The organism is Arthrobacter sp. Soil762 (assembly GCF_001428335.1).
Lineage (GTDB): Bacteria > Actinomycetota > Actinomycetes > Actinomycetales > Micrococcaceae > Arthrobacter.
This window is the reverse complement of sequence record NZ_LMSG01000019.1, coordinates 1-57,671: the sequence shown is the minus strand read 5'-3', so window position 1 is coordinate 57,671 and position 57,671 is coordinate 1. Positions and strand designations below refer to the sequence as shown.

At 64.7% G+C, this 57,671-nt stretch carries 48 protein-coding genes, 1 tRNA gene, 2 pseudogenes and 2 riboswitches (1 of these 53 running past the window's edge); of the genes and pseudogenes, 16 read left to right on the top strand and 35 right to left on the bottom strand.

Annotated features, from left to right (window positions below):
• On the top strand, window positions 1-132 hold the end of the coding sequence (locus ASG77_RS14245) for a WXG100 family type VII secretion target (protein WP_056347304.1). The gene continues 156 nt to the left of window position 1, outside the view; the window shows 132 of its 288 coding nt (coding positions 157-288); the start codon falls outside the window, past its left edge; the stop codon is at window positions 130-132.
• Between the two features lie 20 nt (window positions 133-152).
• Here ASG77_RS14245 and ASG77_RS14240 read toward each other — a convergent pair whose 3' ends face one another.
• Complete coding sequence (locus ASG77_RS14240; protein ID WP_056346635.1) at window positions 153-1,211, bottom strand: ribonuclease HI family protein; 1,059 nt, start codon at window positions 1,209-1,211, stop codon at window positions 153-155.
• Between the two features lie 209 nt (window positions 1,212-1,420).
• Here ASG77_RS14240 and ASG77_RS14235 point away from each other — a divergent pair, with 209 nt between their 5' ends.
• On the top strand, window positions 1,421-2,206 hold the full coding sequence (locus tag ASG77_RS14235) for an ABC transporter substrate-binding protein (protein ID WP_235564551.1): 786 nt from the start codon (window positions 1,421-1,423) through the stop codon (window positions 2,204-2,206).
• 456 nt (window positions 2,207-2,662) lie between these two features.
• On the opposite strand, the gene groL is transcribed toward ASG77_RS14235, so the two are convergent.
• The 5 genes from groL to ASG77_RS14210 form a co-directional block, all read right to left on the bottom strand.
• Entirely contained in the window at window positions 2,663-4,291 is a 1,629-nt protein-coding gene (groL, locus tag ASG77_RS14230; RefSeq protein ID WP_056346632.1) for a chaperonin GroEL, read from the bottom strand.
• Window positions 4,292-4,582: 291 nt separating this feature from the next.
• Complete coding sequence (locus tag ASG77_RS14225; RefSeq protein WP_235564550.1) at window positions 4,583-5,848, bottom strand: ABC transporter substrate-binding protein; 1,266 nt, start codon at window positions 5,846-5,848, stop codon at window positions 4,583-4,585.
• Between the two features lie 11 nt (window positions 5,849-5,859).
• Entirely contained in the window at window positions 5,860-6,066 is a 207-nt protein-coding gene (locus ASG77_RS14220) for a cold-shock protein (protein ID WP_141139551.1), read from the bottom strand.
• 158 nt (window positions 6,067-6,224) lie between these two features.
• Entirely contained in the window at window positions 6,225-6,842 is a 618-nt protein-coding gene (locus ASG77_RS14215) for a LytR C-terminal domain-containing protein (RefSeq protein WP_056346628.1), read from the bottom strand.
• A gap of 51 nt (window positions 6,843-6,893) precedes the next feature.
• Window positions 6,894-7,223, bottom strand: coding sequence for a DUF3263 domain-containing protein (locus ASG77_RS14210; RefSeq protein ID WP_056346626.1), 330 nt, complete (start codon window positions 7,221-7,223; stop codon window positions 6,894-6,896).
• A 133-nt stretch (window positions 7,224-7,356) separates the two neighbouring features.
• Here ASG77_RS14210 and ASG77_RS14205 point away from each other — a divergent pair, with 133 nt between their 5' ends.
• Together ASG77_RS14205 and ASG77_RS14200 are read left to right on the top strand one after the other, a co-directional pair.
• The gene (locus ASG77_RS14205; protein WP_056346624.1) at window positions 7,357-8,127 is read left to right on the top strand and encodes a uracil-DNA glycosylase; all 771 of its coding nucleotides are present in this window, start codon (window positions 7,357-7,359) and stop codon (window positions 8,125-8,127) included.
• A 14-nt stretch (window positions 8,128-8,141) separates the two neighbouring features.
• Window positions 8,142-8,981 carry a siderophore-interacting protein gene (locus ASG77_RS14200; RefSeq protein WP_056346622.1) on the top strand — a complete coding sequence of 280 codons (840 nt, stop codon included), beginning with the start codon at window positions 8,142-8,144 and terminating at the stop codon, window positions 8,979-8,981.
• Between the two features lie 22 nt (window positions 8,982-9,003).
• On the opposite strand, the gene ASG77_RS14195 is transcribed toward ASG77_RS14200, so the two are convergent.
• The 5 genes and pseudogenes from ASG77_RS14195 to ASG77_RS14175 form a co-directional block, all read right to left on the bottom strand.
• Entirely contained in the window at window positions 9,004-10,491 is a 1,488-nt protein-coding gene (locus ASG77_RS14195) for a threonine/serine ThrE exporter family protein (protein WP_056346620.1), read from the bottom strand.
• 39 nt (window positions 10,492-10,530) lie between these two features.
• Window positions 10,531-11,847 (bottom strand): peptidoglycan bridge formation glycyltransferase FemA/FemB family protein, encoded by a 1,317-nt coding sequence (locus ASG77_RS14190; RefSeq protein ID WP_056346619.1) that lies wholly within the window; start codon window positions 11,845-11,847, stop codon window positions 10,531-10,533.
• A gap of 86 nt (window positions 11,848-11,933) precedes the next feature.
• On the bottom strand, window positions 11,934-13,007 hold the full coding sequence (locus ASG77_RS14185) for a lipid II:glycine glycyltransferase FemX (protein ID WP_056346618.1): 1,074 nt from the start codon (window positions 13,005-13,007) through the stop codon (window positions 11,934-11,936).
• 203 nt (window positions 13,008-13,210) lie between these two features.
• Window positions 13,211-16,282: pseudogene (locus tag ASG77_RS14180) on the bottom strand (glycine dehydrogenase (aminomethyl-transferring)).
• A gap of 40 nt (window positions 16,283-16,322) precedes the next feature.
• Window positions 16,323-16,468: riboswitch (glycine riboswitch) on the bottom strand.
• 1 nt (window position 16,469) lies between these two features.
• Window positions 16,470-16,567, bottom strand: a riboswitch (glycine riboswitch).
• A gap of 94 nt (window positions 16,568-16,661) precedes the next feature.
• Window positions 16,662-17,201, bottom strand: coding sequence for a TetR/AcrR family transcriptional regulator (locus ASG77_RS14175; protein ID WP_056347303.1), 540 nt, complete (start codon window positions 17,199-17,201; stop codon window positions 16,662-16,664).
• Between the two features lie 67 nt (window positions 17,202-17,268).
• Between ASG77_RS14175 and ASG77_RS14170 the strand changes: the two genes are divergently transcribed.
• The gene (locus ASG77_RS14170) at window positions 17,269-18,855 is read left to right on the top strand and encodes an MFS transporter (protein ID WP_056346613.1); all 1,587 of its coding nucleotides are present in this window, start codon (window positions 17,269-17,271) and stop codon (window positions 18,853-18,855) included.
• Between the two features lie 96 nt (window positions 18,856-18,951).
• On the opposite strand, the gene ASG77_RS14165 is transcribed toward ASG77_RS14170, so the two are convergent.
• The gene (locus tag ASG77_RS14165; RefSeq protein ID WP_056346612.1) at window positions 18,952-19,431 is read right to left on the bottom strand and encodes a Dps family protein; all 480 of its coding nucleotides are present in this window, start codon (window positions 19,429-19,431) and stop codon (window positions 18,952-18,954) included.
• Window positions 19,432-19,643: 212 nt separating this feature from the next.
• On the opposite strand from ASG77_RS14165, the gene ASG77_RS14160 reads away from it, so the two are divergent.
• Genes ASG77_RS14160 through ASG77_RS14150 form a run of 3 tightly spaced genes read left to right on the top strand, consistent with a single transcriptional unit; the run spans window position 19,644 to window position 23,276 of the window.
• Complete coding sequence (locus ASG77_RS14160) at window positions 19,644-20,678, top strand: nitrilase-related carbon-nitrogen hydrolase (RefSeq protein ID WP_056346611.1); 1,035 nt, start codon at window positions 19,644-19,646, stop codon at window positions 20,676-20,678.
• A complete protein-coding gene (locus tag ASG77_RS14155) occupies window positions 20,675-21,700 on the top strand; it encodes an agmatine deiminase family protein (RefSeq protein ID WP_056346610.1) in 1,026 nt (341 codons plus the stop codon). Before ASG77_RS14160 ends, ASG77_RS14155 begins: the two co-directional genes overlap by 4 nt.
• Before the next feature lie 13 nt (window positions 21,701-21,713).
• A complete protein-coding gene (locus ASG77_RS14150) occupies window positions 21,714-23,276 on the top strand; it encodes an APC family permease (protein ID WP_056346609.1) in 1,563 nt (520 codons plus the stop codon).
• Window positions 23,277-23,388: 112 nt separating this feature from the next.
• Here ASG77_RS14150 and ASG77_RS14145 read toward each other — a convergent pair whose 3' ends face one another.
• Together ASG77_RS14145 and ASG77_RS14140 are read right to left on the bottom strand one after the other, a co-directional pair.
• Window positions 23,389-23,937 (bottom strand): AMIN-like domain-containing (lipo)protein, encoded by a 549-nt coding sequence (locus tag ASG77_RS14145; protein ID WP_056346607.1) that lies wholly within the window; start codon window positions 23,935-23,937, stop codon window positions 23,389-23,391.
• Between the two features lie 237 nt (window positions 23,938-24,174).
• A complete protein-coding gene (locus ASG77_RS14140) occupies window positions 24,175-24,477 on the bottom strand; it encodes a DUF4193 domain-containing protein (RefSeq protein ID WP_056347301.1) in 303 nt (100 codons plus the stop codon).
• 259 nt (window positions 24,478-24,736) lie between these two features.
• On the opposite strand from ASG77_RS14140, the gene ASG77_RS14135 reads away from it, so the two are divergent.
• Window positions 24,737-25,321 (top strand): glycosyltransferase family 2 protein, encoded by a 585-nt coding sequence (locus ASG77_RS14135; RefSeq protein ID WP_056346606.1) that lies wholly within the window; start codon window positions 24,737-24,739, stop codon window positions 25,319-25,321.
• A gap of 96 nt (window positions 25,322-25,417) precedes the next feature.
• Here the strand turns inward: ASG77_RS14135 and ASG77_RS14130 are convergent.
• From ASG77_RS14130 to ASG77_RS14055, 16 genes and pseudogenes are all read right to left on the bottom strand, one after another.
• Window positions 25,418-26,528: pseudogene (locus tag ASG77_RS14130) on the bottom strand (glycosyl hydrolase).
• Between the two features lie 210 nt (window positions 26,529-26,738).
• Window positions 26,739-28,232, bottom strand: a complete 1,494-nt coding sequence (locus ASG77_RS14125; protein WP_056346604.1) for a CoA-acylating methylmalonate-semialdehyde dehydrogenase — start codon at window positions 28,230-28,232, stop codon at window positions 26,739-26,741.
• Window positions 28,233-28,234: 2 nt separating this feature from the next.
• Window positions 28,235-29,260 carry a Gfo/Idh/MocA family protein gene (locus tag ASG77_RS14120; RefSeq protein WP_056346602.1) on the bottom strand — a complete coding sequence of 342 codons (1,026 nt, stop codon included), beginning with the start codon at window positions 29,258-29,260 and terminating at the stop codon, window positions 28,235-28,237.
• A complete protein-coding gene (locus ASG77_RS14115) occupies window positions 29,257-30,144 on the bottom strand; it encodes a sugar phosphate isomerase/epimerase family protein (protein WP_082576059.1) in 888 nt (295 codons plus the stop codon). The genes ASG77_RS14120 and ASG77_RS14115 overlap by 4 nt, the downstream gene beginning before the upstream one ends.
• On the bottom strand, window positions 30,141-30,926 hold the full coding sequence (locus ASG77_RS14110) for an SDR family oxidoreductase (protein WP_056346599.1): 786 nt from the start codon (window positions 30,924-30,926) through the stop codon (window positions 30,141-30,143). Before ASG77_RS14110 ends, ASG77_RS14115 begins: the two co-directional genes overlap by 4 nt.
• 3 nt (window positions 30,927-30,929) lie before the next feature.
• Window positions 30,930-31,943, bottom strand: a complete 1,014-nt coding sequence (gene iolG / locus ASG77_RS14105; protein WP_056346597.1) for an inositol 2-dehydrogenase — start codon at window positions 31,941-31,943, stop codon at window positions 30,930-30,932.
• Complete coding sequence (locus tag ASG77_RS14100) at window positions 31,933-32,988, bottom strand: Gfo/Idh/MocA family protein (protein ID WP_082576058.1); 1,056 nt, start codon at window positions 32,986-32,988, stop codon at window positions 31,933-31,935. Before ASG77_RS14100 ends, iolG begins: the two co-directional genes overlap by 11 nt.
• Window positions 32,985-33,917 carry a hydroxyacid dehydrogenase gene (locus tag ASG77_RS14095; RefSeq protein WP_056346595.1) on the bottom strand — a complete coding sequence of 311 codons (933 nt, stop codon included), beginning with the start codon at window positions 33,915-33,917 and terminating at the stop codon, window positions 32,985-32,987. The genes ASG77_RS14100 and ASG77_RS14095 overlap by 4 nt, the downstream gene beginning before the upstream one ends.
• A gap of 75 nt (window positions 33,918-33,992) precedes the next feature.
• The gene (locus ASG77_RS14090) at window positions 33,993-35,018 is read right to left on the bottom strand and encodes a LacI family DNA-binding transcriptional regulator (protein WP_056346593.1); all 1,026 of its coding nucleotides are present in this window, start codon (window positions 35,016-35,018) and stop codon (window positions 33,993-33,995) included.
• A 2-nt stretch (window positions 35,019-35,020) separates the two neighbouring features.
• Window positions 35,021-36,232, bottom strand: a complete 1,212-nt coding sequence (locus ASG77_RS14085; RefSeq protein ID WP_082576097.1) for a Gfo/Idh/MocA family protein — start codon at window positions 36,230-36,232, stop codon at window positions 35,021-35,023.
• Between the two features lie 28 nt (window positions 36,233-36,260).
• Window positions 36,261-37,034: an HpcH/HpaI aldolase family protein gene (locus ASG77_RS14080; RefSeq protein WP_056346589.1), complete on the bottom strand. Its 774-nt coding sequence runs from the start codon at window positions 37,032-37,034 to the stop codon at window positions 36,261-36,263.
• The gene (iolD, locus tag ASG77_RS14075; protein ID WP_056346587.1) at window positions 37,031-38,980 is read right to left on the bottom strand and encodes a 3D-(3,5/4)-trihydroxycyclohexane-1,2-dione acylhydrolase (decyclizing); all 1,950 of its coding nucleotides are present in this window, start codon (window positions 38,978-38,980) and stop codon (window positions 37,031-37,033) included. The genes ASG77_RS14080 and iolD overlap by 4 nt, the downstream gene beginning before the upstream one ends.
• 24 nt (window positions 38,981-39,004) lie before the next feature.
• Window positions 39,005-40,435, bottom strand: coding sequence for an aldehyde dehydrogenase family protein (locus tag ASG77_RS14070; RefSeq protein WP_056346585.1), 1,431 nt, complete (start codon window positions 40,433-40,435; stop codon window positions 39,005-39,007).
• Window positions 40,436-40,564: 129 nt separating this feature from the next.
• The gene (locus ASG77_RS14065; RefSeq protein WP_056346582.1) at window positions 40,565-41,488 is read right to left on the bottom strand and encodes an ATP-binding cassette domain-containing protein; all 924 of its coding nucleotides are present in this window, start codon (window positions 41,486-41,488) and stop codon (window positions 40,565-40,567) included.
• 13 nt (window positions 41,489-41,501) lie between these two features.
• The gene (locus tag ASG77_RS14060) at window positions 41,502-42,542 is read right to left on the bottom strand and encodes an ABC transporter permease (protein WP_056346580.1); all 1,041 of its coding nucleotides are present in this window, start codon (window positions 42,540-42,542) and stop codon (window positions 41,502-41,504) included.
• A 73-nt stretch (window positions 42,543-42,615) separates the two neighbouring features.
• The gene (locus ASG77_RS14055; protein ID WP_056346578.1) at window positions 42,616-43,608 is read right to left on the bottom strand and encodes a substrate-binding domain-containing protein; all 993 of its coding nucleotides are present in this window, start codon (window positions 43,606-43,608) and stop codon (window positions 42,616-42,618) included.
• A gap of 246 nt (window positions 43,609-43,854) precedes the next feature.
• On the opposite strand from ASG77_RS14055, the gene ASG77_RS14050 reads away from it, so the two are divergent.
• Window positions 43,855-44,718: a sugar phosphate isomerase/epimerase family protein gene (locus ASG77_RS14050; protein WP_056346575.1), complete on the top strand. Its 864-nt coding sequence runs from the start codon at window positions 43,855-43,857 to the stop codon at window positions 44,716-44,718.
• A 245-nt stretch (window positions 44,719-44,963) separates the two neighbouring features.
• On the opposite strand, the gene ASG77_RS14040 is transcribed toward ASG77_RS14050, so the two are convergent.
• From ASG77_RS14040 to ASG77_RS14030, 3 genes are all read right to left on the bottom strand, one after another.
• On the bottom strand, window positions 44,964-45,284 hold the full coding sequence (locus ASG77_RS14040) for a GYD domain-containing protein (RefSeq protein WP_056346571.1): 321 nt from the start codon (window positions 45,282-45,284) through the stop codon (window positions 44,964-44,966).
• A gap of 558 nt (window positions 45,285-45,842) precedes the next feature.
• Window positions 45,843-45,919 (bottom strand) — tRNA-Thr (locus ASG77_RS14035).
• Window positions 45,920-46,070: 151 nt separating this feature from the next.
• Complete coding sequence (locus tag ASG77_RS14030; protein ID WP_056346569.1) at window positions 46,071-46,961, bottom strand: DsbA family protein; 891 nt, start codon at window positions 46,959-46,961, stop codon at window positions 46,071-46,073.
• A gap of 179 nt (window positions 46,962-47,140) precedes the next feature.
• Here ASG77_RS14030 and ASG77_RS14025 point away from each other — a divergent pair, with 179 nt between their 5' ends.
• The 4 genes from ASG77_RS14025 to ASG77_RS14010 all read left to right on the top strand — a co-directional run bounded on the left by ASG77_RS14025 (window position 47,141) and on the right by ASG77_RS14010 (window position 52,326).
• Window positions 47,141-48,643, top strand: coding sequence for an alpha,alpha-trehalose-phosphate synthase (UDP-forming) (locus tag ASG77_RS14025; RefSeq protein WP_056346567.1), 1,503 nt, complete (start codon window positions 47,141-47,143; stop codon window positions 48,641-48,643).
• Entirely contained in the window at window positions 48,633-49,463 is an 831-nt protein-coding gene (gene otsB, locus ASG77_RS14020; protein ID WP_056346565.1) for a trehalose-phosphatase, read from the top strand. Before ASG77_RS14025 ends, otsB begins: the two co-directional genes overlap by 11 nt.
• A gap of 234 nt (window positions 49,464-49,697) precedes the next feature.
• Window positions 49,698-50,780 carry an ABC transporter ATP-binding protein gene (locus ASG77_RS14015; protein WP_056346563.1) on the top strand — a complete coding sequence of 361 codons (1,083 nt, stop codon included), beginning with the start codon at window positions 49,698-49,700 and terminating at the stop codon, window positions 50,778-50,780.
• 124 nt (window positions 50,781-50,904) lie between these two features.
• Window positions 50,905-52,326 (top strand): DUF4032 domain-containing protein, encoded by a 1,422-nt coding sequence (locus ASG77_RS14010; protein ID WP_056346561.1) that lies wholly within the window; start codon window positions 50,905-50,907, stop codon window positions 52,324-52,326.
• A 129-nt stretch (window positions 52,327-52,455) separates the two neighbouring features.
• On the opposite strand, the gene ASG77_RS14005 is transcribed toward ASG77_RS14010, so the two are convergent.
• Complete coding sequence (locus ASG77_RS14005) at window positions 52,456-53,826, bottom strand: FAD-binding oxidoreductase (protein WP_056346559.1); 1,371 nt, start codon at window positions 53,824-53,826, stop codon at window positions 52,456-52,458.
• Between the two features lie 195 nt (window positions 53,827-54,021).
• Here ASG77_RS14005 and ASG77_RS14000 point away from each other — a divergent pair, with 195 nt between their 5' ends.
• Together ASG77_RS14000 and ASG77_RS13995 are read left to right on the top strand one after the other, a co-directional pair.
• Entirely contained in the window at window positions 54,022-55,776 is a 1,755-nt protein-coding gene (locus ASG77_RS14000; RefSeq protein ID WP_056346557.1) for a glycoside hydrolase family 13 protein, read from the top strand.
• Window positions 55,776-56,822, top strand: coding sequence for a LacI family DNA-binding transcriptional regulator (locus ASG77_RS13995; protein ID WP_056346554.1), 1,047 nt, complete (start codon window positions 55,776-55,778; stop codon window positions 56,820-56,822). Before ASG77_RS14000 ends, ASG77_RS13995 begins: the two co-directional genes overlap by 1 nt.
• Before the next feature lie 66 nt (window positions 56,823-56,888).
• Here ASG77_RS13995 and ASG77_RS13990 read toward each other — a convergent pair whose 3' ends face one another.
• Window positions 56,889-57,380 (bottom strand): SRPBCC domain-containing protein, encoded by a 492-nt coding sequence (locus tag ASG77_RS13990; protein ID WP_056347296.1) that lies wholly within the window; start codon window positions 57,378-57,380, stop codon window positions 56,889-56,891.
• Window positions 57,381-57,671 lie beyond the last annotated feature (291 nt).

The window sequence follows — 57,671 nt, the reverse complement described above, 5'->3', positions numbered from 1 at the left end:
GCCCTGGTGACCGAGTGGACACTCACCCAGGGCAAGGTGGAGGCATCGCTGGCATCCATCAACATGGCCCTGGCATCAGCAGCGTCCACCTACGCCCAGGCCGAGCAGGGCAACACCCAGCGCTTCAGCTGAGTCCGCAGCCGAAATGGCCTCTACGCCTCCGGCGTCCCCTGGCGGAATCGGAGCCGCCATCTGTTGCCGTCCAAGACCCACAGTGAGCTATGGAGAGCCGTGCCTGAGCGCGAGTAGCTTCGGCACGTCAGCAGGATCGCGCTGGTGCCGATGCGGTCCGCACCCAGGATCTCCAGTTCAGTGTGCTGCCCCGGTTCCTCTTCCAGTGCCATCATCGTGGCGTCACGGGTCCATACCCTGCCCGAGGTTCCGATCTCCATAAAATCAGGGTGCAGGAGTACGCCGGTGCGGCCGATGTCGCCACGGATGTCGGGGCCCGACAACTCGCGTTCGAGGGCCTCGACGATCGCTTCGGGACTCATCTCAGCCCCGGCGGACTCCGACGGGACGAAGGAGTCGCTCTCCAGCTCGCTGAAGAGGTCCGGCTCGGCGTAGGGGCCTTGGTTGAAAAGGTCCTGGCCGTACGAGCCCTGACCGTCGGAGCCAGCACCGCCGGCTGTGGTGGCGGCCTGAAGGCTGGCTGCAGTGGCGGCGTCGGGGCTCGTCAATGCGGCGCCTGCCCCAGAGCTGACGGCAACCCGGCTATCAACTGTTGGGCCAACCGCTGCCGGGGCTCCCGCGAAGCCCGGGCCTGAACGCGCTGCCACACCCTGCTGGTACGCGGTGGCGGCTGCACGCGCGCGGACATCGGCTGCTTCATTGAGGTCGTGGCCTGCGTGGCCCTTGACCCATTCGAAGGTGTATTTCCGGCCGGCGATTTCCCGGTCAAGTTCCTTGAGCAGCTCCACGTTCAGGACGGGTTTGCCGTCGGACTTCCGCCAGCCCTTGCGTTTCCAGCCCGGCATCCACTTTGTGATGGAGTTGATCACGTACTGGCTGTCGCACAGGACCCTCAGGTCCTCCTCCGGGACGTGGGCGGTGGCACGGAACAGATCCAGGACGGCCATCAGCTCGCCCTGGTTGTTGGTGCCGTGCGGCCATCCCCCGGCACGCCAGCAGTCGTCGTTCACATACCAGGCCCAACCGGCCGGGCCGGGATTTCCTAAAGCCGAACCGTCGGCCGCTGCAGTAATTGTCACCTAACTATCCTGCCAGACAGCGACGACAACCGGTTCAGCCAGCCTTGGGAAACCGCTTACCGAAAAGCCTTGATGCCGAAGTCGAAGTGCGGCAGAATCGGAATCCTGGCCGGGAAAGCGCTTTCTCTGCCGAGGCTTCCCCACCGGCGCCGACGCCGTCAAGGGACACGCGCGGGGTGGACCTCCACCCTTTTGAGGAAGGCACATCAATGAAGATTCGGGCCATTAGCCGCAGGAGATTCCAGTTCGGCGCAGTCGCCGTCGCTGTCTCACTGCTCGCCACAGGCTGCGGTGCACCCGCCGGCTCCAGCGAAAATAGCGAAGTCACCCTGCGGTTCGCTTGGTGGGGCAATGAGTACCTCAACCCGCAAACAGAGAGAGTCATCGAGGCGTTCGAGGCGGAACATCCCAACATCAAGATCGAATCCGAGCTGGGCGAATGGGCCAGCTACTGGGACAAACTGGCCACCACGACCGCGGCCAATGACGCACCGGATGTCATCCAGATGGACCAGAAATACATCGCCGAGTACGGTGGCCGCGGGGCGCTGCTGGACCTGGCCAAACAGGGCGGGATCGACACCTCCAAGCTGGACAGGGAATCACTTGCGTCCGGCCAATACGACAACGCACAGTACGGGTTGAGCACCGGGAAGAACGCTTACGTCATCATGGCAAACACCAAGGTCTTTGAGGCAGCAAACGTGCCTGTCCCCGACGACACCACCTGGACCTGGGACGACTTCATGGACACCGCCGCGAAACTCAGCGCGGCCGGTAATGGGAAGAGCTACGGCGCAGCCTATGGCAGCAACGAGGCGGACCTCATCATCTGGCTTCGGCAGCACGGCGAGAACCTCTACTCCCCGGACGGAAAACTGGACTTCGACACCGCTACGGCCGCTTCGTTCTGGGAACGGCTGAAGGAACAGCGCGATTCCCAGGCAAGCCCGCCGGCCACGGTGGCCACTGAAGGACTCCGGCGCAGGCCTTGAGGAGAGCCTGTTCGGCACCAACCGGGTAGGCATGGCCTGGTGGTGGACTAACCAGTTGGGATCGCTGGAAACCACCACGGGCAGCAGCATCAAGATGCTCCGCGCCCCCACCGCGGACGGGAGGTCTGCGGACAACGGCATGTACTACAAGCCCACCATGTTCTGGTCCGCGTCCTCACGGTCCAAGCACCCGAAAGCCGCCGCAACCTTTATCAATTACCTGTCCAACAGCCCCGCGGCAGGCGCCATCCTTATGACACACCGCGGATTCCCCAGCAACTCCGAGATCGTCGAGGGCATCACACCGGCTGACTCCCCAAGCGGCCGCCGACGCGTTCAAGAAGGAAGTCGAAGGAATGCTGGCCACGGCCCGCAAGTAGCGAAAACAAATGCGGCCCCCTCCAGTGGAGGGGGCCGCATTATGGTTTGCGCGGAACGTAGTCCGGGCGCTGGGGACTAGAAGCCGCCCATGCCGCCCATGTCGTCGCCGCCACCCATGGCCGGAGCGTTCTTCTCCGGCTTGTCGGCCACAACGGCCTCGGTGGTGAGGAACAGACCGGCAATGGAAGCCGCGTTCTGCAGGGCAGAGCGGGTTACCTTGACGGGGTCGTTGATGCCGGCAGCCAGCAGGTCGACGTACTCGCCGGTTGCTGCGTTCAGGCCGTGGCCTGCAGGCAGGCCGCGGACCTTGTCGACAACAACGCCAGGCTCGAGGCCGGCGTTGAAGGCGATCTGCTTCAGCGGGGCGTCGATGGCAACGCGGACGATGTTCGCACCCGTTGCTTCGTCACCTGTCAGGTTCAGGTTCGCGAACGCCTTGGCGCCGGCCTGGATCAGCGCAACGCCGCCACCGGCGACGATGCCTTCTTCAACAGCAGCCTTCGCGTTGCGGACAGCGTCCTCAATGCGGTGCTTGCGTTCCTTGAGCTCAACCTCGGTTGCGGCACCGGCCTTGATGACTGCAACGCCGCCGGCCAGCTTGGCCAGGCGTTCCTGCAGTTTCTCGCGGTCGTAGTCCGAATCGGAGTTTTCGATCTCGGCACGGATCTGGGAAACACGGCCAGCGATCTGGTCGGCGTCGCCAGCACCTTCAACGATGGTGGTCTCGTCCTTGGTGACAACGACCTTGCGGGCGCGTCCCAGGAGTTCCAGTCCGGCGGTCTCCAGCTTGAGTCCGACTTCCTCGGCGATGACCTGGCCACCGGTGAGTACAGCGATGTCGGCCAGCTGGGCCTTGCGGCGGTCGCCGAAGCCCGGAGCCTTGACGGCTACGGACTTGAAGGTGCCACGGATCTTGTTGACGATCAGGGTGGCCAGGGCCTCGCCCTCGATGTCCTCGGCAATGATCAGCAGCGGCTTGTTGGACTGCATGACCTTTTCCAGGACAGCAACCAGTTCCTTGACGCTGGAGATCTTGGAGTTGACGATCAGGATGTACGGGTCCTCAAGGACCGTTTCCTGGCGCTCGGTGTCGGTAACGAAGTAAGCGGAGATGTAACCTTTGTCGAAGCGCATGCCTTCGGTGAGCTCGAGCTCCAGGCCGAAGGTGTTGGACTCCTCGACGGTGATGACGCCTTCTTTGCCCACCTTGTCCAGGGCTTCAGCGATCAGGGCGCCAATTTCGTCGTCACCGGCGGAGATGGAGGCAGTGGCCGCAATCTCTTCCTTGGTTTCGATTTCCTTGGCAGAGGCCAGCAGCTCAACCGTGACGGCCGCTACAGCCTTCTCGATACCGCGCTTAAGGGACAGCGGGTCAGCGCCGGCCGCGACGTTGCGCAGGCCTTCCTTGACCAGGGCCTGCGCCAGCACGGTAGCCGTGGTGGTGCCGTCGCCAGCGACGTCGTCCGTCTTCTTGGCAACTTCCTTGACCAGCTCGGCGCCGATCTTTTCGTAGGGGTCGTCCAGCTCGATCTCCTTGGCGATGGAAACACCATCGTTGGTGATCGTGGGGGCGCCCCACTTCTTTTCGAGGACGACGTTGCGTCCACGCGGGCCGAGGGTGACCTTGACGGCGTCGGCGAGGATGTTCAGGCCCCGCTCAAGACCGCGGCGTGCCTCTTCATCAAATGCAATGATCTTGGCCATAACGGCAGTAGTCCTTTCGGGACAGTCGTTAAGAATGAACCTCACTGCAGTGCCCGCGACGGACGATCCTTCACCGGCGGCCTCTGTATGCCGCGGCTGGGGATCTCACTCCAGCTAGGTATTTCTCTCGCTCCACGACCGCCGCCAAGCCCCGATGCCGGACAAACCGGACGTTGCTTTAGCAGTCGGTACGTAGGAGTGCTAACTCAATAATTAGCACTCCCTAGGTGAGAGTGCAAGCGAAAGGTCCCGCAAATCGCCCTGTCAGGGCGGCCCGTTCGCCACCGGCGATCAGCCTGCGGCCCGGCCTGCCGCCTCACGGCCGCTGAGCACTGCCCTGTTGTCTGCGCCGTAGGTGAACACCATGTAGTTGGCCGTGGTGATGTCACCGTTGGCGTCGAAGGCAACCGGCCCCGATTCGCCGTCGTAATTAATGTCTGCCCCGGTCTTCAGGACCGCGAGGCAGTCGGTGTAGGACAGGCACGGCTTGGTGGCCGGGCCCGAGGCCTGCGCGGCGGGCTGCCCGCCTGCTGTCCCGCCGGAGACGGCGATCAGGTTGGCGGCGATGGAGCGGCCGGCATCGTCGTCAGCCTTCGCTGCCGCCAGGACCGCGAGGTTCACGGCGTCGTAGGTCTCTGCGGCGAACGAAAGGTCTTTCAGGGCAGGGTTGACCGACACAAGACGGGCTTGGAAGTCCGCCGACGGCAACAGGCCCGGCACCACTGCACGGGCGCCGTCGAGGGCCTTGGATCCCAGCCCCGAACCGTACTGGGCGAAGGCGCCGTCGCTCAGGATGATGCTCTTGCCCGAAAGCCCTGCGTTATTGAGCTCTGCGATGGCGCCCTGGGCGTCGTCCCTGGCAATCAGCACTACCGCGTCAGGTGTGGCGGCCTTGGCACCGGCTGCAGCGTTCCCGGCGTCGCCGGGCTTGAAGGCGGTGGTTGAGACAGTTTCCAGGCCGGCGTTCTTGGCGGCGCCGGTCACCGCGGCAGCTACGTCTTTTCCGTAGCTAGAGTCCTGGTGGACCACGGCAAGGCTCTTGGCGCCGCCGTCCTTGGCCAGCTTCACCAGCACCGATGCCTGGGCAACGTCCGCCGCGGCCGTCCTGAAGTAATAGCCGCCGCTCTTGTAGCGGGACAGACCGGCAGCGGAGTTGGCAGGCGAGACGAGCGGGACGCGGGCGGCCGAGAGGACGTCGATGGCAGCGGCGGCGTGACTCGAATCCGTGGGTCCAATGACCGCGTCAACCTTGGCTGAGGCCAGATTCCTGGCCTGGGCGTCGGCGCCGTCACCGGCGCCTACCACCAGATCTACAGGCCTGCCCTTGTGGCCGCCGGCCGTATTTATTTCCTTCATTGCCAGTTGGGCCGCGGCGAGCTGCGAGTCGTTGAGGAAGGCCTGCTCCCCTGTGCTGTCCTGGATCAGCCCGATCCGCAGCGTGCCGTCACCGGATGCTTCAGCGGATTCAATGCGGGCGCCGCCGCCGGCTCCGGCACAGCCGGACAAGGCCAGCAGGAGGGCCGCCCCTGTAGTTGTGCGGACGATTGTTGAACGCAAGCTGCGGTAGATCACTGCGCGGGCCGGACGTTTTCTGCCTGCGGGCCCTTCTCGCCTTCACCGACTTCAAGCTCCACGCGCTGTCCCTCATCCAGGGCCCGGTAACCTTCGCCCTCAATGGCCGACCAGTGCACAAAGACATCGTCCCCGGAGCCGTCCACCGTAATAAAGCCGTAGCCCTTTTCGGCGTTGAACCACTTAACCGTTCCCAATGCCATGATGTCCACTCTTTTCCGTCGTGCCGTCGGTCCCCGTCGGAAGTGTGCCGCTTGTTACGGACCGAAGCCTGAAATCACTCTAGCGACAAGCCATCCGGCGGGCCGAACCACACGGCCGCTCCGGTGCCCAAAAGTTATTCAGGCGTGACCGCGAGACGCTACTGGTAGCCCGGCCCCAGGACAACAACCAACGGCACCTGGAAGTCCTGGCTCTCCACCAGAGTAGGGATGTTCAGGAGTTCGGAGACTGCTTCGGCGTTGGCTTTCTGCGCCGGGCCCGAATAGAAGATCGTGGATGTCTGCTGCGGAGCGCCGCCCCAGTTCCCCACCTGGCCCAGCGTCCAGCCATCGGCCTGGACCATAGAGCTGATGCGTCCGGCGAGCCCGGCCTTACCGGCGGCGTTGTAGATGGCCACGCCCTGGGTCTTGTCCAGGACGACCGCGGAGGGAATGTTGCTGGGCGAAGCGCTGGGCTCGGCGTCGGGGCTATGAGAGGGCTCCGGGTCCGTGGAGGCTTCAGCGGTGGCCGACGGTGCCGCGCTTGCCTCGGGGGCAGCGGTTGATTCCAGGCTGGTGGAGGCTTCGCTGCCGGCCTGGGTGAACCCGAGCTTGGGAAGGATCAGGAAGGACACCACTCCAATGGCCAATGCCACAATCCCCACCGCGAGGATGGGCCACAGCTTGCGGCGGGCAGGCGCCGAGGCCGCACGGTGGACGCCTTGCCGCGAGGCGGACTCCGGAACCTTGTCGAATTCATCCCGAGCGTATTTGGTCATGGTGGGGAGACGTCCTTGTTGATTGCTGCTGATGGCTCAGCACGAGCGTGGTCAGGCGTCGGAACCCAGGCGTCGTGCAGTGCGTGCCCGGTGACGCGACGTACGTAGTCTACGCAATCTCTTGACCAGCATGGGGTCGTGGGCCAGTGCAGCCTCGGTGTCGATGAGGGCGTTGAGCAGCTGGTAGTAGTGGGTCGCGGACAGATCGAACAGCTCCCTGATGGCCTGTTCCTTGGCCCCGGCATACTTCCACCACTGCCGCTCGAGTGCCAGCATCTGCTGGTCGCGCTCGCTCAACAGGGAGTCGCGGAGGGTAAAGTCAGCCAGCAAAGAGCCGCGCTCCTCCGGCTCCGGCATATGTTCCCGAGCAGGTTCCGCCACGGCACACCCCTTCGCTGGTCTCGCTGAATCACCGGTTAAGTTACAAAATCTCCTCCCCATGCTACGGCGTGAATAACACGGTTGTCATTTGCGCCCCGGCCGCCGCGTCCGGCAACCCTGCGAGAATGGGAGCGTGTTTGAATCTGACGCGCTGTTCGAACTAACGGCGGACCCGGCGGAGGCCGTTGGCTTTGCCGAGATGGCTGCCTTGCCGCTCAGTGAGCTGATGGCTGCCGACTGGGCGGAGGCGCTGGGCCCCGTAGAGAGTGAGCTGCGCGGCGTCCTGGGCTTCCTGGCCGCCGAAGTTGCCGCGGGGCACCGGGTGCTGCCGGCGCCGTCGAACGTTCTGCGCGCCTTCCGGCAGCCGCTGGCGAACGTGTTGGTCCTGGTAGTGGGCCAGGACCCCTACCCGACGCCGGGCCACGCGATCGGCCTGTCCTTTGCCGTTGACGGGCGCACCCGCCCCATCCCGCGGAGCCTGGCAAATATCTACCGCGAACTCGAGTCCGACCTCGGCCTTCCGGCGCGCGTCCACGGCGACCTGTCCGCCTGGGCCAGCCAAGGGGTCCTGCTGCTTAACCGGGTCATGAGCGTCCGCGCCGGGGCAGCCGGCTCCCACCGGGGCAAAGGCTGGGAGGCCATCACGACGGCGGCAGTCACCGCGGTTGCCGGCCGGCGCACTTCCGACGGCGGCCCTGCGCCGCTGGTGGCGGTGCTGTGGGGCAGGGACGCGGAGAGTGTCCGGCCCCTTCTGTCCGGCGCGGCGGTGGTGTCCAGCGCCCATCCCAGCCCGTTGTCGGCGTCGCGCGGATTCTTCGGCTCCCGGCCCTTCAGCACCATCAACCAACTGCTGCAGGACCAGGGATGCCCTGGCGTAACCTGGGAACTCCCTCCGGTCCCTTAGCTTAGGGTTGCCTTATGAGCACTCTTCCGGCCGCCACCAATGCCACGAAAAAAACACGTCCGCAGATCGATCTCACGGTCCTTCGACGCGAAGAACTCTCGCCCCACATGGTCAGGATCGTGGCCGGCGGCGAAGGTTTTGCCGCCTACGTGAACAACACCTTCGTGGACCGCTACATCAAAATCGCTTTTCCGCAGCCCGGCGTTGACTATGCCCAGCCCCTGGACCTGTGGACCATCCGCGAAACCATGCCCCGCGAGCTGTGGCCCTTCACCCGCACCTACACGGTCCGCTGGGTGGACACCGAGGCCAAGGAACTCGCCATCGACTTTGTGATCCACGGGGACGAAGGGCTGGCCGGCCCTTGGGCGGCCGCCGCCAAGCCCGGGGACGCCTTCACCTTCACCGGCCCGGGCGGCGCCTACAACCCGGCGCCGGACGCTGACTGGTACCTCTTTGCCGGCGATGAAGCCGCACTTCCTGCGATCGCCGCCGCCATCGAATCGTTGCCGGCGGAAGCGGCCGGCCTGGCGTTTATCGAGGTGGACAGCGACGCCGACATCCAGCCCCTCGCGTCCCCGGCGGGCGTTAAGGTGACCTGGCTACGCCGCCACGGCGCGCCGGCCGGCACCGGGAACCTCCTGGTCTCAGCGGTGGCCGACGCCGAATGGCCCGCTGGCCGCGTTGACGTTTTTGCCCATGGCGAGCGCGGCTACATGAAGAGCCTGCGGGACGTGCTTTTCGTCCAGCGCGGCCTGGAACGGAGCCAGGTTTCGTTGTCCGGCTACTGGGCCCAGGGCCGGGTGGAGGACGACTTCCAGGCCGAGAAGAAGCTGCCCGTGGGGAAGATCTAAGGAGGGAAGATCTGAGCAGTACCTAGCGCCGCCGGGCGCGGCGGCGTTCGTTGCTGGCCAGGCTGCGTGTCAGCGGCCGGGCCAGCGTATCGCCGAGCACAATGCCGGCGGCCGTGCCCAGGACGATCGCGCCGGCGTTGAGCATGCCGCCGGCTCCCAGCAGGATTTCGGATTCCTCGATGGTCAGCACATACATGGACCGGAAAATGGTCAGCCCGGGCAGTAGGATCAGGGCCGCCGGAACGGCCACCACCAGCTGCGGTGCGCCCATCTTCAACGCCACCACCCGCGCCAGCAGGCCAATCACGACGGCGGCGAGCGCCGGGGAGAACCGGTCACCGACGCCGAGGGACGCGGCACCCAGCAGCACAAGGTAGCCCACGACGCCTACGCCCGCGGTAGGCAGCAGCAGCTCCCAGGAGGTCTGCTCCGTCACGCCGATGGCCATCACGGCGACGGCGATAAATATCACCAGGACCCAGAGGTCGTAGGCTGGCGGGAATGTCTGGGTAACACTAATGGGCTGCATTCCGGTCATCGCGCCCACCACAAAGGCCACCGCAATCCCGGCCACAATCGCACCAAAGGTCAGCAAGGTGGACAGAAACCGGCCCGCTGCGGTCACGGGGAACCCGTTGATGGCATCCTGCACCGAGGAGACCAGGCGCCCGGTGGGCAGCAGCAGGAGGATGCCGCCCACCACCACAATCGCCGGGGCGTTGGTGAGGTCAAAGCGCCACAACAGCAGCGCGGTGAGCGTAACGCCGAAGGAGCATGCCGCCGTCGTAAAGAAGTCCGGAACCCGCCACCGGCCCAGCTGGCGGGCGAGCAGGCTGACACCGATGTTGGCCACGAAGGCAATGCCCGAGGACACCGGCCCGCCGCCGAGCACACCCACAAAGACTGCGGCGAACACGCCGAACGCTATGGTGACCATCCAGCGCGGGAACGGTTTGGGGCTGGTGATGGCCTCGTCCAGCCGGCGGATGGCTTCATCGCGGCCCACTCCCCCGGCCACGATGTCCGTCACCAGCCGGTGTACTTTGGCCAGCCCGGCATAGTTGTTGGTCCAGGACCGCACAACCCGAAGCAGCGAGATGGGCGTCTGGTCCTTGGGCGCATAGTTAATGGCCACCGACTGGTTGGTGATGTCCACTTCGATGTTCTTCAGCCCCAGCGCCGCGGTGACGGCAATAATGCTCGTCTCCACTTCCAGTGCGCCCGCCCCGTACCGGAACATGGTCTCGGCCAGGTGCAGGGAAAAGTCCAGGGTCTTGCGTGCGGAGGTGTCCACGCCTCCCACCTGGATCATGGGGTTGGCGTAGGGGCTGCCGGCGAGCCTGTCCACAATGCTCAGCGGCGCCGTCGGCGGGCTGTCCCCCCGCACCAGGCGCCGCAGCATCCGCTTGGCCGCCGCATCCTGGCGGAGCTGGGAGGGGGTGAGCGGCTCTGTTTTGGGCAGACCGTCGGTGGGAGGCCTGCGCCTTGGGTTTTCAGGTCGCTCGTTCACCTTGGTGCTCCTCCCTTTCTGGCAGTTCGTGGTTTGGTATTAGGCCTGGCGCTTCAGTGGCAGTTTGCCCAGCAGGGTGCGCGCCGCCGCGATGGCCGCGCGGACCAGGCGGTTGGCCTGGAAGGCTACCGGCCGCACCGGCATCACGAAGTCACCCAGCAGCTGGACCACGTCGCCGCCGAAGCCCTTCTTGAACTCGTAGCCGCCGTGGCCTTCTTCGTCCTGTCCCTGGATGCCGAAGGTGCCGTAGAAGTTGTAGCGCGAGTAGCCCTTGTCCAGCCCGTGCAGCATCATTCCCCAGTACAGGGACGTGGCGCCGTTGAAGTAGATGTAGTCCTGTTTGGTGCCGCCGATAACGCAGACCACCTCGTCGCCGAAGCAGACGAAGTGGATGGCGGCCACTGTTGCCACACCCACCGAGTCCGGGAACCGCTCGATGTCCTTGAGGCTGCGCTCGTAGCTGTCCACGAGGTCCTGGACTACTTTGAGGCGGTTGGCTTTCTTTTTGCTGCCGGTCTCTTCGACCTCGCGGCGGAGTTCGGCCGCGGACGCGGATTCCGCTTCCAGGCGTTCGGTGATGGACTTCCGGTACGCGGGGATGTCGATCTTGGCCATCATGAGTTTGGTGAACTCGGCCGAGGTGGTCCGCAGGAGCTGTTCGTAGTATTCGCGTTCGCGGTAGAAGAAGCCCTTCTCGTCCCCGGCCGTGCTCAGCGCGTTGTAGAACTCGTCAAGGGTTTCAAGGGTGGCCTGCGCCAGGAACACACCGTTCTTTTCAGCCTTCCGGATGGCCTTCCGTGTCCGGTAGCTGGTACTCATGATGAGCTCCTCGGCGTCCGTGATGCCGTCGAGGTGCTTGATGAACATCCAGTTCACGTTGGCGAAGTTCATGTCCGAGCCCTGGTGTTCAAGACCCAGTCCCGCCAGTTCCGCCACGAGCGGCCTGTTGTCCACGATCTCTGGGTGTTCGGCGCCTTCGGCATCGCGGGCGATGTACGTCAGGTTCGGAGAAATCCGGAGTTCGGCAGCCTTGCGTTCCGCGGCGCGTACCTTGAGGAGTCCGACGACGTCACGCACCAGTGCGGCGTCCGTGTAGTCCAGGAGGGGGCCCTTGGCGCACTCGCACACCTTGTAGCCCCAGCGGTTGGTGGTGAAGTTCAGTTTCCCGGCAGCGACCAGGTCGCCGTCGCGCCTGACTCCGAACAGTTCCACTGACTGGCCGCGGGCACGCTGGAAACGGGTGAAGTCGGCGGACTGGATGAAGTTGTTTTGCGGATGCTTGAGGGAGAAGGACTCAAACTCGGCATCGCTGAGGACGCTGAGCTCGAGTCCGGCTCCGGCCTTGGTTGGATTCACAGAAATAACCTCATCTATGGCTGGGCTGCCGACTGGGGCAGGCGCTGGCCTTCGTGGTGTGGATGGTGAGAGTGGCTGGTGGGCGGTCAGTAGAACTGCTGGCCGGTGCGTGCGGTTTCAAGCCGGCGGAAGACCCGTTCCGCGGCCTTGACCCACAGGGTGTGCCTGACGGGCGACAGCACGTAGTCGTAGCAGCCGACGAAATCCGTCACCGTCTTGGTGAAGCTCGTTTTGAACATGCCCATGCCGTACAGGTGGTGGGTCTTGTCCTTGATCAGGCCAGAGGGCGGCGTGCCGCAGAAGTCGTACTCGATGCAGCCGAGTTCCTGCATTCTTCGGATGGCCTGCCACTGGACCAGGTGCGAATCGCCGTACCGCTTCCTGTTCTGAGTGGAGCCGCCGTCCTTGTAGGTTGCCTTGGATCCGTAGTTGATCACAAAGGCGCCCACACTGGGTTTGCCGTCCTCATAAACGAAGAAGAAGCTGCCCTGGCCGCGGGTGCAGAATTCGTCCCAGAACCGCGTGTAGTACTCGAGGCTTCGCAACGGCATGGAACCCTTGGCGTTCACGGTGTCTGCCATCAGGTCATACAGCGCCCGGTACGTTTCCGGGCCTGGCTCCTGCTGCACCACGGCGCAGCCTTCGCGTTCTGCCCGGCGGATCGCGTTGCGGGCGCGGGAGGAGATGGACCGGAACACCTGGTTCTCCGGTACCGCGAGGTCCAGGAGCGCTGTGGAGTCGTTGGACTGGATGTTCGGGGCCTTCACCAGGCCGGCGGCGGCGAGCTGTGCCCGGGCTTCCGGGGTGCTCACGATGTCCGGTTCAATCTTGATGGTAAAGACATTGAGCTTCCGGCTCCTGGCGAATGCAGCGCACGAGTCCAGGACCGGCTTCAGGTCCTCGACGGCACGCAGGTCAGGACCTTTGATCAGGTACCACAGGCGGCCCAGTACCGGGAATTTCTTCTCCAGCACCAGGTTGTAGCTGGCGGTCCCGGCAGACTCCAGGACCAGGAAACGGGCGGTCCAGCCGCTGCCGTTCTTCACGGACGCGTAGGCGGCGGACTGCAGCATGTTGCCGCCGTTCGGGTTGGCTGTGACGTGCTTGTCCCAGTTCTCAATTTCCTCCGCTGTGGCAAAGCGGGCGGTGAATTCTCGCAAGGGGGCCGTGTCCAATCTCAGGGGTTGCGTAGCCACAAGTCTAAAGCCACTCGTTGGGCGGCGGGTCCCCGGCATCCTCTGCATGCTGCTCGTTCCTCGCTTTGACGCATGCTGCCGGATGCCGCGGACCCACCGACTGTCGGTGATCGAGCTTGTCGAGATCGGTTTCGACAAGCTCACCACCGGAAACAGTCTGCCGGGCCCTAGTCTTCGAACTCCGACAGCGGCGGGCAGGAGCAGATCAGGTTGCGGTCACCTGCTGCGCCGTCGATGCGGCCGACGGGCGGGAAGTACTTGTCCTGCTTGAGGTGGTGGACCGGGAAGGCGGCCTGCTCACGCGGGTACTGACGGGCCCAGTCGGAAGATACGACGGCGGACGCGGTGTGGGGTGCGTGGCGCAGCGGGCTGTTCTCCACGGTGAAGTCGCCGTTGGCCACCTGGTCGATTTCCTTGCGGATGGTGATCATCGCGTCGATGAACCGGTCGATCTCCACCAGGTCCTCGGACTCGGTGGGCTCCACCATCAGCGTGCCCGCAACCGGGAACGCCAGGGTGGGGGCGTGGAAGCCGTAGTCGATGAGGCGCTTGGCCACCCCAGGTCCTCGGACTCGGTGGGCTCCACCATCAGCGTGCCCGCAACCGGGAACGCCAGGGTGGGGGCGTGGAAGCCGTAGTCGATGAGGCGCTTGGCCACATCCTCCGCGGTGACGCCCGTCTTCGCCGTCAGCCCACGCAGGTCCAGGATGCACTCGTGCGCCACCAGCCCACCCTCGCCGGTGTAGAGGACCGGGAAGTACTCGTTCAGGCGGGCCGCGACGTAGTTGGCCGCCAGCAGCGCCGACTTCGTGGCCTCGGTCAGGCCTTCGGCACCCATCAGCTTCACGTAGGCCCAGGAGATGGGCAGGACACCGGCAGAACCGAACCGTGAGGCGGAGATCGGAACGTCATTGCCTTCGGTCCAGGTAGCCGCGTTACCCGGCATAAACGGTGCCAGGTGCGCCTTCGCAGCGACCGGGCCCACACCGGGTCCGCCGCCGCCATGCGGGATGCAGAAGGTCTTGTGCAGGTTCAGGTGCGAGACGTCGCCGCCGAACTTGCCCGGCTGCGCGAGACCCACGAGCGCGTTCAGGTTGGCGCCGTCCACGTAGACCTGGCCGCCGGCAGCGTGCACTGAATCGCACACCTCGCGGACATCGGCGTCGTACACACCATGCGTGGAGGGGTAGGTGATCATGATCGCCGAAAGGACGTCCTTGTTCGCCTCGATCTTGGCATTCAGATCATCGTGGTCGATGCTGCCATCCGGCGCCGTGGCCACCACCACAACCTTCATGCCCGCCAGGACAGCGGAGGCGGCGTTGGTGCCGTGCGCCGAGGCCGGGATCAGGCAGACCGTGCGCTGGTCATCGCCACGGGAGAGGTGGTAGCCGCGGATGGCCAGCAGGCCCGCGAGCTCACCCTGGGACCCGGCGTTCGGCTGGAGCGAGACCTGGTCGTAGCCGGTGATCTCGGTCAGCTGGTCTTCGAGATCGGTGATGAGTTCGCGCCAGCCCACGGTCTGGGAATCCGGGGCGAACGGGTGGATGGAGGCGAACTCCGGCCAGGAAATGGCTTCCATCTCCGCGGTGGCGTTCAGCTTCATCGTGCACGAACCCAGCGGGATCATGGTCCGGTCCAGGGCAAGGTCCCGGTCACTCAGCCTGCGGATGTAGCGCAGCAGCTGCGTTTCGGAACGGTGGGTGTTGAACACGGGGTGCTGCAGGTAACCGGAGGAACGCTCGACGGCGGCATCCAGCGCGAACTCAGTGTCAGTGCCGGCGGCCGCATCCACCGCCGCCGCACCAAAGGCTTCCAGAACACCGGCAACGATGGCCTGCGTGGTGGTTTCATCGGCGGAAACGCCGACGGTGTCCTCGTCGATGTGGCGCAGGTTGATGCCCTTGGCCTCCGCGGCGGCAACAATGGCGGCAGCCATGCCGGGCACGGAAACCGTGACGGTATCAAAGAAGCTCGTGTGCAGGACGTCCAGGCCGGCCGCCTTCAGGGACGCGGCGATGGTTGCAGCGTGGCTGTGGGTGGTCTCGGCGATGGCCTTCAGCCCGTCGGGGCCGTGGTAGACGGCGTAGAAGGAGGAGACGATGGCCAGCAGTGCCTGCGCGGTGCAGATGTTGGACGTGGCCTTCTCGCGGCGGATGTGCTGCTCGCGGGTCTGCAGCGCCAGGCTAGAAGGAGGAGACGATGGCCAGCAGTGCCTGCGCGGTGCAGATGTTGGACGTGGCCTTCTCGCGGCGGATGTGCTGCTCGCGGGTCTGCAGCGCCAGGCGGTACGCGGGGGTCCCGGCGTCGTCCTTGGACACTCCGACGAGGCGGCCCGGCATGGACCGCTCCAGGCCCTTGGCCACGGCCATGTACGCCGCGTGCGGGCCGCCGAAGAACAGCGGCACACCGAAACGCTGGGTGGAGCCGACGGCGATGTCCGCGCCCTGCTCCCCCGGAGGGGTGATCAGCGTCAGCGCCAGCAGGTCGGCAGCGACCGTGACGAGCGCGCCGCGCTCCTTGGCTTCCTTGATGACGTCGGCGTGGTTGAAGACCCGGCCGGAAACGCCCGGCTGCTGCAGGACGATGCCGTTGATGACGCCGTCGGGCAGGCCCTGGGAGAGGTCGGCGACCTCCACCTCGAACCCGAGGGCTTCGGCGCGGCCCTTCACAATCGCAATGGTCTGCGGCAGGCAGTCGGCATCCAGGACGGTCTTGCCGTCATGGGCGGCCTTGTTCTTGTTGGCGCGGCGCATCATGAGGACGGCCTCGGCGACGGCGGTGGCTTCGTCCAGCAGCGACGCGTTCGCGATCGGGAGGCCCACCAGGTCCTGGACCATGGTCTGGAAGTTCAGCAAAGCCTCGAGCCGGCCCTGCGAGATCTCGGGCTGGTACGGCGTGTACGCGGTGTACCAAGCCGGGGCTTCGAGGATGTTCCGGCGGATCACGGCCGGGGTCACGGTGTCGTAATAGCCCTGGCCGATCATCTGCACAGCCGTCTTGTTCTTCGCAGCGAGCTTCCGCAGCTCGGCAAGGACCTCAACCTCACTGAGGGCGTCCTTAAGGCGGAGGGCCACATCCTGCCGGATGCCGTTGGGGACGGCAGTATCCACCAGCGCGTCCACAGTGCCGTAGCCGACGGCCTTGAGCATGGAGTCGATATCGGCCTGGCGGCGGGCGCCAATATGCCGGTCAACGAAAGTGGCCGAGGCCGAATTAACACTCACAAGGAACTCCATTACTAAGGCGGGCGCAGGGTACGCCACATCGACTCGGGTTCCTCCCCGCTCTGTCTGGGACCTGAGAGTTTCCGCCCAGCCTGCTTCCGCTAGGCTGCGCTTGCACCGTCGGTGGGCACAGCGGTCCTGACATTCCGGAGTGATCCGGGACGCTTCAGGCGGACGGCCTGCCACTTTCCAGAGTTGCCTGGCCGCGGCGGTACGTGGGCCTGAGAGATTCCTGGGGAGGATTTGCTCCTACGGCGCCTGTTGTACCTGCTAACAGAACTCTCCCGCCGCAGATCAAAGGCATATTCAGATTTTGTGGCGGCCGCAGATGGTCGCCACGCGGTCCAATTCTCCTACGCCCCGGGCTGCCGGGCAAATGAGGTCATCGGGTTCAGCCCCGCAGCCGCTCCACAGCGGCAAGAAGCTCCTCAATGTCTCCATGCCTTCCACGGCCGTCCCCGGTGGTGCCGCTTTCCCACATGGCGTTGAAATACAGCCCGTCCCCCATGTACAGCACGGCTTTCGCCATGGCCGTGCCGACGTCGGCCGCGATCAGGTCCAACCACTGCTGCTGGATGGCGGCAAAGCGGCGCCGGGCCTCTTCATGGGCCACTTCAGCCAGGCGCGTGGCGGCCACGAAGGATCGGTCCATGGGCGAGTCGGACCAGAGCGAGGAACGGATGAAGTAGGCCGCCGCACCTTCGGCTGCTGCGGCCATCAGCGCGAGGTCCTCGACGGCCAGTCGGTCCAGCCGCTCCAGCACCGCGGCGATCAGCGCTTCCTTGTTGGGGAAGTGATAGAGCAACCCGCCCTTGGACACGCCTGCCCGCTTGGCCACTGCATCCAAAGTGGCAGCCCGCTCCCCCACGTCGATCAGGAGTTCTTCAAAAGCGTCGAGGACTGCGTCGCGTGCGACGGGATTTCTGGCCATGGCTTCAATCATGCACGTTCCGGGTCCCGTTTCTTAACTGTACCGTCTGGACGGTATAGTTATCGGCATGACGTTGTCCGCACAGTCCAACCAGAACACCCGAAACACATCCGCGACCGCAGCCCAGGTCCGGCCGTCAGGGCCTGCCCAGGCGCCCTGGCGCGATTGGCTCGCGCTGGCCCTGCTGATGTTTCCGGTGCTCCTGGTTGCGGTGGACAACACTGCGTTGACGTTCGCGCTTCCGGCCATCGCGAGCAGCCTGGAGACCACCGGAGTCCAGCTCCTGTGGATTGTGGACGCCTATCCCCTGGTGCTTGCCGGCTTGCTGGTCGCCATGGGCAGCCTGGGCGACCGGATCGGGCGCCGCCGGCTGCTGCTGACCGGCAGTGTTGGCTTCGCCGCGGTCTCGGCAGCAACAGCCTTCGCCCCCAGCGCGGAGTGGCTGATAACGGGTCGGGCAATTCTGGGGTTCTTCGGCGCCATGCTGATGCCCTCAACCCTGTCGCTGATCCGCAACATTTTTCCGGACCCAAACCGGCGTCGGCTGGCCGTTGCCATCTGGGCTGCCGGCTTCTCCGGCGGCGCCGCCCTGGGTCCCATCTTCGGCGGGTGGCTGGTGGAGCAGTTCTGGTGGGGCGCCATCCTGCTGGTCGCGGTGCCCATCATGCTGCCCCTGGTGGCATTCGGCCCTGCATTCATCCCGGAATCAAAAGATCCGCGCCCCGGGCGGGTGGACGTGACCAGCATCGTCCTGTCCCTGCTGGTAATGGTGCCCGTTGTGTATGGCATCAAGGAGCTGGCGACCGATGGTTTCGGGGCCGCTCCTGTGGGTCTTGTTGCCTTTGGCCTGGCCATGGGCGTCGTCTTTGTCCGCCGCCAGCAGCGGGTGGCCGGCCCCCTGCTGGATATGTCCCTGTTCGGCAACCGGGTCTTCAGCACGGCCATCGCGGCAAACGTGCTGGCCCTGTTCTCCTTCAACGGCTTCATCCTGTTCCTCGCCCAGCATCTGCAGCTCCTGGACGGAATGACACCGTCGGCCGCCGGAATTGCCATGATCCCGGCCCTGGTGGCCACAGTGCTGGCTGGGCTGGCAGTGGTGCCGCTGGTCCGGAAGGTGCGTCCGGGCTTTGTGGTGGCAGGTGGCCTGGCCCTGAGCGCCACCGGCTACGGAATCGTGGTCTTCGGTGACCACGGCTCCGGCCCGGCCCTCCTGCTGGCCGCGCTGCTGATCCTCGCCTTGGGCGTGGGCACAGCGGAAACCATTTCCAATGACCTCATCCTGGGCTCCGTTCCAGCGGAGAAGTCAGGAGCGGCGGCCGCCATCTCCGAAACGGGCTATGAGGTGGGGTCCCTGCTGGGGACGGCGGTGCTGGGCTCCATCCTGACTGCCTCCTACCAGCGCAATCTCCGGCTTCCGACCGGGGTGGAGGAAGCGGCGTCAGGCACTGCAGTACACCAGGCGGGTGAAACTCTGGCGGGCGCCGTCGAGCTGGCCGCCGGCCTGCCTGCTCCGCTGGCCGAAGCGCTCCGCGGCGCAGCACGCCTGGCGTTTGATTCAGGCGTCCACACCACTGCGGCAATTGCGCTGGTACTGATGGCGAGCGCGGCAGTCCTTGCCGCCGTCGTACTCCGGAAAGTTCCGACGGTGGGCTAGGCGCTCGTCTCCGGCAAGCCGGCGAGCGCACAAAATACGCCCGGCGCAGGAAGTCCTTCCGGCGCCGGGCGCTTGTGGCCTCGTTAGGGCCGACTCTTACTTGGCGTCGGGGGCGGTGACGCTGGCGGAGGCCTTCATGGTCTCGGCGTTCACCATCCACGCGTATTGCTCCAGCTTGGCGATGAATTCGTGGAGCAGGTCCGCGGTGGTGGGATCCTCTTCGTCCACTTCGTCATGGACCTTGCGCATGGTGCCCACGGCAGCCTCAAGCGCGGCAACGATCCGCTCGATGGCGTCCTTCGTGTTGATGAGGCCTTCGGGGAACTGCGCGAGGCTGGTGGACTTGGCGACGGTGGCACTGCGGCCGTCCGGCAGGGCATGCAGGGCGCGCATCCGCTCGGCCATATCGTCCGCGAACTGCCGGGCGGCATCCACGATTTCGTCCAGCTGCAGGTGAAGGTCCCGGAAGTTGGTCCCCACAATGTTCCAGTGGGCCTGCTTGCCCTGGATGTGCAGCTCAATCAGGTCCGCAAGTACGGCCTGCAGGTTATTGGTCAGGGTCGGTGAAGCTTTCATGAATCCTCCTCGATTTGTCCAGTAATGCCGACGCTATCAGCCACGGGATCGATCGCGGCAGGCCGGAAGCAAATTTCTCAGTGAGCTTACTAATCTCACGGAGCGAGACAAAGGAACGGGATTCATTTAAACCATTGCGTGAAATCCCCGCATCCCTCATACTAAATGAACGTCATTCATTTAGTGACGGTCGTCTCACTGGAAGTAAGCACATGATTGAAATTTCCTGCCTCGACTCACCCGCCTCCCTGGCCCGGACAACGCCGTACGACCGCCCTGCCCTTCGGGTGGGCGTCGTACAGCACCGCTGGCATGCAGACACTGCCGTCCTGCAGGCCGAACTGGATGAAGGAATCGGCCGGGCCGCCCGGCTCGGTGCCTCGGTGGTGTTCCTGCCCGAACTCACCCTCTCCCGCTACCCCGCGGACACCCGCCCCGAAAACGACACCACTCGCCCTGGAGCGGTGCGGCCGCGACCGTCGGACACCGCAGAAGACCTGCTCACCGGGCCCACCTTCCGGTTTGCTGCCGAGTCGGCCCGCCGCCACGGCGTGGCTGTCCATGCCTCGCTGTACCAGCAGGCACCGAACCCGGACGGCAGCGACGACGGCCTGGGGCTGAACACCGCCATCCTGGTGTCGTCCGAGGGCGAACTGCTCGCCCGCACGCACAAGCTGCACATCCCGGTCACCGCCGGCTACTACGAAGACAAGTTCTTCCGCCAGGGGCCGGCGACCGCGGATGCCTACGAGGTCCACGCGCCGGCAGAACTGGGCGGCGCCCGGCTGGGCATGCCCACGTGCTGGGACGAATGGTTCCCGGAGGTGGCCCGGCTCTACGCCCTCGGTGGCGCAGAGATCCTCGTCTACCCCACGGCGATCGGCTCAGAGCCGGACCACCCGGATTTCGACACCCAGCCGCTGTGGCAGCAGGTCATTGTGGGCAACGGCATCGCCAACGGCCTGTTCATGGTGGCCCCCAACCGCTGGGGCAGTGAAGGAACGCTGAACTTTTACGGCTCCTCCTTCATCTCCGACCCCTACGGCCGCGTCCTCGTGCAGGCCCCGCGTGACGCCTCCGCCGTGCTGGTGGCAGACCTCGACCTGGACCAGCGGCGGGACTGGCTGACGCTCTTCCCCTTCCTGTCCACGCGCCGCCCCGATACCTATGGCCGGCTTGCGGAACCCGTACGCCGTGACCAGCCGCTGGGCGGCGAAGTTTTCGCATCCTCGCAGGTGACCGCATGAGCACGTGGCGCATGCCCGCCGAAACCGCTCCGCAGGACCGGCTGTGGATGGCCTTTCCCACCGGCGGTTACACCCTGGGCGACACGGAGGAAGACGCCCACGCTGCCCGGTCCACCTGGGCAGCGGTGGCCAACGCCGCCGTCGAATTTGAGCCGGTCACCGTGGTGGTGGACCCCGACGACGTCGGCATCGCCGCACGCTATCTGCATCCGGCCGTCGAGGTGCTTGCCGCCCCGCTCAACGATGCGTGGATGCGGGACATCGGCCCCACGTTTGTGCTGGACCAGGACGGGAGCCTCGGCGCCGTCGACTGGATCTTCAACGGCTGGGGTGCCCAGGACTGGGCACGCTGGGACAAGGACGCGCTGATCGCCGGCGAAGTCTCGGGCCGATCCGGCGCCGCGCACATCGTGTCCGCGCTGGTCAATGAAGGCGGCGGCATCCAGGTGGACGGGGAGGGAACCGTCCTGGTGACCGAAACCGTGCAGCTGGATCCGGGCCGCAACCCGGGACTCAGCCGTGCCGACGTCGAAGCCGAGCTCGCCCGGACCATCGGCGCAACCCAGGTGGTCTGGCTCCCGCGCGGACTGGCCCGCGACTCGGAACGGTTCGGCACGCGCGGTCATGTGGACATCGTGGCCGCTATCCCCTCCCCCGGCACACTGCTGGTGCATTCCCAGCAGGACCCCCGCCACCCGGACTTCCAGGTAAGCCGGGACATCATCGAGCACCTGCGGACCACGAGGGACGCGGCCGGACGGGAGTGGACCATCATCGAAGTCCCCGCCCCTGAAGTGCTCTGGGATGACGAAGGCTTTGTCGACTACAGCTACATCAACCACGTCGTGGTCAACGGCGGCGTCATCGCCTGTACGTTCGGGGACCCCAACGATGACAAGGCGCTGCAGATCCTGGCGGAGGCCTACCCCGGCCGGCGTGTGGTCGGCATTGACGCCCGTGAGCTCTTCGCCCGCGGCGGTGGCATCCACTGCATCACCCAACAGCAGCCTGCTGCCTCGTAGAAAGCGCTGGACAATGACTCAAACCACCCGCACGAACACCCCCGCAGGCCAGCCTTCCGGGACCGACCCGGCCGGCTCGGCGCACGGCATCACCGAAAAAGGACTGAAGGGCGGGCAGCTGGGCCTCCTCGCCGTCGTCGTTCTTGGCATTTCCACCATCGCACCGGCTTACACGCTGACCAGCGCCCTTGGCCCCACGGTTAATGAGGCGGGGCTCCAGTTGCCCGTCATTTTCCTGATCGGGTTCATCCCCATGATCCTGGTGTCACTCGCCTACCGGGAACTCAACACCGATTCCCCGGACAGCGGCACCACGTTCACCTGGGTCACCAAGGCGTTTGGCCCCTGGGTGGGCTGGATGGGCGGCTGGGGACTGCTGGCCGCCAACATCATCGTCCTGTCAAACCTGGCGGGCGTGGCCGTCGACTTCTTCTATCTCTTCCTGTCGCAGCTGACGGGCGCGCCTGAACTCGCGGACCTCGCGGCCAATAAGCCGTTGAACGTCCTGACGTGCTTCGTGTTCGTGGCCCTCGCAGTGTGGGTGAGCTACCGCGGCCTGCACACCACCAAGCTTGTGCAGTACGGCCTCGTGGGCTTCCAGCTGCTGGTCCTGGGGCTTTTCGTCGGCATGGCGTTCGCGAACTGGTCCACGTCGGAAACGGCCATCCCCTTCAGCTGGGAGTGGTTCGACGTCACCAGGATCGAGACGTTCGGGCAGATCGCCGCCGGCATTTCCCTGTCGATCTTTGTCTACTGGGGTTGGGACGTATGCCTGACGGTGAATGAGGAAACCGCCAACGGCAAAAAGACGGCTGGACTGGCGGGCACCCTCACCGCCGTCGTTGTCCTCGGGATCTACCTGCTGGTGAGCATCGCCACCATGATGTTCGCCGGCGTCGGCGATACAGGGCTGGGGCTGAACAACACGGAGAACCATGAGAACCTCTTCACCGCGCTGGCCTCGCCGATCATGGGGCCGTTCGCCATCCTGATGTCGCTCGCGGTGCTGTCCAGTTCGGCCGCGTCCCTGCAGTCCACGTTCACGTCGCCGTCGCGCAGCCTGCTGGCCATGGCCCACTACGGTGCGCTGCCCAAGCCGTTCGGCCACATCAGCAAGCGCTTCTCGACGCCGGGCTTCGCAACGGTGGCGGCGGGCATCCTGTCCGCCGGGTTCTACGCGGTGATGCATGTGATCAGCGAAAACGTCCTGAACGACACCATCCTGGCCCTCGGCCTGATGATCTGCTTCTACTACGGCCTGACCGCCATCGCCTGCGCCTGGTACTTCCGGAACAGCGTGTTCAGCAGCGTCCGCAACTTCATGCTGCGGCTGCTCTGCCCGGTGCTGGGCGGCGTCGGTCTGTTTGTGGTTTTCCTGCAGACAGCCATCGACAGCTGGGCGCCGGAGTTCGGCAGCGGCTCCGAGGTCTTCGGCGTGGGGCTGGTGTTTGTCCTGGGCATCGGGATCCTGGCGCTCGGGGCGGTGCTGATGGTGATCATGGCACGCCTCAGCCCCGGTTTCTTCCGGGGCGAAACCATCCGCCGGGACACTCCTGCGCTGGTGGTGCCCGAGTAGTTGCCCCACCCACAGCACACAGCACGGTGCCCTGCCCGGAAAGTCTCCGGAGCAGGGCGCCGTTTTGGTTTCCTGATCTTGCCTCAACGGCGGTTCAGCATCGAACCGCGGGTCACCAGAAGTGCGCTACATCCACCACCATGCGCGATCCGGCCCCGGGGCCGTCCAGGGTGAAGACCCGGAACGGGAGCCGTGCACGGACACCCAGTCCGATGCTGGTATAGCCTTCGAAGCTGCCCGCGTAGGCCACCTGCCGGAAGGTCTGGTATCCCGACACGTCGGACAGTTCGGCCTTTGCCGCCGGGCTGTAGGTGACGTTGTAATTGCTGTCATAGGACGGTGCGTTCACAGTTACCTGGAGGAATGCTGAGCCCAAAAGTGGGATTTCAAAACCTGAACCGTCCTGGACCACGGTCGGAACGTACTGAACCGTGTAGCCGGCAACAGGGCCGTTGAGATCAACCACCATCCGGTCAAAGCAGTAGTGCTGCCCTGTCCGGACGTTGGTGACGGATGCGGTGCTCATGGCCGGGTCTGATTCAGCCAGCGATCCCCATACGAGTCCGCAGTACGATGTGGTTGCCGAGGCGGGCCCCGGAGCCAGGAAACCTAATCCGACAGCCATCAGAATGACTGTCAGCCACGTATGAATCTTTTTCATTGTGGGCCACCCTTCGAGTGATTAGGTAGCTCAAGCGTAGGAGTCTCCAAGGCCACTCAAAAGGGTTGTTGCCGCTTCGGCGCGGAACCGTTAATCGGCCTTGGTTCCGGTCACGCGGGCGTAAATTCTGAAGCACTTTGCGGGGCCATCGAAACGCTATTAATACCGTTTCTGCACCCTGCCGTTATGCATGATAACGACGCCGGCGCACCTCACTGCAGTGCCGCCGTCGGCCGTTCAGCCTTCGCACTCGATGCAGTACTTCAGGCCGTTCTTTTCGCGTGCAACCTGGGACCGATGCCGGACCAGGAAGCAGGATGAGCAGGTGAACTCATCGGACTGTTCGGGAACAACAATGACGGTCAGTTCTTCGCCGGAGAGATCGGCTCCGGGAAGGTCAATGCCTTCGGCGGTGTCGGTTTCGTCGACGTCGATGACAGCGGTCTGGGCACTGCCGCTGCGGGATGCCTGCAGGGCTTCCAGCGACTCGGCAGAGGCCTCGTCGTCAGTCTTGCGTGGAGCGTCGTAATCGGTAGCCATGGCATGTTCACTTTCGTCGCTGCACGGCACCATTTCAGGCACCTCAGTGAAGCAGTTTAGGTCATTATGCCGCTACTTGGGCAACAGTGTGGCCAACCAGACAGATTTCGTTGCTTCGCCGTCTACAGGATTTGTCCAAGGCGCGGCCGGAACCGTATTGATGCAACCTTGACCGTATCCGGGGGCGAAATCTGAGAAGGCGCCTACAGGATGGATTCGCAGGCCGCTGAGGCCTGCAAAACCCACCAAGGAGGCCGCCGTGGCTACCGCAGCTTCGGTGGGCCTGCGCATAGTCGTGCTGGTGCCCGCTTATAACGAGGCCGGCTCAATCGGGGCAACCCTCGATGGCCTGATGCTCCAGTCCCGTCCCGCGGACCTTATCGTGGTCATCCCCAACGGCTGCACCGATGCAACGGCCTGGGAAGCGCGGAAGTACCCGGTGACCACCACGGAGCTTCCACGATTGCAGCACCGCAAATCCGAAGCCCTGAACCGGGCGTGGGCGAAGTACGCATTCGACGCCGACGTGGTCATCTGCCTTGACGCGGATACGATCCTGCCGCCGAACGCCGTCGAAGCCTGGTCCCGGGAGTTCAGCGCCGAAAAGGGCGCACTCCTCGGTGGCTCGTCGTCGAAATTTACGATGCAGGACCCCGGATTTCTGAGCCGGCTGCAGAAGGCTGAGTTCGCCACGTGGACCGATTCGGCCCTGAGGCGGGGCCATACCAGCGTTCTGGCAGGGACTGGCTGCGCCATCAATAACGCCGTCCTCCGGCAGATCGCGGCCCTATCGGCGCAACCGGGCTGGCCTACACCGGCCTGGACGTCATGGCCGCGCTGTTAACCGCGCTTGGCGTGATGCTCATAGGCATGGCCCTGCTGGGACTGGTCCGCCGGGACAACAAGGCGCGTCCCTGACTACCGGGAGTTGAGCATTAAGTCAGGGAGTCCGACGCGCTTCCAGTGCGGACTTGAATGCGGAGGCTGAGGTGGCGCTGCTGTTGATGCGCCAGTCGGTTTCCTTCTGGAGATGGAACCATACGAAGCCCACCACATCGCTGGGCGGCAAGGTAGGACACGAGCGCAGTGTTCCAGGCAGCCTTGTCGCCGCCTGCTTCGCTGGAAGCCGTCTCGCTGATCAGGATGGGAACTCCGGGTGCCAGAGCACGCAACTGGGCTATGCCCGGAGCGAAGAGATCCTGCGGCGATATCCAGCCGCTCCATGAGGCGGAGGTGCCCCAGTTGTACAAGAGCCCGGCGAGATCGGTGGAACCGTAGTAGGGAACATTCGGGCTCCAGACCCAGGACACGTTGCCGGCGCCGGTGGCAGCAACAACGTCGTGAACGTGGCGCCAGGCATTTACGTAGTCACCGGTCTGATTGCCGTTGACGCCTTCGGCCCACGGATACCAGTTTCCGTTCATCTCATGGGCGAACCTGAGCTGGACCGGGTAACCCCAGGCAGTGAGTGCCTGGCCCCACTGCGTGATGTGGGCGTCAAAGTCGCCGGCGGCAATTCGGTCCAAGGAGTAGGCCGGCTGTTCCGTTCCACCGCCCCAGGCCCAAGGTTCCCAGGTGATCAGCGGGACGGCACCGCGTGCCCGGACGGAGTTCATTTCTGCGATGGGGGGCGATTGGAGGAAGTCCTTGTAGAACAGAATGCTGGACGGGCTTTCTCCGGCGAGCTGCGCCACTTCGTCCAGCGGGCCGCCGGCTGTGGCCACCCCGAACCGAAGGGCGGCCGTGCTGACCGGAGGGAGCGTCGGGGCCGGCGCCGTCACCGTGAACACGGACGAGGCCTGGATGGAAGAAGACTTGGCAGTGATGGTCACTGATCCAGTGGCTGTGGAAGGGATGGTGATCGAGGTGCTGAAGGCACCCGAGGCCGCCGTTTTGACGGGAAAAGTCGTGGCACCGGCAATCACCGTCCCCGTGGTGGAGGCCTTGAACCCCGTTCCGCTGACTGTGACGGCGGATCCTGCCAGTCCAGTGGCCGGGCTGAGGGAGATCCGGTCTGTGGCAGGCGCTGCCTGGGCGGCCTGGGCCGGCATCAGTCCCAAAGCCAGACCCAGGCCAACCACTGCCGCGATAGATTCAGGTGGTGCCTACCGGCACGTTCCTGATCCTAAGGGTTGGACGCCGAAACCAGAGCGCGTTTTTGAGAAGATTTTTTGGGCCAGGACGGATCGATTGCTCCGTAAACGCCCTTTTGGACGCTCAAAACGGCGGTTACGGAGCAACCGATGGTGGTTGTCGGGGTGTTAGTTTGAGGGGAAGTTGTACGAGGCGCCGGATGCGTGGCTCGCTTCGGGCCAGCGTGAGGTGATGACTTTGCCTCGGGTGTAGAAGGACACGCCTTCCGGGCCGTAGATGTGCTTGTCGCCGAACAGCGAGGCTTTCCAGCCGCCGAACGAGTAGTACGCCACCGGGACCGGCAGAGGGACGTTAATGCCGATCATGCCGACGTCCACGGAGCGCTGGAACTTCCGGGCCGCCGCTCCTGACGACGTAAAGATCGCGGTGCCGTTGCCGTACGGGTTGGCGTTGATGAGCCTGATTCCCTCTTCGAGGTCCTGGACCCGGACGACGACGAGGACCGGTCCGAAGATTTCCTCGGTGTAGGCGGTCATTTCGGTCTTGACGTGATCAATGACCGTCGGGCCAACCCAGAAGCCTTCCTCGTGGCCGGGAACCACCAGATCGCGGCCATCCACGACCATCGCGGCGCCCGCGGCTTCAGCTTCGGCGATGGTTCTGACGATGAAGTTCTTGGAGTCTGAACTGATCACCGGACCCATGTCGGCGTCGGGCGCTGTGCCGTTCTTGACCTTCACGGCGAGGGCACGCTCCTCGACCTTCTTGACCAGCAGATCGGCGGCGTCGCCGACAGCGACAGCCACGGAGATGGCCATGCAGCGCTGGCCGGCGGAGCCGAAGGCGGCCGCGGCAAGGTGGTCCGCGGCGTTGTCCAGATCGGCGTCGGGCAACACAATGGCGTGGTTCTTCGCCCCGCCCAGAGCCTGGACCCGCTTGCCATGCGCAGTGGCTACCTCGTTGATGTGCTTGGCGACTGGGGTGGAGCCGACGAAGGATATACCATCCACGTCCGGGTGGGTCAGGAGACCGGAGACAACTTCGCGGTCGCCGTGCAGGACCTGGAAGACGCCGTCGGGCAAGCCTGCCTGCTTGAACAGCTTGGCGAGCAGCATCGCCGCGGACGGAACCCGGTGGGAGGGCTTAAGGATGAAGGCGTTGCCGGTGGCGATGGCCATCGGGGCCATCCACAGCGGCACCATCACCGGGAAGTTGAACGGGGTGATCCCGGCAACTACACCGATCGGTTCGCGGAAGGAGAAGACGTCGATGCCGGTGGAGACCTGGTCCGAGTACTCACCCTTGAGCAGCGTCGGGATGCCGCAGGCGAACTCGATAACTTCCAGGCCGCGGCCGATCTCGCCCTTGGCATCGGAGAGGACCTTGCCGTGCTCGGCGGTGATCAGTTCCGCGAGCTCGTCAACGTGCGACGCGACGAGCTCGCGGAACCTAAACAGGACGGCGGTGCGCTTGGCCAGCGAGATGTCGCCCCAGGACTTGGCCGCTTCCTTGGCTGCGGCCACTGTGGCGTCCAGGTCTTCCCGTGTGGCCAGGCACAGTTCAGCGCTGATGGCGCCGGTGGCCGGGTTGTAGACGGGCTTGGTCTCGGTTCCGGTGCCTGCGGCTTCTGCTCCCCGGATGAAGTGATTGATGGTTGTCATTGTTATTGCTCCTGTAGTAAACGGTGTTCGACGGGGTGCACAGGCGTGACGGTGCGCGGGAGCCCGGAGGCAAGTGATTCGTGGACGGCCAGCCGGACGGCGAGGTTCTGCTCGGTAAGTTCGCGGTGGACCACTTCGTGGTCGGCACTCCGCACCCACGTGCTGAACCTTTCGATCTCCACTTTGAACTGGTCTTCAGTGATGTCGAAGGCCTCGGAGCGGCCGTCGCGGAGTGCCACCGTGACCCGCGCTGCTTCGTCCGGGTTTGGATCGAAGGCTTTGTCGAGGGTGATGGTGCCCTCCGTTCCGATGATTTGGAGCGTGTGGGTGGCAGGTCCTTCGAAGCCGCAATCAAAGGTTCCAATGACGCCGTCGTAGTCCAGGATGCCGGCCACGCTGGTTTCCACGGGGTCGGACGGGCTTGTCCCTTTCGCAAATACGCTGATGGGCGCCCGTCCCATGACCATGTTCATGATGTCGATGGCATAGCAGCCAACGTCGTTGACAGCGCCGCCTTCCAGGCCAGTCTGAAGCCGGACCTCCCCTGGGCTGCGGTCCATAACGAAGTGGAAGCGCGCATGCATCGAAACGATCCGGCCGATCCGCCCTGCGTCAACGAACTCCCGCACTTTCTGGTGCTGCGGGTGGAACCGGTACATAAAGGCTTCCATCAGGCTGACGCTGTTCCGCTCACAGGCCTCTACTACGCGGGCATAGTCCTCCGCGGTTCCCACCAGCGGCTTTTCACACAGAATGTCCTTGCCCGCCTCGGCGGCCGCAACGATCCATTCGGCATGAAGTCCGTTGGGGAAGGGCAGGTAGACGGCTTCTACGTTGGGGTCGGCCAGGAGATCCTCATGGGATGTGAATGACTCAGGGATCCCAAAGCGTTCCGCCACCTCCGCGGCACGTCCGTTGGGGCTGCTGATTCCAAAAACGCTGGCGTTGCGGGCCTTTCGCATCGCCGGCAGGAACCTGTCCTGGGCGATCCGTGCCGTAGTCAGGATGCCCCACCGTACGGCGCTCATTGCGAAAGCTCCACTTCCAGGGCCCGAAGGAAGGCCACGGACTGACGGACATCCGCTACGGGGCCGTCGCCGGAAGGTGCGCCTTGGAGGATGGTGTCCTGTTCCATGGTGAACCAGCCGTCGTAGCCACTGTCGAGGAGGTGGCTGACAATGCTGGCGATGCCGACGTCGCCCTGTCCCAACGGCACGTACATGCCGGACTTCACGCCGTCGGTGTAGGAGATCTCACCGGACTGGACCCGGCTGGCGATGGCTTTGCGTACGTCTTTGAGGTGGGTGTGGCCGATCCGTGAGGCATACTCCCGGACAAGCTGCCCGGGGTCTGTCCCGCCGATCAGCAGGTGTCCGGTGTCGAGGCAAAGGTTGGCTGCGGTGTCGTTCAGGACGCGGTTGACATCGGCTGTGGTCTCGATCATGGTGCCGACATGGGGGTGGACCACTGCCTGGATGCCCTTGTCCGCGGCAGCCTTGACGATGAAGTCGAGGTTGCGTCCGAAGAGGTTCCAGCCCTCGGCGTCCAGTTCGTGACGCTGGTCGTAGCCGTCCACCCCGGTTTCGGCAGCCAGGACCATGACGGTGGCGCCCGCTGCTTCGTAGGCGTCCAGCTCAGCTGCCACCGCCTTCAGGGGGTCCTTCGCAGGGTCATGCAGAAGGATCGGAAAGAAGCCACCGATTGCCTGGAGGTTGTGCCGTTTGAGGACCTCTGCGCGTTCTGCCGCCTGTTCGGGCAGGAATCCCGCCGGGCCGAATTCCGTGGCGGCGATACCCAGGTCGGTCATTTCGGACAGCACCCGGCTGGCCTCCAGCTGGTGGCCCCATCCGGGGACTTCACAGACGCCCCACGAGATGGGAGCGGCGGCAAGGCGGCTGGTGATGTTGCTCAATCTGATCCTCCGTAAACGTTTTGATCCCAGTCGATGACTGAGCCGGTGACTACCCCGCTCCTGTCGGAGAGGAGAAAAACAACAAATTCGGCAATCTCGTCAACCTGCCCGAGTTTGCCCATGGGCACGGATGCGTTGGCCTTCTCAAGCCAGTCATCCCCCGCGCTGTGGAACTTTCGCTGCGTTTCCGCTTCGCCTTCCGTGGCGGTCCAGCCGATGTCCAGACCGTTGATGCGGATCTTGTCCCAACGGTGGGCGTGTGCCGCGTTCCGGGTCGCTCCGGCCAGTCCCGCCTTCGCCGCCACGTACGGGGCCAGATACGGTTGGCCGCCGAGTTCGGCGATGGAGATGACGTTCAGGATGCTGCCGGACGCCCCGCGCTCCCGGAGGTGCTTGATCGTTTCGGCCATGATGAAGAACGGCGACTTCAGGTTGACGGCAATGTGGGCATCGAAGAGTTCCGGTGTTGTATCCAGCATGGTTCCGCGGGTTGTCAGGCCGGCGGCGTTGACCGCGCAGTCGATCCTTCCAAACGTCGAGATCGTGTCCAGGACGGAGGCACGGGCTTGTTCTACGTCGGCGAGGTCCGTTTTGATGAAACGCGCGGCTACGCCGGACTTCGTCAGCTCGGCCGCCAATTGTTCACCGGAGTCTGCGTTGCGGCCGGTCACCGCCACGCCGGCAGCGCCTTCGGCCGCTGCCCGTCTGGCAATGCCGGCGCCCAGCCCCTGGGTGCCGCCGCTGACAAGCACAACCTTGTCCTTAAGGAGCGGGCTGTTCATTGTCTACTCTTTCCCGATCTTGACGACGCGGCCGGACCTGGCGGACTCTTCAGCCGCATTGGCCAGGACGAGGGCCATAACGCCGTCGTCGAAGCTGGGGCTGCAGCTGGTTCCCTCGCGGATGGACCGGGCGAAGCTGTCCAGTTCGTTGCGGTAGGCCTGGCCGTAGCGCTCCAGGAAGAACGGCAGGTAGGGGTCGGACTCTTCGGTGCCTGCGGCGGTGTATTTGCGCACGGTGGTCGGAGTCATGTTGCCGGCGGTCAGCAGGCCTTCGCTGCCGAAGGCTTCCAGCCGCTGGTCGTGGCCAAAGGCACTGTGGCGGGAATTGATGATGGTGATTTGTTCGCCGCCACGTCCCCGCAGGTTGATGACGACCGAATCGAAGTCCCCGGCCTCTTCGATGTAGTCGCAGAACAAGTTTGAACCGGTGGCCGAAACTTCAATGATGTCCGGGACGAAGAAGCGGGCCATGTCCAGGTCGTGGATGCTCTGGTCCCGGAAGATCCCGCCGGACGTGAGGATGTACTCTTTGGGCGCGGGCGCGGGGTCGCGGCTGATGATGGTCAGCTGCTCCAGCCGTCCGATTTCTCCGGCCTCAACCCGTGCGCGCAGCGAGCCGAAGTTCGGATCGAAGCGACGGTTGAAACCGAGCATAAGCGGGGTACTGGTGCCGCGGATCTGGTCCCGGCACGCGCGGACGCGGTCGATGTCCAGATCGATGGGCTTTTCGCACAGGGCAGCAACGCCGGCGGCCACCGCCCGGGAGATCAGCTCGACGTGGGTGCTCGTCGGGGAACCGATGATGATGGCGTCCAGGTCTTTGTTGGCGAAAACCGCATCTGCGGTTTCGACGGCCTGGGCTCCGGTCGTGGCGGCGAGTGCCTGGGCGCCCTGAATGAACGGGTCAGCGATCCATGCCAGTTCCAGGTCAGGGTGGTCGGCGATGTTCCGGGCGTGGACCTGGCCGATGCGGCCGGATCCGAAGAGTGCAACCTTGAGGGGTCGGTCAGCGGACATTAGTGAGGGTCCTTTCGTGTTTTCCGCCAGCGAATGATTCGCCTGCGGCTGGATGAGGATGATTGATCGAAATGGTGGCGCCGCCGCTGTTCATGGAATCCACCAAGGCCTGCGCCACGCGGGCCGCGGCAAGGGCCTCCTCGGCGGTGGCGAGAGGGGGCCGGGTTCCTGAGATCAGGGCGTCGACCCACGCCTGGGATTGCAGCCGGTAGGCATCGGCGAAGACGGGTCTCCAGTCAGCCGCGTAGCTTTTTGACTCCGTCAGTGCCCGGCTTGTTGTGGTCAGGTGCGGCCGGGCGAGCTCCACCGTGCCCAGTTCACCAACGATTTCGCAGCGCACGTCGTAGCCGTACTGCGCGTTCAGGAAGAGGTCAACGGCGGTCAGGACGCCGTCTGCTGTGCGCAGATGGAGCACCTGCGGATCCTGCCTGCTGCTGTCAAGGGCGGTGGACCGCGGGGCGTGCCAGCTGACGGATTCGATGGGTGAATTCAGGAGCCAGGCAGTGATGTCGATTTCATGGATACCCGAGTTGGTGATGGTGGCGGCCGAGTTTCCGCCGGGCGGACACGTGCTGTTGCGGTGCGAGCTCAGGACCATCAGCGGCTGGCCGATGGCGCCCTCCTCCAACAGGGTTTTCATTGCGCGGTAGGCGGGGTGGAACCGGCGCATAAAGCCCACCGAAATGAGGGGAATTCCTGCGGCGAGGGCATCCTGTCGGTCAACGAGGTCCTGGCATTCCCGGACGGTCGGCGCCAGGGGCTTTTCGCAGAGGACCGGCTTGCCGTGCTCGAGGCAAGCCATGACCTGCTCTGCGTGTGCGTTGTCGTTAGAGGCAATCAGGACGGCGTCCACAAACGGTGAGGCGATGAGTTCTTCGGCCGAGCTGAAGCAGCGGGCACCCGTTTCCGCGGCCAGGGCGCACGCCCGGTCCTGGACCGGGTCGGCGATGGCGGTCACGGTTGCTCCCGAGACGCTGCCCTGCAAGGTGCGGGCGTGGTCGCTGCCCATAACGCCGGCTCCGATGACGCCGATTCGCACCGTCATGGTGCGGCCACCGCCGCCGGCGCGCGACCGGCCAGGACGTCCACGACGCCCTTTGCGGCGTCACGGACCGTGTGAACCATTCCCTGACGGGTGAACCCCATCAAGTGTGGCGTCAGGACGACGTTCTCGTGGTCAAAGACGGGGTGGTGGGCTGGCGGTTCGGGGTCATAGACGTCCAGTCCGAGACCGGCCAGCTGCCCCGAGGCAAGTGCGTCCTGGGCTGCGTCCAGGTCCACGAGCCCGCCCCTGCTGCAGTTGACGAGGAGGGCGCCGGCCGGCATCAGCGCGAGGCGCTCGGCGTTGATGAGGTTGTGGTTTTCCGGCGTCAACGGCACGTGCAGGGTGACGAAATCGCTCCGGCTCATCAACTCATCAACAGTTTGGCAGCGGATGGCGGCGGGTACATCGGCAAACGGATCAAAGGCCAGGACGTTAAGGTCAAAGGCCTCGGCGATCCGGGCGACCCGGCGCCCGATGCGTCCGTAGCCGATGATGCCCAGGGTGAATCCTTCCAGGTCGCCGACGGCCACGGCTGACCTTTCCTCCCAGCGGCCTTCCCTGACAAGCGAGGTCAGCGTCGACAGCTTCTTGACGAGGGCCAGGAGTTGGGAAAAGACGCCTTCAGCGACGGACGCTGTATTGCTTCCTGGAGTGATTACCACGGGGATGCCGCGGCGGTTCGCCTCCGCGACGTCGACGAGGTCGGTACCGACCCCGGTCCTGGCGATCACTTTCAGGGCGGGCATGCGGTCAAGGAGTTCGCGGTCTACTGCGTACGCGGCGCGGACAATTGCGGCATCGGCGCGGGCGAGGTCCTCGTCCGTGGGGTTGTGGATCATTTGTTGGTGCGGAGCCAGGATCGGTTCAACCAGGCCGGCCTCTATGCTGCCGAGAGCTACGACTGTTTGCGGTGTGGTTATGGAAGCCATCGTCATCCTTGAAGATGTGGGGGTGCACTCCCGCGACGGCTTGGATGGCCGCGGGGTGACTGTATGGGTGGTGGGTTAGAGGCCGAGGAGGCTGGACGTGCGCACGACGAGTTCGGGCACGATGGGTCGGTGGACGAAGCCGCCGCCGAAGTCGTGGTCCCCGATGCGTTGAAGGAGCGTTTTCGCGCCCGCGACGCCGATGCCGGAACTGTCAGGATCGACAGTTGTCAGCCCGAGCCGGGGCATGGCGCCGAGCGAGATGTTGTCGTACCCCGTGATCGCGACCTGAACTCCGCGTTCATCGGCTGCCGTCATCGCTCCGAGTGCCGCCAGATCGTTGATGCAGGCCAGGGCCGTGGGCCGCATCCGGCCGGACGCTCCGAGCGCCCGTTGAGCTGCAACGTACCCGGATTCCTGTGAGAAGTCGGCTTCGACGATGTGGATGTTTCGCCCGAGTCCGTGGCTCTCCATGGCCTCGGTGTAGCCACTGACTCGCGCAGCCCCCACGGAACCGCCGAGCCCGCCCAGGTGTGCGATGCGTTCGTGGCCTTGGGCGACGAGGTGGTCCACCACCATGGAGATGCCGTACGCATCGTCGCTTCGGACCACGTCGGCTGTGTCGATGTAGTCCGGACCCCCTCCAGCGAACACAACCGATCCGCCCGAAACAACGCGGCTGAACGGAGCCTTATCGGGAACGGATCCAATCACGAGGAGACCGGCTACGCGCAGATCACGGAAGGCCTGGAGGATGGACAGGTCCACGCCCCCGGCCGATGCCGACGCCGTGACCGCACTGAAGAGCACCGTGTGGCCGGCCTCTTCCAGCACCGGCCGGGCGGCGTCCACGACGTCGAAGGCCCAGGGGTTGTGCAGGTCACTGACCAGCACACCGATGGTTCCGTTGCTGCGGGTTGCCAGCGACCTGGCTGCCATGTTGAGCTCGTAGCCCATCTCCTCCATGACTTCCAGCACCCGCTGGCGGCGTTCCGCGCTGACCCGGGGAGAGTCACGCAGAACCAGGGAAACCAGGGACTTTGATACGCCGGCGCGTTCGGCCACGTCCTTGATCGTTGGCCGCCGGGCGGATGCTGTTGTCATGGCTAGACCCGTGCCGCAGTGGTGCCGTGGATTTCCTCGATCTTCTGCCACTGACCGGACAGCGAGGAAGCTTCTGCCGCGCTGACGATGGCGGCAGCGGATGTGGCGTCGTTGATGTTGGAGTTCTCCTGCGCTCCGCCGGTGACGGCCACCAGGAACTTCTTGGCTTCGATGACTTTGAGGTCGTCAAAGCCCATGCTGTTGCCGGGGCCGGGCTGGAAGTGCGAGTAGTCCCCATGGCGCGGGCTGGCGTTGACTGTGGTGTAGCCCTGCTCGTGGTTGTTGCGTCCGAGGCAGACTTTGAGTTCATTCATGCGCTCGAAGTCCCATTTGAGGGAGCCTTCGGTGCCGTAAACCTCAATCTGGTAACCGCACTCGGGTCCCACGGCAACGCGGGACGATTCGATGGTGCCAACGGCTCCTGCGCCGACCGCGGACGGGCCGAAACGGACCAACGCTGCAGCGTAGTCTTCATTCTCGACCTCCCCCATTTCACCGTTCTCAATCACTGCGAAGTGCGTGCCGGATCCCATAGCCAGTCTGGGTCGCTGCGTGTAGACCGTGCTGGTCAGGGCGGTTACCTCGGCGATGGGTCCAACTACATATTGGCACAGGTCCGTTGCATGGCTGAACAGGTCCGCCAGCACGCCGGTGCCGGCAAGCTTACGGTCGAAACGCCAGGACAGCGCACCGTTGGGCTCGGAGGCATAGCCGGAGAAGAAGACGGCGCGGACGTTGGTGATCCGGCCGAGACGGCCCTCGGCAATCAACTTCCGTGCGTGCTCCACTGCCGGGGCGTGGCGGTAGTTGTAGCCGATGGTGGTGACAACGCCGGCCTCCGCGGCGGCTTCCTGCACTGCTGCGGTTTCCTCGTAGCCGCGTCCAACAGGCTTTTCGATCCAGAAATGCTTTCCGGCCTTGGCTGCCGCGATGCCGATTTCGGCGTGCAGGAAGTTGGGGGCGCAGATGGAAACAACGTCCACATCCGGGTGGTTCAGGACGTCGTGGTAGTCCGTGGTGCCTTCGGCGAAGCCAAGGACCTCGCGGGCATAGTCCACCCGGTCAGGCGCGGTGTCGGCTGCGATGACGAGCTTGGTCTTCAAGCCAAGTTCCGGGTATGCGTACTGGACGGTCTGGTAGGCGCGCGAGTGGAGCTTGCCCATCCATCCGACGCTGATGAGGCCTACACCGACGGTGCGGGATTCTGCGTTCACGTTCTTGCCTTTCTCAGGGGAATTCATGTCAGTTGCGGGCGGTGTCGAAGGCGTCGCGGAACGCCGCCGCCATGATGGTGGAGTCTGAGCCGATGGCCACGAACCGGAACCCCTGGCCGATGTATTTGGCAGCTCTCAGGCCGTCCACGGCCAGGATTCCGGCCGCCTTGTTGTGGCGCTGCGCTGCGGCGACGACGCGCTGCAGCGCCTCCTGGAAGACGCTGCTGTCCAGCTGCAGCGGGACCCCGAGGGCGTAGGACAGGTCCAGGGGGCCGACGAAGACGACGTCGACCCGGTCCTGGGCGGCGATGTCTTCGACAGAGTCCAGTGCTTCCAGGGTTTCGATCTGGATGACGCCGAGGGCTTCCTGGTCCGGTTCGGTGAGCGTACGGCGGTCCATGCCCCAGCGGCAGGAGCGATTGTAGGTGGCCACGCCGCGGTCTCCGAGGGGCGGATACAGCATGTGCCGGACCGATTCCGCGGCCTGGTCAACGGTGTTCAGCCGCGGAACCATGATCCCGGCCGCTCCCTGGTCCAGCACCCGGCCGATGCGGATGCGGTCTCCGGATTCGACCCGGACGATGGTGGGGACGCCGTAGCTTCCGGCGGCGATTACTCCGTCCCGGACGGCTTCTTCGCCGCCGGAGCCGTGTTCAAGGTCGATCAGTATCCAGTCGGCGCCTGCCGCCGCGCAGACTTCGGCGGCAATAGCCGAAGACATGCCCACGAAGGTGCCGACGGTGACTTCGCCTGCGGCGAGGCGCCGGCGTAGCTGACCCGCGTCCAGTGGTCCGTGGCTCATCCGAACCACCGCTGGCTGCCGCGTGCCTTCTCGTAGTCGGTGCGGAGGGTGCGGACCCATTCCTGGCCGGAGACTTCCGCCGGGGCAACGTCCCACCAGACGTCGCCGCCGGGCAGGTCAACGTGGGGCACGGTGGGTACCACGATGACCACCGGGCCCTGCGTGTCCCTGGTCGAGGACAGCGCTTCCCGGACCTCGGCCGCCGAGGTGGCGCGGATGGCCAGTGCGCCGAGGCCTTCGGCGATCTGCCGCAGGTCCACCTTGAGGTAGTCGCCATCGAGCCGGGCCTTGGGGGCGTCCTCCGCAGCGACGCTGCCGCCGGTGGTGCGGTACCGAAACTCGTTGCCGAATTCCTTGCCCGTGCGGTTCATCTGCAGGCGGTGGATGACCTGGTAGCCGTGGTTTTCCGAGACGATGATGGTGACGTTCAGGCCTTCCTGGGCCGCGGTAAGGATTTCCGTGGGTGCCATCAGGAACGTACCGTCACCGATAAACGTGACCACCCGGTTGTCGTTGTTGCCTTCGGCGAGACGGACGCCCATGCCGGCGGCGATCTCGTAGCCCATGCAGGAGAACCCGAATTCCAGGTGGCAGTTACGGTTGCCGGTGGCGTCCCAGACCTTCTGCAGGTCGCCGGGAGCCCCGCCCGCAGCGGCGATGACCGTGTCGCCGGAACGTGCGTGTTCCTGCATCAGTCCGATCAGCTGGGGCTGGGTCAGCAGGGCGCCGGTGACCGGCGCGTACGGGTGATCCGCGGGGTTGTAGGCGTCGTCCGCGTCAAGCCAAGTGGACCGGATGGGAGCCCACTTGGCCTTCTCGGTTTGGACGGTGTCCTGCCAGGCTTCGCTGGTGCTGTGGCCCTCCAGCGCCCGCGAGAGTGCTTCAAGTCCCAGCCGGGCGTCCGCGAGGATTCCGGTGGCACCCTGCTTGCGGGTATCGGCGTCCACAATGTTCAATGACGCGAACCGGACGTCCGGGTTCTCGAAGATGGACTGTGAGCCGGTGGCGAAGTCGGTGAGTCGGGAGCCGACGCTCAGGACCAGGTCAGCCTGCTTGACGAGGGTGTTGGAGGCGAAGTTGCCTTCCAGTCCCACGCCGCCCACCTGCCACCATTCGTCCTTGGTTACGGCACCCTTGCCGCCGAAGGTCTCGACGACGGGAATTCCGGCCTGCCCTGCCAGCGCCTCAAGTGCGGCGTGCGCATCGGAGTAGTGGATGCCGCCGCCGGCGATGATCACCGGACGCTCGGCCGAGCGGATCAGGCGGGCGACGTCGTCGACCTCTGCCAGGTCCGGCAGCGGCCGGCGGATCTTCCAGTCCCGGGGTTCGAAGAACTCCGTCGGGAAGTCGTAGGCGTGGGACTGCACGTCCTGGGGCAGCGAGATGACCACGGCACCGGTATCGGTGGGGCTGGTGAGCACGCGCATGGCCTGCGGAAGGGCGGTCAGGAGCTGCTCCGGACGGTTGATCCGGTCGAAGAAGCGCGATACCGGACGGAACGCGTCGTTGACCGTGGCGTCAGCTTCGATGGGGTGTTCCAGTTGCTGCAGGACAGGACCCTGGTGCCGGGTGGCATAGGTGTCGCCGGGCAGGAGCAGCAGCGGAAGCCGGTTGACGGTTGCCAGCCCGGCGGCGGTCACCAGGTTGAGGGCGCCCGGACCGATGGAAGCCGTAACGGCCAGCACGGACTGGCGCCGGGTTGCCTTGGCGTACGCGGTGGAAATGTGCGCCATGTATTGTTCGTGGCGGCCCTGGATGAACGGCATGTCATCGGCCAGTTCGTCGAACGCCTGGCCCAGGCCGGCCACGTTGCCGTGCCCGAAGATCCCGAGGGCTGCGGGGATGAGGCGTCGGCGGACGCCGTCTGAGACTGAGTACTGGACCGACAGGTATTTGACGACCGCCTGGGCGGTGGTCAGTCGGATGGTCTGCGAGTTAGTGGTCATTGCCTTATTCCAGAAGTCGGGGGTTTACCAGGGGCGTCCGTGCAGGATGACCGTTTTTTCTTCAGTCATTTCCTGCACTGCGGAGCGGACGCCTTCCTTGCCGACGCCGCTGCCCTTGAGTCCTCCGTAGGGCATGAGGTCGGCGCGCCACAGGGGCGTCCAGTTGATATGGATGTTTCCGGCGTCAATCTGCCGCATGGCCCGGACAGACCCCGAGACGTCGCTGGTGAAGATTCCGGCACCAAGTCCGTAGTCGTTGTCGTTGGCCAGGGCGATCGCCGATTCGATGTCGCTGGCTGAGGTAACAGCCACGGCCGGGCCGAAGAGTTCGTTGCGGCTCAGCGGAGAGCGCGGGTCAACGCCTGCGACGACGGTCGGGGTGACCACGGCGCCCTGGCGGTCCCCGCCGGTGAGCACCTTGGCTCCGGAGTTGCGGGCTTCGTCGATGGAGGAGTGGACGCGCGTCGCTTCCTCTTCCGAGATCAGCGATCCGAGACGGGTCTCGGCATGGCGGGGGTCCCCCACCGCAATGGCTTCGACCTTGGGGACGAGGGCGTCGAGGAAGTCTGCTTCGATCCGGCGGTCAACGATGACCCGCTGCACCGAGATGCACACCTGACCGGCGTTGATGAAACCGCCTGCCGCAACGGCGCTGGATGCAAGCTCAAGGTCTGCGTCCGGCAGGACGATGACCGGGCATGAGGCGCCCAGCTCCAGGGACAGTTTTTTGACTCCGGCGATCGAACTGATGCGCGTGCCGGTTGCGGTGGACCCGGTGAAGGAGACTTTCCGGACGCGCGGGTCGGTGACCAGAACATCCCCCAGGGTGCTGCCGGGTCCGGTCAGGACGGACAACGCTTCCGGCGGCAGCCCGGCGTCGACGAAGCACTGCGCCAGTTTCAGCGCCGTCAGCGGCGTGGCACGGGCGGGTTTAAGTACGACGGCGTTACCGGCTGCCAGCGCAGGTGCAATTTTGTGCAACACGAGCAGGGCGGGGTAGTTGAACGGCGTGATGGCCACGACGATACCCACGGGCTGCCGCAGGGTAAAGCCAATCTTTTCCAGACCTGTACCGGCGTTGGCATCCAGGGGAAGGGTGGAACCGTACAGCTGGCTTCCTTCGTAGGCAGCCAGGCGGATGATGTTGCCGGAACGGCTGGCCTCGCCGCGGGCTTCGGTGATGGGCTTCCCGGTTTCCGCGCTGATGGTCTGGGCGATGTCCTCGGCACGTTCATCGGCCAGGGCAGCTGCCCGCAAGAGGATGTCCACCCGTTCGTGTGCCGGTGTGGCCCTCTGCAGCTGAGCGCCGATCTCGGCGCGGTCAAGCGCGGTCTGGGCGTCCTTGACTGTTGCCACGGGGACCGTGTCAATCATCCGGCCGTCGAAGGGTGACCGGACTTCCTCGGTCCTGCCGTCGGCGGCACCGAGCCATGTTCCGGCGATTAGCATTTGCATGGTTGCTCCATCTGGGTGGACGAGCGGCCCTTCCGATTCCGGCGGGGATCGGGTCAACCGTTCTGTTTCTTGAATTTGATCTGTCTCCTCCGGCGCTGAGCCGGAGGAGAGGACTCTGGGCTGCTGCTGTCAGCGGATGCTGCTGAGGCCTTCGCTCTCTGAGGTGACTTCCGCGACCTCCGCCTGGACTTCCTTGACGATGTCGCTGTGGCCGCCGAGCTGTTCGAGTTCGTGGGCGAGTTCGGCGAGTTCGGCGCCGCCGGCCATCTGGGCGGTGAGCTCGTCGAGGCTGATGTCCTTCTTGTCGTAGTAGCCGATCGACTTGCCGCGTTTGAGCAGCAGGAACCGGTCTCCGACGGGGAAGGCGTGGTGCGGGTTGTGGGTGATGAAGATGACCCCGAGGCCGCGGTCGCGGGCCTGCAGGATGTACCGCAAAACCACACCGGACTGCTTGACGCCGAGTGCCGCGGTCGGCTCGTCCAGGATCAGCACCTTGGCGCCGAAGTACACGGCCCGGGCGATCGCGACACACTGGCGTTCACCGCCGGAGAGCTGGCCGATGGGCTGCTCCACGTCGCGCAGGTCGATGCCCATCTCGGCGAGTTCGGTCTTGGTAATGTCCTTCATTTTTTGGACGTCCAGGCTCTTGAACGGGCCGAAGCCGCTGGTCAGCTCGGAACCGAGGAAGAAGTTCCGCCAGATCGGCATCAGCGGGACAACGGCGAGGTCCTGGTAGACCGTGGCGATGCCGGCGTCGAGGGCATCACGGGGCGAGGTGAATTTCCGTTCCTCGCCCATGATGTTCAGGACCCCGGCGTCGTGCTGGTGCAGGCCGGCGATGATCTTGATCAGCGTGGACTTACCGGCGCCGTTGTCGCCCAGAACGCAGGTGACGCGGCCGTTGTCCACGGCCATCGTGACATCGCTCAGCGCGAGGATGTTGCCGTAGTTTTTCCCCACCTTGTTCAACGAGAGCAGGTGCACCGGGGTGTGGGTCAGCGGGTCCGTCTCGTTCTGGAGCAGGATCGTTTGGTCGATTTCCTTGGCATTCATGTTCTCCGGGCCCTTACTTGAGTTCCGCGCGGCGTTTGACGATGAGGTTGACGATGGTGGCCAGCAGCAGCATCAGGCCCAGGAAGAACTTGAACCAGTCCGGGTTCCACTGCGCGTAGACGATGCCCTTGTTGGCCATGCCAAAGATGAACGCGCCGATCGCGCCGCCGATGGCCGAGCCGTAACCGCCGGTCAGGAGGCAGCCGCCGATGACCGCGGCGATGATGTAGAGGAACTCGTTGCCCACACCTTCACCGGACTGGACGGTGTTGAAGGCGAACAGGTTGTGCATGCCAAGGATCCAGCCGCAGAAACCGACAGCCATAAACAGTCCGATCTTGGTCTTATTCACGGGAACGCCCACAGCACGGGCGGCATTGGCGTCGCCGCCGGCGGCGAAGATCCAGTTGCCCACCTTGGTGCGCAGCAGGACCCAGGAAGCCACGACGACCAGGGCGACCCAGATGAACACGGTGACGTTGACGTCGATGCCGCCGATCTTGATGGTCGAGGCGAAGAGCACGCGGGCGGCGTCGAAACCGTCGAGGTCGGAAACGGAAGGGGTTGCCACCGCCCCGCCGATCATGCGGGTCAGTCCGAGGTTGAGTCCGGCGAGCATCAGGAAGGTAGCCAGCGTGACGATAAAGCTGGGGAGGTTTGTTTTGACGAGGATCCAGCCGTTGATGAACCCGATGCCAAGGGACACTACGAGCGCAAAAGCGACGCCGACCCAGATGTTCGTGCTGAAGTACCAGCTGAACATGGAGGCTGAGAGGGCTGAGGTAATGACTGCGACGCCGGTGGAGAGGTCAAACTCGCCACCGATCATCAGCAGAGCCACGCCTACGGCCATGATCCCGATGGTGGAGCTGCCGTACAGCACGGTTGCCAGAGAACTGGGCTGCAGGAAGACGGGAGCAATGGCGGCAAAGAATACGAAAAGTACAAGGGCGCCGACGAGAGCGCCTATTTCGGGCCGGACAAGTAGTTTCTGCAAGGTGCTTCGAGCGCTGACGCGCTCGTCAACTGCAATCGTGAGGACAGCATTGGCCATGATTTTGACTCCTTTGTGGTGGGATGCCGGGCGCGACTGCCGGGGCGCCCGGCATCCCACAGAAATTTCCTGCTTAGCGGATGCCGGCCTGAGCGAACTTGGAGACATCGACTGCATTGCTCTTGTCGACGACAGCCGGGCCGGTGTAGACCTGCTGCCCGCCGCCAACCTTGAAACCGCCGACTTTGTTCAGCCAAATGGTGTCCACAGCGCCGTACCCCTGGAGGTAAGGCTGCTGGTCGACGGTGAACTCGACGCTTCCGTCTTCAATGGCCTTGGCCAGCTCGCCGTTCAGGTCGAACGAAGCCACCTTGACCTTGCTGCCTGTTTCCTTCACGGACTTCACGATGGTGAGCGTGAACGGGGCGCCGAGACCGATGATCGCGTCGGCGTCCGGCGTGGACTGGAGCTTCGCCGTCACCGTAGAGGAAACGGAGGTCATGTCTGCGCCGTTGACGTTGAGGATCTCGGAGCCGGGGACCTCTTCCTTGACCCCGGCACACCGGTTTTCGAGCCCGACGTGGCCCTGTTCCATGATCACGCAGATCGGGTGCTTGATGCCTTCGGCGGCGAGTCGCTGTCCCACCGTGACGCCGGCGAGCTTGTCGCTCTGGCCAAAGTGGGTGATTGCACCCATAACCTTCGACTGGTCTTCGCCTGCGTTGAAGCTCACCACGGGAATCCCGGCGTCGGCCGCCTTCTTTACGACGTCCTTGAGCGCCTCCGGCTTGGCCAGAGTGACGAGGATGCCGTCGACTTTTTGGTCGATGGCCTGCTGCACCAACTGCGCCTGGCGGCCACCTTCAGCGTCACCGCTATACAGCAGCTCGACGTTGTCCTTCTGCGCGGCGGTTTCGGCGCCCTTGCGGACGATGTCCCAGAACGTGTCGCCGGCGGCGGCGTGGGTGATCATCGCGACCTTCAGACGGGGCGTGTCCGCAACCGCGCCGCCTCCTCCGGCATTGGACGTTTCGGTCTTGCCGCCACCGCTCGAGCATGCCGCCAGGGTCAGGAGCGGAACGACGGCGAGAGCCATAACGCCCTGACGCCAACTGAATTTTGCCACGTGAAATCTCCTTTGATTCGCACCATTTCGACCGTCGTGAACGCTTCGGTCGCATGCCGGGGCATGGAGCGAAATGCGGAGGTCGCTGATTATGAACGGATGTGATCCAACTCTCTGAGTGGAACGGTCCAACCATAGAAGACGGGGATTCGGAATGTCAATAGACCGTTCCAATGGATTGTGGTTTCATATTTAGACGCGCTTATTTGATCGGGCGGCGGCCCTCATTTGCTTCAAAGGAGAACAATGACTGAGATGTCTGCGCCGGAACTCGTCGCATCCTGCTGGACCAGCGCCGGCAATGTTGCGCCGTTGCAAATTCCCGAGACAAGTCCTGTGCCCATCACGGATCGTTTGGACGCTATGGCCGCGACAGGATGGTCAGGTTTTGGGCTCGCCCATGATGACCTGGCCGCCGTCCGCTCCACGCTTGGCTTCCCGGCCTTGCGGAAACTGATTGACGACGCCGGCTTCAGCTACGTTGAAGTTGAACTCCTCAGCAACTGGTGGGACGAGAGCCTTTCCCACCAGTGGCGGCCTCAGTTCGACCTCCTCCTTGAGGCTGCCGAGACGCTCGGTGCCCGGTTTATCAAAGTCGGAACTGCCCCGGGCGAGGCCCTGGATGACCTAGACTTCCTGGTTGAACCCCTGCGGCGCCTGACAGCCGAGGCCGAGCTGCGGGGCACCCGCATTGCCCTGGAACCGATGGCATTCGCCACCGTCGGACCGCTGCCCGCGGCAGCGGAACTGATCCGAAAGGTCGACATGCACGGATGCGGTCTGGTGGTCGACTACTGGCACGTGTTCCGCGCAAGAACCACCTTGGACGAGCTGTCCAAAAGCCTTGACGCTAACCAGATATTCGGCGTCGAGCTCAACGACGCGGACGCGGAAGTCCGGGGCTCCCTTTTCGAAGACACACGCGACAACCGCCGCCAGTGCGGGCAGGGCGACCAGGACGTCGTTGGGTTTATCCGAACCATGAAATCCATTGGCTTTGATGGGCCGTGGGGAGTGGAGATCCTGGCAGAGGAACATCGTGCGCTTCCCGTGCTGGAAGCATTGCGGGAGACCCAGGCAAGGACATTGGAATGCTTTGCAGCGCGGTGAAAAACAGGCTGCACTGGCAACCCGAGTGGATCGCAGTCGTGGGCGAGATCGTCGAAGTACGGCTCCATGACAAGACGGTGAGAACGGGCAGGGTGGACGGTGTAACAGCCGACGATCAAATCCTTTGGATAGCAGCCGACGGCGCTGAGTCCCGGGCCATGTTCGAACGCTCCCAAGGCTTTTCGGTTTGGATTGAGTACAAATGGGAAACCGCGTCGACAGGCCGGTAGGCCGAGTCGAGGCTGTTACTGACCGGGGGCCCGGTATGCAGGTGTCTTCTCCACAGCTGCGTCAATATCCTCCGGTGTCATGAGCGGCGTGAGGTGAAGGTCCACGGCGCCGGTGGAATTGATCATCAGGGAAAGGGCAACAGCACTCGGCTGATCGGGAACGTCGAAGACCCCAAGGACATCCGTCTCGCCGAACGCGTAGTAGATGCATTCCAGTGATCCTCCAACCGACTCCAAGGCCTTTACAACCGCGTCCCGACGCTTGGACCCACCCTCCTGCATCAGGCCTTTGATGCCCTGGCCCACATAATTTGCTTGGAAAAGATACTTAGTCATGGCCGATTCCTGTTCTGCTTTGCCCAGAACACGAACCTATCCGCACGCCCAGAACAGAGGATGAGTGAAGGGTTCTGGAGTTCTCCCCGGCTGGGGTTGTGGGCTGAGTCTAGGCCCTCCCCCGGGAACTGGCAACGGTCGGTTGTACCCACGGTCCAGCCTTCATCCGGCAATGGCAACGAAGCCGGTCGCGGGCTTGTATTCGAGGGGCCGTTCCAGCGCCCTTGCTGGCCCACAGGGGTCCGCAGGCCAACAAGGGCATGGCGCCTAAACCGCCGCGGCTTCCAGCGCGTCGGCGCCTCTTATGGTCGCTCCTTTGGAGCGATTCACCATCAGCCCGAGAAGGTCAAAGACCAAGGTTGCGGCCGCGAGAGTGGTGATGTCTGCGTGGTCGTACGCCGGGGGATCAGTGAGCTGATAGGGCTGGACGTGACCGAAACGTCAACCATGGCCCAGCTCTGGTTTGCCCTGCAGATCCATGAGGCTATGGAGATCGGCGGCAACAGCGCAACGCTGGATACGCGCCCTCAAGCCTGATCCTGCGACCAGAGCCACAACTGGAGCCTCCTGTCGGATTCGAACCGACGACCCCCGCTTTACAAGAGCGGTGCTCTGGCCAACTGAGCTAAGGAGGCGCGCCCCCGAGGGGCGTGCGCCGCAAGGCGCTAGATAAGGTTAGCCCAAGTCCGCCCGCTCGTAAAAACGCCGGCAAGGGCGAACCGGAGCCAAAACAGAGGACCTGCTTCCGGAATCGATCCGGAAGCAGGTCCTCTGAGTGGAAGGACTTTAGCCCTTCGCGGTGATCGCTGCCTGCAGGAAGTCAGCGAACGGGGTCTGCGCACTGGCACCCTTGCCCCACTGCTGCCCGTCCACAAACACCGTAGGCGTGCCGGTGACGCCGATCGCCGCGGCCTGCTTGGTTGTGAACTTCACGTACGGACGGTAGGTCTTCTCGTCGACGCAGGTGTCAATGTTCTTGGCGCCGATGTCCGTGGCCATGGTCTTGAGCCTGTCGTCAGAAAGACCGGCGGTACCCTCGGCGGGCTGGTTGGCGAACAGCGAGTCCACAAACTCCGCGTACTTCTCCGGAGACTCATTCACAACACACGCGGCGGCGTTGGCTGCACGGGAGGAGTAGTTCGTGGAGGACCGGTTGTCCAGGAACCCGAGCGCCCGGTATTCCACCGAGATCTTGCCTTCGTTGCGGAGCGCCGTCAGCTGCTCGTTGTACTGTGCCTCGAAGTTCTTGCAAACCGGGCAGATGAAGTCAACGTACAGGACCACCTTGACCGGCTTTCCGGCCTCAGCCTCGGCGCCCGGTGCCACAACCGACGCCGGCGCGGTTTTCGGGGGCTCCCCCACGGAGGCTGCGTCAACGGTGGCTGCTTCCAGCTTCGCGACGTCGGTATTGGCCAGCAAGGTGATGCCACCGTTGACGTTGCCGTTGGCCGGCGTCGGCCCCTGGTCAGCGATCGGGGCGTTCTGCCGCATCGTTGTGGTCACCACCAGCCCCACCACCACAAGGATGGCCACCACGGCCACCACAATGCCCCAGCCGATCAGCAGCTTGTTGCGCTTGTCCTTCGTCAGCTGCGCCTCACGGATCAGGCGTGCCTTCTCGCGCGCCTCCGAGGTTCGCTCAGCCTTGGACTTACGTATTTCATTTGCGGGGCTCATGTGTTCCTTGGGTCGATCGACATAGGGGGACCACTCTGTGGCGACTCCACCATTTTAGGGGACAAACCTGAGAGCTTGCGCTTTCAACTATTCCGCCCGAATAACCAACGGACGAATAGCCCCGAGGATTCCATCCTATTAAGGTGGCTTAAAGGCACAAGCAACCCCAGGGGGCCGCAATGCAAACACCCGTCCAAGAAAAACCAACAGCTGTACCTGCAACCGGCGCCGCCGCGAGCAGCCACAGCACGGCCGCCACGTACGATTTTATGGTTGTCTCCAACAGGCTGCCCGTTGACCGCTGCGCGCCAGGCGAGAGCGGCGACGACGGCTCCGGCTGGCGCCGCTCCCCCGGCGGCCTGGTGACTGCCCTCGCACCTATGATGACCAAGACCGACGGCGCGTGGGTGGGTTGGCACGGCGCCCCGGACGAAACCGTCGAGCCTTTCAGCCACGGCGGCATGGACCTGGTACCCGTCCAGCTGAGCAACGACGACGTTGAGCTCTACTACGAGGGTTTCTCCAACGCCACCCTGTGGCCGCTGTACCACGACGTCATCGCCCCGCCGGAGTTCCACCGAACCTGGTGGGACGCCTACCGCAGGGTCAACCAAAGGTTCGCCGACGCCGTCGTGCGCCATGCCGGCCAGGGCGCCACGGTGTGGGTCCAGGACTACCAGCTGCAGCTGGTGCCGCGGCTGCTGCGCCAAGCGCGGCCGGACCTGCGGATCGGGTTCTTCAACCACATCCCCTTCCCCCCGCCGGAAATCTTCGCCCAGCTGCCGTGGCGGCATGCCATCATTGACGGCCTGATGGGTGCAGACCTGGTGGGCTTCCAGCGCCCCAGCGACGCCGGCAACTTCATGCGCTCTGCCCGCCGGTTCCTCGGCGCCAGCGTCAAGCAGCAGCAGGTGCATGTGAAGGGTAAGGACGGCGAAATCACGCACATCGCCAGGGCCCAGGCCTTCCCCATCTCCATCGACGTGGCCCAGATCAACGAACTGGCCCACAACCCCGAGATCATCGAGCGTGCGCGCCAGATCCGCCAGGACCTCGGCAACCCCAAGACCATCCTCCTGGGCGTGGACCGGCTCGATTACACCAAGGGCATCCGGCACCGGCTCAAGGCGTTCGAGGAACTCCTGAACGAAGGCAAGCTGACGGTCGGCGACGCAACGCTGATCCAGGTTGCCAGCCCAAGCCGCGAACGGGTTGAGCAGTACCGCCTCCTGCGCGAGGAAATCGAAGGTACCGTCGGCCACATCAACGGCACCTACGACACCATCCAGAACACGGCGGTCCGCTACCTGCACCACAGCTACCCCGTGGAGGAGATGGTGGCGCTGTACCTCGCCGCCGACGTTATGCTCGTGACCGCACTGCGGGACGGCATGAACCTCGTGGCCAAGGAATACGTCACTGCCCGCAAGGACAACGACGGCGCGCTGGTCCTCAGCGAGTTCGCCGGTGCCGCGGACCAGCTCAAGCAGGCGCTCCTGATGAACCCGCACGATATCGACGGCCTCAAGGACACCATCATGCGGGCCGTCGATTTGCCTCCCAAAGATGCCGCGCGCCGCATGCGGTCCATGCGCAAGCAGATCCTGGAACACGACGTCGACCACTGGTCAGCTGACTTCCTGGCCGCCCTGAACGAGAAAGTTGTACGCGATGACTCCTGACGCCCGGCCCGCCAAGGGCCCGCTCACCTTGTCCCCTGAACTCCGGCAGGCCGCTCGGCGCATCGCCCAGACGGAACACCTGCTGGTGGCCATGGATTTCGACGGCACCATTTCCCCGCTGGTTGACCGCGCCGACGACGCCCGCCCGCTTCCGCGCTCGGCCGCCGCTTTCGCCGGGCTCGCCGCCCTTCCACGCACGACGACGGCACTCCTCTCAGGCAGGGCCCTCGCCAGCCTGCGCGCGGTCGCCTCGCCCCCGGTGGACACGTTGCTGATCGGCAGCCATGGCGCCGAGGCGTGGCTGGGCCCCGGCTCCACGGAGCTGACGCTGGACGAGGCCCAGCGCCAGCTGCTGGCCGAAGTCCGAGGCGTCCTGGAGGAGATCGTTGAGCAGGCACCGGGCACGCTCCTCGAAGACAAGCCCGCAGGCGTAGTCCTGCATACCCGGCTGGCCACGGACGATGTTGCCGAGGACGCGGTGGCTGCGGCCCGTTCCGTTCTCCAGGACCGCAAAGGCGTTTTCCTGAAGAACGGCAAACGGGTCCTGGAAACTTCGGTGGTTAACGCCTCCAAGGGCGAGGGCCTGACGTTCCTGCGCCAGATCACCGGGGCCACTGCGGTCCTCTTCGCCGGCGACGACGTCACGGACGAGGACGCCCTGGCGCGCCTGGAATCCGGCGATGTGGGCGTCAAGGTGGGCCTGGACTTCACCCAGGCCGAGTTCCGGGTGGAAGCGCCGGCCCACGTCGCGGAGCTGCTCGAAGCACTCCTGCAGGAACGGAGCCTGGTGGTGGCCGAAGAAGCGCCCGGCACTGACTGAACCTCGGGGACATGTCCAACCTCACATGTGACCTCCGTAACATTTGCACCAATACGCCAATCGTCTGACATACTCTTGGTTGTGATGTGGCGCACAGGAACCGTGCGGCGTCACGTGATACTCCTCGGCTTCGGCCGGGGAGTACACGGCTGCAATGCCGTGGATAACTGAATTACATGAACCATTCACAACGGATCGTCCGGCACGTACCTGCCGGTGAAGGGATTGATAACTGTGGCTACAGTTACTTTTGATAACGCTACGCGTCTGTACCCGGGCACAGAGAAGCCCGCTGTTGACAAGCTCAACATCGAAATCGCCGATGGCGAATTTCTGGTCCTCGTAGGACCCTCCGGTTGCGGTAAGTCCACCTCCCTGCGCATGCTCGCAGGCCTTGAGGACGTCAACGCCGGCCGGATTCTTATTGGCGACCGCGATGTCACCGATGTTCCGCCGAAGGACCGTGACATCGCGATGGTTTTCCAGAACTACGCGCTGTACCCGCACATGACGGTTGCAGACAACATGGGCTTCGCGCTGAAGATCGCCGGCGTCTCCAAGGAAGAGCGCGCCGAGCGTGTCCGTGAAGCCGCCAAGCTTCTTGACCTCGAGCCGTACCTGGACCGCAAGCCGAAGGCCCTCTCCGGTGGCCAGCGCCAGCGTGTTGCCATGGGCCGCGCCATCGTGCGTAACCCGCAGGTGTTCCTCATGGATGAGCCGCTTTCCAACCTGGACGCCAAACTCCGCGTCCAGACCCGTACGCAGATCGCATCCCTGACCCGCCGCCTCGGCGTCACCACCGTTTACGTCACCCACGACCAGGTCGAGGCCATGACCATGGGTGACCGCGTGGCTGTGCTGAAGGACGGCCTGCTGATGCAGGTAGACACCCCGCGCAACCTCTACGACAAGCCCAAGAACGTCTTTGTTGCCGGCTTCATCGGCTCCCCCGCCATGAACCTGCTCGAACTGCCCGTGGTCGACGGCGGCGTCCAGTTCGGCGGAACGGTTTACCCCGTGCCGCGCAACATCCTCGAAGAGGCCCACGGCAGCACCGTCACCCTGGGCAGCCGCCCCGAGGACCTCGAGCAGGCCTCTCACGGTGAGGGTCTCCAGGTCGAGGTCGACGTTGTTGAAGAACTCGGTGCCGACGCCTACGTCTACGGCCACACGACGCTGGACGGCAAGGACCACGACATCGTGGCACGCGTCGACGGCCGCCGCCCCCCGCTGAAGGGCGATACCATCTACGTCCGTCCGCAGTCGGGCCACGTGCACCTGTTCGACACCAAGACCGGTCTGCGCCTGGGCGACTAGTCCCCACCGGCGATCGAGCCTGTCGAGATCTAACCGACGGCGGCCCTCCTGACTGGACGGGCCGCCGTCGGCGTTTAAGTCCGAGGTTTAGGCCAGCCGCCCCTCTGTACGAAAGAATTGATCCATGACCGACGAAAACAGTGCACAGTGGCACGACGAGCCCACGGACTACGCGCAGGTCGGCAAACTGCCGCGGTTCGAGGCAGCGAGCGCCAAGGATGACAAGGTCCTTGCCGCTTCCAGCTCGCTGAACATCACGGCGGCGGCCGCGGATCCCGAACTCCTGGACCTGCCCTGGCACATCGCCCTGGAGGACTGGCCGGCCGAGAACCTGGCAGCACTTCCCCGCGGCATCTCGCGGCACATTGTGCGTTTCGCGCACCTGGGCGGCTCCGTCATCGCCATCAAGGAAACGTCCGAGCATGTGGCCCGCCACGAGTACCACATGCTCCGCAAGCTGGCCCGCCTGGACGTCCCGTGCGTTGTCCCCGTTGCAGTCATCACAGGCCGGACCACCCTGGATGGGCGGCCCTTGAACCCCGTCCTGGTCACCCGCCACCTGAAATTCTCCATGCCGTACCGGGCCCTGTTCTCGCAGATGCTGCGCAAGGACACCCTGACAAGGCTCATCGATGCCCAGGCCCTGCTGATGGTCCGGCTGCACCTCATCGGCTTCTACTGGGGCGACGTCTCGCTCTCCAATACGCTCTTCCGCCGTGACGCGGGCGCGTTCGCCGCCTACCTGGTGGACGCGGAAACCGGCGAGCTGTATCCCGATCTTTCCACCGGCCAGCGCGAGTACGATCTCGAGATTGCCCGGGTCAACATCGCCGGCGAGCTGATGGACCTCCTGGACGGCGGCCTGATCGAGGAAAAGGTGGACCCGGTGGCCACCAGCGAACTCATCATGGAGAGCTACCGGCGCCTGTGGACGGAACTGACCGAGAAGGAATCCTTCGAAATCGGCGAACGCTGGCGCGTGGCCGCCCGGATCCGGAAACTCAACGAGCTGGGGTTCGACGTCGAGGAATACGCCATCAAGACCACCCAGAACGGTTCCACCATCCAGCTCCAGCCCAAGGTGGTCGACGCCGGACATCACCAGCGCCGGCTGCTGCGCTTGACCGGACTGGACGCCCAGGAGAACCAGGCACGGCGCCTGCTCAATGACATGGACTCCTTCCGGGCGGACAACAACCCGGGGATGGACGAGGAATACAGCGCGCACCTCTGGGTCAGCCAGGTCTTCGAGCCGATTGTGCGCTCGATCCCCCGCGACCTGTCCCGCAAGCTTGAGCCAGCGGAGGCAGTCCACGAGGTGCTGGAGCACCGCTGGTACATGTCCGAGGACCAGGCCCGCCACATTCCGCTCGCCGAGGCAGTGCAGTCCTACATCGAGTCCGTCCTGCGCCACCGCCGGGACGAAGCCGCTATCATGCTCAACCCGGATACTGCGATGCTGAAGATCCTCGAAGTGGAAACCGAGGAGTCCTCTCGCTATGGCGCCGACGAGTCTATCGAAGAGTACCCGGACGTCGACGACTGACGCGGACCATGGGCCGGCAGCGGATGCAGCACGGCTGTGTTAACACACACCACTAGGTAGCAGTAACTGTCGTTATGAACGCCCATAACGACAGGTACTGCTACCTAGTTTTGTGGCAGGTGGCGGCCTTTAGATGGCCTTGCCCGGGTTCAGGATGCCGGCCGGGTCAAAGAGTTCCTTGATCCTGCGCTGGAGCTCCCTGACGGGTTCCGCCTGCTCCAGGCCCAGCCAGCGCAGTTTGTACTGCCCGATCCCGTGCTCGCCGGTGATGGTGCCGCCCATTTCCAGCGCAGCCTCGATGGAGGCGTCCAGGGCAAAGTTCAGCCGGGCCATGGCGTCAGCGTCCACCGCACTGTCCTGGCGGTCAATCCAGAACGTGGGATGCAGGTTGCCGTCGCCCGCATGCGCCACCACCTTCAGGCTCACACCATGTGTTGCCGCGAGGTCTTCCAACGCCGCCACGTAATCCACCAGGCGTGAGCGCGGCACGGCCACGTCCTCGCCCACACGGTATTCGTCGTCCACCTCCACGCCCCGGCTGTTCCGGCGGAGTTCCACGAGCTGCTCGGCTTCCGCCGTGGATTCCGTGCTCACCGTTGCCCCGCCGGCCGCGAGGACGGAACGCACGACGTCGGCCTCCGCCGCTGCCCCGAACCCGTCGGTCTGGATCAGGAGCAGCGAACGGCCGCGGGAGCCCAGGTCGGAGCCGTGGAGATCGTCCAGCTGGGCCAGCGTCCCGCCGTCGAGCAGTTCCATGATGGCCGGCTGCACGCGGGCCCGGCCCACCGCCAGGACGCCCGCAGCGGCCTGCCTGAAGTCCGGGTAGAACGCGGCGATGGTGTGCACGTCACGGGGCAGGTACTTGAGCCGGACAGTCGCGCCCACCACGATCCCCAGAGTGCCCTCAGAGCCCACAAACAGGCCCGTCAGGTCGTAGCCCGCCACGCCCTTGAACGTCTGGTGGCCGGTGTGGATGAGGGACCCGTCAGCCAGCACCACATCCAGCGCCAACACTGAGTCCCGGGTTACGCCGTACTTGGCGCAGCGCAGTCCCCCGGCATTTGTGGCAACGTTGCCGCCGATCGTGGAGGAACGGAAGCTCGCCGGATCCGGCGCGTACATCAGGCCATACACTGCGGCGGCCTCGTTGAGGGCAGCGTTGACCACGCCGGGTTCGACGACGGCGGTCTCGTCGTCCGGGTTGAGGTCAAGGATGCGGTTCATCCGTTCCAGGGACAGGACTATGCAGTTCCTGCTCGCGTGCGCGCCGCCGGACACGCCAGTTCCGGCTCCGCGGGCCACAACGGCGACGTTGAGGGCCGCACACAGCCTGACCACGGCCTGCACATCCGCCACAGACCCGGCGAAGACCACCGCTTCGGGGAGCTGGAAGTCCAGGATGGGGGCCTGGTCCACTGCATATCTCGCGAGCAGATCCTCTTCGGTACTGACCTGCCCTGACCCGAGGGCGCCCACCAGCTCTTCAACCAAGCTGCCCACGCAGCCTCCCGTTCGTCGTCGTTGTCGTTCTCCCCCAGTCTAGGACGGCCGGCAGGAGCTGAGGGCGTCGGTATCTGCAGTCTGTAAACGCTTCCATTTCTGGAATTCAACCAGTCATCAGAACGTATGCAGCCTTGCGGTCATATGACTGGAAGCGTTTTCATTTTTGGTGTAGAGACGCCTAAACTTTTCTCCATGTCTGTAGATACAGCGTTTACCGCCACCGCCCCACTGATGGGCCGGCTGTCCCTTATCCACGATGCCGACAATGCCCCCGGCTGGTGGCGCTCGGCCGTCATCTACCAGGTGTACCCGCGGTCCTTCCGGGACCTCAATGGCGACGGCATCGGGGACCTCGCGGGGATTACTGCGGAACTTCCGCAGCTGGCCGAGCTGGATGTGGACGCCGTCTGGCTGTCCCCCTTCTACAAATCGCCGCAGCGCGATGCCGGCTATGACGTCAGCGATTACTGCGACGTGGATCCGATCTTCGGCACCCTGGGCGACTTCGACGTCTTGATTGCCGAGGCCAACCGCCTGGGGCTTCGGGTCATCGTGGACCTGGTTCCCAACCACTGCTCGGACCAGCACGTGGCGTTCCAGGCAGCCCTCGCCTCCCCGGCAGGGAGCCCGGAACGCGACATGTTCATCTTCCGGGACGGCGCCGGCCCCGAGGGCCACGAACCGCCTAACAACTGGCAGTCCCATTTCGGAGGCCCGGCCTGGACCCGGGTCACCGGTCCTGACGGCCAGCCGGACCAGTGGTACCTGCACCTGTTTGATTCCTCCCAGCCAGACTTCAACTGGGACAACCCGGCTGTGCACGCCGAATTTGAGCGCGTGCTCCGTTTCTGGCTGGACCGCGGCGTCTCCGGCTTCAGGGTGGACGTCGCCCACGCTCTGGTCAAGGCCCCGGGACTGCCTGCCTGGGGCGGTCGTGCCGACGGCGGCAGCTCGGACGGCTACCCCGGCCACGAGGCACCAATGTTCGGCCAGCCTGCCCTCCACGACATCTTCCGGGCGTGGCGCTTGATCCTTGACGGGTACGGGCCGGACCGCATTCTATGCGCGGAAGCCAACGTCGACCCGCTCCCCCGCCTCGCCGAGTGGGTGCGGTCCGATGAAATGCACCAGGCTTTCAACTTCCCCTACCTGCACGCCGGGCTGGACGTTTACCGGCTGCGCAGTGTCATTACCGAATCGCTGACCGCCCTGGACGCCGTGGGAGCACCCAGCACGTGGGTGCTGTCCAACCACGATGTGGTCCGCCATTCCAGCCGCTTCGGCTACAACGGGTCCGGTCCGCGCGATGGCGACGGCATCGGTGCGGCCGATCCGCAGCCGGATACAGCCCTAGGCCGTCGGCGTGCAGCCGCCGCCTCCCTGTTTATGCTGGGACTGCCCGGCGCCGCCTACCTGTACCAGGGTGAGGAGCTTGGGCTGCCGGACGGCATCGATATTCCGGAGCACCTGCGGCAGGATCCCACGTTCGCACGCACCGGAGGCGCCCGGCTGGGCCGCGACGGTTGCCGGGTTCCCCTCCCGTGGCGCAGCACAGAACGGCACCTGGGCTTTGGCGCTGGCCAGGCTCCCTGGCTTCCCTTGCCGGCGAGCTTCGCGGACCTGGCACGGGACGCACAAGCCGCGTCGCCGTCGTCGCACCTTTCCCTGTACCGGAACATGCTGGCCTTGCGCCGTGAACTGGGTTTGGGCAGCGGGTCACTGGCCTGGGCAGAAGACTGGTGCAGCGGTTCGTCCCTCGCGTTCCTCAACGGCGATACGCTGGTGATTATGAACCTCAACCACGAACCCCTGGAAATGCCGGCAGGCAGCGTCCTCGTCCGCAGCGCTGACTCCGGCTCGGGCTCGGGCTCGGGCTCCGGCTCGGCCCACTTCCTGGCGACCGGAGAAACCGCGTGGCTGCGGGTTGGCGGAGGCGACGCTGCATAGTGGGACTTGCGGGCATCAAGGACGTTGCCGACCGCGCCGGGCTGTCGATCGCCACTGTGTCGCGGGCGCTCAGCGGCAAGGCGAACGTGTCGGCCAAGAGCCGGCAGCTGGCAAAGGCGGCAGCCGACGAACTGGGCTTTGTCCCGTCCTACCACGCGTCCAGCCTGGCCTCAGGCCGTAACCACAACGTGGGGCTGGTGGTCCCGTCCATCCACCGCTGGTACTTTTCGTCCGTGGTGGAGGGCGTGTCCGGCACCTTGCTCGATGCCGGCTACGACCTCACCCTGTACAACGTGGGTGACCGGCCGGAACGCCGCCACAGCGTCCTGAACGACTTCCTGCTCCGCAAGCGGCTGGATGCCGTCATCGCTGTGGCGCTGGTCCTGAGCGAGTCAGAAATCAAGCAGTTGCTGGCAATCCACCGTCCAATCGTGGGCATCGGCGGCGCCCTGGCCGGCGCGTCCACCATCAGGATTGACGATGCCCGCCTCGCCCGGACGGCCACCGAGCACCTCCTTGGGCTGGGCCACACCCGGATCGCACACATCACCGGCGATGCCGAACTGAACCAGGACTTCAAACTGCCGGGGATACGCCGCGCCGGCTTTGAGGCAGCCATGCAGGCTGCGGGGCATGCTGTCCGCCCCGAATGGGTAGTGTCCGCGGACTTCACTATCCAGGGCGCCTACGTGTGTGCCCGCAATCTCCTGGCCGCCGCAGCCGGGCGGCCCACTGCGGTTTTTGCCGCCTCCGATGAGATGGCGATCGGGGCCATCCTCGCCGCCCGCGATTTCGGCCTGCGCGTGCCGCAGGATCTCTCCGTGATCGGCATGGACGGGCACGAACTGGGCGAGGTCTTTGGGCTGACCACCATCAACCAGGATGCGCGCGGCCAAGGCGCCCTGGCGGCCCGCGTGCTGTTGGAAACGCTCGACGCCGGCGCGAAGCGGCCTGCCAAGGGCACGCCACCGTCAGCAGCGGCCACCGACCGGGAATACCCTACGGAGTTCCTCGTCCGGAACAGCACGGCCGTCCCGCCGGCCTGATCGTGCCACTCAGTCCATCCTGAGCTGGGTCCGTCCCAAGCTGCTATTCAGGGCCGGCCGTCAGGCCTAAGCTTCCCCGCCCATGAACCTCACGAAACGGTCCAGCACCTTCGGCCAGCCGGCAGCATAGTCGGCGCGCGCTGCGGCAGGATCCTCGGCACCTTCCCAGCCGTTGTGGACCAGGCGCAGCTCGGTCCCGGATTCCACGGACCTGAACGCGACTCGCAGCTCGGTGGACCAGATAGCGGTGGTCCCGGGATGCCAGGACGCGTGGAAGGAAAGCGGCGGCTGCCAGTCATCTATGGAACCCCAGACGGCGGTCCTGCCGTCGTCAGCTGTCTCCACGATGAGGTTCTCTTCAAACTCAACGTAAGATCCTGCGCCGTACACACCGTGTGAATCCAGTGGCCACCACAAGTGCGTGTGATCTGTGAACCCGGCGAACGCCTGCGCCACCGGCCCCGGCACTGTGACAGCGAAGATGACAGGTTCCAGGTTCTCTGCGGGCTCAACTGAAGCGGGGAGGGCATCGTCCGCGTGGCTGAAAAGGTTATCCATGGACGCCAACTCTACGCGGCTCCAGCATCCCCCACAGACGACGCTCTCTCACTTTCTGCGGGTTTCCGGCGGACGCTTTCGCAGTCCAGGTACCCGGGGGTGCAGTTTCCGACGACGGCGGGTGCATGGAGTGTGCAGCTCGCTGCGGGAGTGAGAGAGGGTTCGGGTTTTCGCTGGATTAAGTGAGAGAGCGTCCCGGGCGGGGGTGTTTGTGGTGYGGTGGTTAAAGTGGGAGAGCCCCCCCCGTTCGGGGGTGTTTGTGGTGTGGTGGTTAAAGTGGGAGAGCCCCCC

Bases quoted from the DNA above. Each gene is read 5' to 3' on its own strand.
- ASG77_RS14235 (WP_235564551.1), top strand. From the start codon at position 1,421: ATGAAGATTCGGGCCATTAGCCGCAGGAGATTCCAGTTCGGCGCAGTC.
- groL (WP_056346632.1), bottom strand. From the start codon at position 4,291: ATGGCCAAGATCATTGCATTTGATGAAGAGGCACGCCGCGGTCTTGAG.
- ASG77_RS14220 (WP_141139551.1), bottom strand. From the start codon at position 6,066: ATGGCATTGGGAACGGTTAAGTGGTTCAACGCCGAAAAGGGCTACGGC.
- ASG77_RS14215 (WP_056346628.1), bottom strand. From the start codon at position 6,842: ATGACCAAATACGCTCGGGATGAATTCGACAAGGTTCCGGAGTCCGCC.
- ASG77_RS14200 (WP_056346622.1), top strand. From the start codon at position 8,142: ATGAGCACTCTTCCGGCCGCCACCAATGCCACGAAAAAAACACGTCCG.
- ASG77_RS14175 (WP_056347303.1), bottom strand. From the start codon at position 17,201: ATGGCCAGAAATCCCGTCGCACGCGACGCAGTCCTCGACGCTTTTGAA.
- ASG77_RS14170 (WP_056346613.1), top strand. From the start codon at position 17,269: ATGACGTTGTCCGCACAGTCCAACCAGAACACCCGAAACACATCCGCG.
- ASG77_RS14165 (WP_056346612.1), bottom strand. From the start codon at position 19,431: ATGAAAGCTTCACCGACCCTGACCAATAACCTGCAGGCCGTACTTGCG.
- ASG77_RS14160 (WP_056346611.1), top strand. From the start codon at position 19,644: ATGATTGAAATTTCCTGCCTCGACTCACCCGCCTCCCTGGCCCGGACA.
- ASG77_RS14155 (WP_056346610.1), top strand. From the start codon at position 20,675: ATGAGCACGTGGCGCATGCCCGCCGAAACCGCTCCGCAGGACCGGCTG.
- ASG77_RS14150 (WP_056346609.1), top strand. From the start codon at position 21,714: ATGACTCAAACCACCCGCACGAACACCCCCGCAGGCCAGCCTTCCGGG.
- ASG77_RS14145 (WP_056346607.1), bottom strand. From the start codon at position 23,937: ATGAAAAAGATTCATACGTGGCTGACAGTCATTCTGATGGCTGTCGGA.
- ASG77_RS14140 (WP_056347301.1), bottom strand. From the start codon at position 24,477: ATGGCTACCGATTACGACGCTCCACGCAAGACTGACGACGAGGCCTCT.
- ASG77_RS14125 (WP_056346604.1), bottom strand. From the start codon at position 28,232: ATGACAACCATCAATCACTTCATCCGGGGAGCAGAAGCCGCAGGCACC.
- ASG77_RS14120 (WP_056346602.1), bottom strand. From the start codon at position 29,260: ATGAGCGCCGTACGGTGGGGCATCCTGACTACGGCACGGATCGCCCAG.
- ASG77_RS14110 (WP_056346599.1), bottom strand. From the start codon at position 30,926: ATGAACAGCCCGCTCCTTAAGGACAAGGTTGTGCTTGTCAGCGGCGGC.
- iolG (WP_056346597.1), bottom strand. From the start codon at position 31,943: ATGTCCGCTGACCGACCCCTCAAGGTTGCACTCTTCGGATCCGGCCGC.
- ASG77_RS14100 (WP_082576058.1), bottom strand. From the start codon at position 32,988: ATGACGGTGCGAATCGGCGTCATCGGAGCCGGCGTTATGGGCAGCGAC.
- ASG77_RS14095 (WP_056346595.1), bottom strand. From the start codon at position 33,917: ATGGCTTCCATAACCACACCGCAAACAGTCGTAGCTCTCGGCAGCATA.
- ASG77_RS14090 (WP_056346593.1), bottom strand. From the start codon at position 35,018: ATGACAACAGCATCCGCCCGGCGGCCAACGATCAAGGACGTGGCCGAA.
- ASG77_RS14080 (WP_056346589.1), bottom strand. From the start codon at position 37,034: ATGAGCCACGGACCACTGGACGCGGGTCAGCTACGCCGGCGCCTCGCC.
- iolD (WP_056346587.1), bottom strand. From the start codon at position 38,980: ATGACCACTAACTCGCAGACCATCCGACTGACCACCGCCCAGGCGGTC.
- ASG77_RS14070 (WP_056346585.1), bottom strand. From the start codon at position 40,435: ATGCAAATGCTAATCGCCGGAACATGGCTCGGTGCCGCCGACGGCAGG.
- ASG77_RS14065 (WP_056346582.1), bottom strand. From the start codon at position 41,488: ATGAATGCCAAGGAAATCGACCAAACGATCCTGCTCCAGAACGAGACG.
- ASG77_RS14060 (WP_056346580.1), bottom strand. From the start codon at position 42,542: ATGGCCAATGCTGTCCTCACGATTGCAGTTGACGAGCGCGTCAGCGCT.
- ASG77_RS14050 (WP_056346575.1), top strand. From the start codon at position 43,855: ATGACTGAGATGTCTGCGCCGGAACTCGTCGCATCCTGCTGGACCAGC.
- ASG77_RS14040 (WP_056346571.1), bottom strand. From the start codon at position 45,284: ATGACTAAGTATCTTTTCCAAGCAAATTATGTGGGCCAGGGCATCAAA.
- ASG77_RS14030 (WP_056346569.1), bottom strand. From the start codon at position 46,961: ATGAGCCCCGCAAATGAAATACGTAAGTCCAAGGCTGAGCGAACCTCG.
- ASG77_RS14025 (WP_056346567.1), top strand. From the start codon at position 47,141: ATGCAAACACCCGTCCAAGAAAAACCAACAGCTGTACCTGCAACCGGC.
- otsB (WP_056346565.1), top strand. From the start codon at position 48,633: ATGACTCCTGACGCCCGGCCCGCCAAGGGCCCGCTCACCTTGTCCCCT.
- ASG77_RS14010 (WP_056346561.1), top strand. From the start codon at position 50,905: ATGACCGACGAAAACAGTGCACAGTGGCACGACGAGCCCACGGACTAC.
- ASG77_RS14000 (WP_056346557.1), top strand. From the start codon at position 54,022: ATGTCTGTAGATACAGCGTTTACCGCCACCGCCCCACTGATGGGCCGG.
- ASG77_RS13990 (WP_056347296.1), bottom strand. From the start codon at position 57,380: ATGGATAACCTTTTCAGCCACGCGGACGATGCCCTCCCCGCTTCAGTT.